Origin of the sequence: Mesobacillus subterraneus, from assembly GCF_020524355.2 — a bacterium.
Lineage (GTDB): Bacteria > Bacillota > Bacilli > Bacillales > Cytobacillaceae > Mesobacillus > Mesobacillus subterraneus_C.
This window is the reverse complement of the sequence record NZ_CP129019.1, coordinates 3401685-3456386: the sequence shown is the minus strand read 5'-3', so window position 1 is coordinate 3456386 and position 54702 is coordinate 3401685. Positions and strand designations below refer to the sequence as shown.

Genomic DNA, 54702 nt, shown 5'->3' with positions numbered 1-54702 from the left:
CAGTTCTGGGGAAGTCAATTCATCATTCACGAGGTCGACGAGCTGCTTACCCTTTTTCGTCGAGTACAGCCGTCCATTCTGTCGTTCCACTACCTCTGATGATATGATCCGCTCAATGATTTCCGCCCGCGTTGCCGGAGTACCGAGGCCAAACTTCTCCATTTTTGCAAGGATATCCGATTCAGACAGGCGTAAAGGCGGCTCGGTCATTTTTTTATTCATAGAAATCTGGTCGACCGAATAGCTTTTACCTTTTTCAAGGTGGCCCAGAGATTGCTTGACTGCATCGTCTTCATCTTTTCCAAGCACCTTTTTAAAACCGAGCTCAAGAATATTCGTTTCCCGTGCTGACAGCGATTCTCCTTCGACATCGAAGTTAGCATGGATCACTTCATATTGATAAGCATGGTAAAATAAAGCCAGGAATCGGCGGACGATCAAATCGTACAGCTTCCGTTCATCCGGTGACAAGTCGGCAAGGTGAAGCCGCTCCTCTGTTGGGATGATCGCATGGTGGTCGGTAACTTTTTCATTATTGAACACACGAGCTCCCTGGACTTTGCCTTTTTGAGCTAGTGCTGGCTTTGCTTCCTCACGGTAACCAGACATGATTCCCTGAAGGCGGTCTGCCATTGTCGCTTCCATATCGGTCGTCAAATAACGGGAATCTGTTCGCGGATAGGTAACGAGCTTATGCTGCTCATACAATCCCTGCAGGACATTAGATGTTTTCTTGGCAGAGAAGCCAAAGCGTTTATTGGCGTCGCGCTGCAGTTCTGTCAGATCATAAGGAAGCGGCTGCGGTTCTGACTTTTGCTTGCGGTCGAGCGACTTGAGCTCAGCTTTTTTGTTGGAAAGCTTTTTTTGAATCTGCTCTGCTTTTTCTTGTGAAAAAATACGTTTTTCTCCTTTATGTTCCCATTCAGCATTCAAAGATCCGACCTTTGCCTGGATTGTCCAGTACTCCTTCGGCACGAATTTATTGATTTCATCTTCACGTTCCAGGACCATCGCGAGTGTCGGTGTTTGGACACGACCGGCAGATAAAGGATCCTTGAATTTCGTTGTCAATGCCCTCGAAACATTCAATCCAATCAGCCAGTCAGCCTCTGCGCGACAGACAGCGGATTCATACAGGTCTTCAAACTGCTTGCCAGGTTTGAGATTTTTAAATCCGTCCTTGATTGCGCGGTCGGTTTGAGAGGAAATCCAAAGTCGCTTGATTGGTTTTTTCCAGTTGATGCGCTCGAGGATCCATCTAGCGACAAACTCACCCTCACGCCCGGCATCTGTCGCAATAATGAATTCTGCGATGTCCTTGCGTTCAGCAAGATGCTCAATTGCCTTGAACTGATGGCTCGTCTGCTTGATGACCTTCAGACCCATTTTATCCGGGATGATTGGCAGCTCCTCAAGCTTCCACACCTTATATTTTGGATCATAATTCTCCGGCATCTTCAATTCAATCAAGTGGTCGAGTGCCCAAGTGACGATATATTGATTTCCTTCAAAATAGCTTTTATGAGTTTTATTGCATCCAAGTACGCGTGCAAGCTCGCGGGCAACACTTGGTTTTTCTGCAAGTATTAATGATTTCATGATTGCTCCTTTCAAAACACCACAATTTTACGTATGCTTTACTTAGTATAATAGAAAAAGGCGCATTTTTGTAATGGGGGAGTACATGAGCGATTATATTAAAGAAATCCGTGAGCTTATTGGCAGCAGGCCATTCATTCTGGTTGGTTCCGCTGTGCTTGTTTTTAACAGGGAATATGATGTACTGCTTCAGTTAAGGTCTGATACCGGCAGATGGGGGATTCCCGGAGGCGCAATGGAACCTGGCGAAAGCTTTGAGGAAAGTGCTCGCAGGGAATTATTGGAGGAAACTGGACTTTGCTTAAAAAGGCTGAAATTTATAGACGTGGTTGCTGGAGAAGAATACTATTTTCAATATCCAAATGGCGATGAAATTTACAATGCGATCGCTTTGTATGCCTGTGAGGATTGGGAAGGAGACTTGAATATGAATGATGGCGAGAGCAAGGAGCTGCGCTTTTTCCCAATACATAGTCTTCCTTCGCTTACAGAAAGACAAGAGCTGATAATCAACAAGCTAAAAACCAGCGGGTTCCTGCCTGAATTCAGGGAAATCAATCTGAAGGAGCTTATGGTGTGTGCTGAAGTGCTTGATCTTCAGAGGAAATCTTACAGGATAGAAGCGGACCTGATCGGCACAGATGTCATTCCCCCGTTAAAAGAAACCTTCGAACAGCTACAAGGATGTGGTGAGACCTTCATTGGCTGCTATATCGACGGCAAGCTGGCAGGAGCTGTCTCATATATCAATGAAGGAAAGTTACTGGATATTTACCGCATGATGGTTCACCCTGAATTTTTCCGCAGAGGAATTGCTCAAAAGCTCATCACTCAATTAGAACAGATGGGGTACTCAGAAATGATTGTCTCCACCGGGGCAGGAAACACTCCAGCTGTGAAACTTTACGAAAAGCTTGGATTCGAGCGGCAGGATGATTCAGTCGTTGGTAACGGACTTGTCATCGCCAATTTTAAAAAACGGCAGGTTTCTTGTTGAATTAGGAATTTTAGGTTCGTAAAAACGATATGTATTCAGATATATTTTAATAAAAGGTCCTGGTGCTAAGCCAGGACCTTTCTGTATTATTCTTTTACATAAACCGCTGTGCCCGTTGCGATGCACATCATCATGCCTTCCCTTAAGGTTTCGAAATCAAGGTCGACACCGATCACGGCATTAGCCCCCATGCGGCGTGCCTTATCTTCCATTTCGCGAATCGCAATTTCACGACCTTCGGCAAGTTTGTTCTCATAGGCAGAACTTCTGCCGCCAATCACATCGGTGACACTTGCGAGAAAGTCACGAACCACATTTGCACCCATAATGGCTTCCCCGGACATAATGAAAAGCAGGCGTCTAATTGACGTCTGCTTATTTAGCACTTTCTATCCAGAATGGCTTGGGGTTACCAGGGCTTACTTTTGCTTTTTCATCTGCATCAATAATTATTTCAGTGAAAATTTCTGAAAGCAAAACTTTACGTTCTTCATCTGTTGACATTGCCCAAATTTGTGGGAATTTTTCGATTAGGGATTCGAGTTCATCTACACTCCAAGATTCCTTGGAAGATGCTGACTCACTATTCATTGATTCTTTTAATGCTTTTTCTCGATCTCTTAGCAAGTGCATTTTCCCATTTAGTTCTTCAATATCAATTAAATCATTGATAAACATCATCTTATACTTTTCCATCTGGCGTTGCACATTTTTAAGTTCCTTAGAAAAATCAGCATTTGCTTCTTCTGAAGAACTTTCCTTTATGGAATTAGTCTTAATCCATCCTGTAACCAGTTTAGGGAAGTTCCTTAGGAACTCATCAGATAAACGATCTTCTTGAATATTAGGCATTGGGCATGTACGCCCTTTTGTTTTATGACTGCATCGATAGTATTTTACTGATCTTACGGGGTTTTTAAACTTATAGACCGTTCCTTGCATAGGAGATCCACATTTTCCACAACGTAAGAGTGAAGTGAAATAATAGCCTCCTGTCATTCCACGACCTTTATTTTCACTTCTTTTTTCTAATATAGCCTGCAAATCCCAGAATTCTTTCTCATTTATAATATTTTCTATATCCGTATCGAATAATTGTTGCTCCGATAAAGGCTTCCTCAGCTGGTGTCTTTCATCATTAAAGCGAAACTTCCCAATATATATAGGATTTTTAGCAATGTATTGTACGGTATATCCAGCCCATTCAGACCCTTTACGGGTCCTATATCCCATTTGGTTCAACTGTCTTGCAATAGAGTCCATACCTTTAGTTCTAGCCATTTGGAAAATCATTTTTACTATTTTAGCTTCATCGTCAATAATCAAGAATTTACCGTTTTCTTGCTCGTATCCAAAAGGAGTTGTTCCACCTAACCATTCACCCAAATTGGCTTTTTTGAGCATCCCCATTTTGACTCGTTCGGCTAGATTTTCCCTCTCCCATTGTGCTAATGCAGCAACCAGGGTGATAAAGAGACGGCCAGTCGCTGTTGTAGTGTCATAAATCTCTGTCGCAGACTTAAACTTAACATCAAATTGGTCGAATTGAGCAAGTAACTTGTACAAATCAAGTACAGATCTTGTAAGGCGATCCAGGCGATAGACCAGTACCACATCAAACATCCCTGTTTCTAAATCTGACATCATCTTTTTAAAGATTCGGTCTCTCTAGGTCTTTAGCTGAGAACCCTTCATCCTTATAGATTTTCACTACTTCCCAGTCCTGAGATTTACAATATGCAATTAAACGTTCTTCTTGAGCAGCAATTGAATAACCATGTTTAGCCTGCTCGTCTGTAGAAACACGAATATAGATTGCCACTTTCATTTATTTCAACTCTTTCTTAGTTCAAAATAAAATTTTCCTTTTTATTAAGTACAACAAAAATCTGCTCAGGGAGCATATCAAACATTGGCATGTTGTATAGAATTCCTGTACTGGATTTGTCGAATAGATAATTTTCATTTAGATACTTTAAACGCTTGTATGCAAATTCAGGAAGAACGTTGAATTGTTGGGCAACATCTTCTGCCAAAATGAATTTTTGATTGAGCGAGGGATACACCTCAATGTTTAATAACCACTTTGTAGGAATAAGAATATTGGATGCCAATTTAAAAGCTTGATTCTCCATTTTGTTCAATTCACTTGTTCCCATGAATAACTGATTTTTCTGGTGAAGATATAAATGTGAAAATTCCTCGGCTAGAAGTTGTCTTTCCTCAATCTCACTTTTGTTTTTTTCTAATAATATTAGACCTCTTCTCTCTTTTTTGCTTGCAATAGAATGGTCCATTTTTATATCACTGTTGGCTAACGTCACTTTCATTCCAAACGAATCGCACAGGCTGTATAAATCTATGCTATTAGGGTGGTTTACTTTTTGCTTGTTAAAGATTTCTTCAGATAATTCCTCATATGTATCTTTAGTCCCTTTAATTAAAAAGTCCTTTAAAATCATTGTGATCAACCTCGATGTTATTTTTCGTCTTTATCAATTTCTTCGAATTGGACCTTCATTGCTTCCCACATTTTGATTAACTGTTTAACTTTTGGTCCAGGGTCACTCTGAAGGTCATGGAAAGCTATCGAGTACTTTTTCATTTCTTCAAACACTTTTAATTCTTCTGGGGTAAGCTCGATGATTTCACCAGCCACAGAAACATTAGTTGTGTCGCTCCTCCCTAATAAGTAATCAGTTGACACATCAAATAAATCAGCAATCTTTTGAAGAGTATCAGTGTCAGGGGTTCGGTTTCCATTTTCATAACCCGAGATAGAAACTTTTGTTACGTTTATTTTAGATCCTAACTCCTCTTGAGTAAGACGGTTATCTTTTCTTAATTTTCTTAATCTTTCCGGAAAACCCATTCTAATCATCCCATCAAAACTTTATTAGATTATTTACACTTAATTATAAGTTAACTAAGTGCTAACGTAAAATTTATAAAAAAAGTTAACTAAATAGTAACTTTTGTATTGACGTTAACTTGTTGTTAACGTATAATTCAGTTAACAACAAGTTAACAAAGAGGGGTGATGAAAATTGCAATTAAATAAATTAAAAGAAATCAGGGAAAAAGAAAACCTTACTTACCAGCAAGTTGCTGAGCTTATCGGAGTAACCAAACCGTATTATTGGCAAATTGAAAACGGCAAGCGTGGACTGTCCTATGAATTAGCTATAAAAATAGCTGCTGTTTATAATACGACTCCAGATAAAATTTTTTTGAGTACCTAGTTAACTTGTAGTTAATTTTAACCCGGTAGGAGGGAAGAATGTGAAACAAGATTTTCAACCAGTGGTTATTACACCTGAAAAAGCTGAAAGACTTGTTCGGATTGTTGAAGGAATACTTTCAAGGCATACCGGAAAGAAAATTGTTATCACAAGTTATTCTCAGGACTTTTCTGATTTAGATCAACATCAAGAGTCAGTTAACAGCTAGTTTATTATCTCTAATTTATCAGGTTGGTATGTCACAAAAATATCCTATTTTAGGTACAAAGGGAGGAATTAAATAATGGTCATCGGAGAGATGCTGGCCGGTGCGAGGAAAAGGCAAGGTTACTCACAAGAAGAACTTTCAATGGACCTTCCAATATCGCGGGAGAGCTTAGCAAAGTATGAAACAGGATCCAGGCGGGTGCCAAATGATATGCGGCGCCCGATTGCAGAAGCATTGGATGATGTAGAGTTTTATTTCAACACCTGGCAGGATGCTGCCGGTGAAGTAGCGATACCTTACTTTAATGGTGACTATGTGGATCAGCATCCAGCAAGCATGGTTTTCTTAGTTAAAAATGAAACAGCTGAAGCACTGCAACAACTAGACATGGTTTCGTGGGCGAAACCAATACATACAAGAAGTGAAGCTGAAAGAGAAGACATAAAGCGGGTTGTCGCTGAGCTGCTGGATGCATCAGCAAGCATCATCAACCTGGTTGGGGTGCTATGTCGGGAATACCGGTTCTCCATGAAAGATGTTTTTAAGGCCTGGAAGCTCAGCTTGAAGGTCAGGAAATTAAATAAATAGGGGTGAACAAAATGGAAAGTGAAGTTGCAAAATCTGAATTGACATTGCTGGGTGAAAAATATGGTGACGCTCTTTTAAAGGAACTTTTACAGAGTATATCTTCTAGTTCAAAACTTGGTGAGGACTATGTAATTGATGTGGAGGATGACCCAGAAGCTAAGATTGCATCCATTTATTTTTCTACAACAGCATATGGTTATATTTTTATGATTTCAAAAAAGCATAAAAGAATAATGTTCACAGATAGGATTAGCAGAGGTCAAGCACACAAATTACTTGAATTAATGAAAAAGTTGGAAGGAGAAAGAGTTATATGAAGCAACGTTTATATCTATTAACTGTACAAAGAGAAATGTTGAAAAATGCTATGAGAAATCACCGAAAAACTTTGACGGGGATGGGGCAACAACTTTTTGACATTGCACTCATTAAGGTTGGAGGGATGAATCGTGTAGTCGAGCTCGACGGCATGGAGATGATCTACATTTCGCAGTCTCTTAATTCCTATGCTAAGAAATTGAGCAATGCAGGAAAAATCGTAGATTCACAACATTATAGAATGCTCGCTATGGAAATTGAGCAGATCCGTATCTGGTTCCAGCAAACCAACGGGACAAAGGTCCACATAAAAAAGCAAGCAGCAAGTGCTCCAACACTCACTGCTTGAATAATGTTCAAGTAATCCACATTCACTATATCACTAGAAACCAATCTAGGGCAAGAAGCTTCAATTCTTGCCGTAATGACCAGGAGGACATCTAACTGACCCCTTTAGATGGCCCCACTTTACAATTTCCTGGTCATTACGGTGCGCGTTGAAATAGAGAGGAGGGATAATATGAATCGCACTGAAAAGCGAAGGATAAGGCAAAAGATACACAATCTTTTAGACACTGAGTGCAAGGGTTGTGAGTTCAATGGCAAAAATCAAAATGGTATATGCAACACCCAATGTCCAGTTGGCGCAAAAATGAGATCCTTGTCTGAAGTTCTTTTCCAAAACACTGAAAAGCAGCCTTCAATGTTTAACGAAGCATTAGTGCTTGAAGGATATACCAGAAAACCATGGACTGTTGAAGAAGACTTTTATCTGCTAAATCACTTTCATCTTGTTACATGTGTCCATCTTGCGAAAAAATTCGACCGTACCCCTGTTGCTGTGAAGCATAGATATAACACGCTGATCAGGAAACAGAAAAAAGAAGCGGCACGTTAAATTTTATTCAGAAGGAGGACAACTTATGCTATATGAGGTTGATTTTGCAATTAAGATTAACCAATGCTTCCAGACTGTCCACAAGGCTTTTATTGATGCGGAAAGTGTTTCGGAATGCCAGGACCATGCGGAAGAAGTTAGAGAGCAGCTGCCGGTCAATCAAAACAAACATGTTCATATTTTCATAGAGGCATAGCCCTTGCTTACTTCCAAGACAACGAATGTATTGCTCCCCGAATGGCTGCTAAATCAGCAATCAGAGTTATCAGAGCAAAATTTTTTAGCCCTTGTGCGGAATTATTTAACTAGATATCCAGATTATCGGTTGGAACAGGTTAGAAATGATTTCGCTGTTTGTACCGTTTTAGTAGAAACCAAAACCATAAAGAGGAGGAGAAAGGCTTGAGCAAACTTTTACTGGATGACAAACCCATCATTGTGCTGCCTTCTCTTGCAGAAAAAGTAGGACTTAACGAAGCGATATTTCTACAGCAATTGAATTATTGGCTACAAGAAAGCAAGCATTGCTATGAGGAGAAGAAGTGGGTCTATAACACCCAAGAGGATTGGCAAGAGCAATTCCCTTTCTGGTCGGTAAGCACGATCAGGAGAACCATTTCAAAATTGGAAAGCCTCGGCTTATTAATCAGTGGAAATTTCAACAAAAAGAACTTCGACAGAACCAAGTGGTACACAATCAACTACGAAGAATTGGAGGGGTTGAACACACCATCTGTTCAAAATGAACAAATGCATAGTGACGCGGTTGTTCAAGATGAAGAATTGCAAGATGACGCTTTTGTTCAAAATGAAGAAAAGCATAACGGCGCATCTGTTCAAAATGAGCAGACCATCTGTTCAAAATGGACAGACCATGTGTTCAATTTGAACAGACCAATACCAGAGATTACTACAGAGAGTACTTCAGAGATTTTAAAAGAAGTTGAAGAAGATGCACCGGCGCAAAAGGAAAATCCATTTCGTTTTTTTGAAGAAAATGGTTTCGGAACCATTGGAGGCTATATGTCTCAAAAGATAGCTGGATGGTGTGATGACCTTTCAGACGAGGTAGTCCTAGAGGCCTTGAAGCTTGCTGTAGAGAACGGATCTAAAAAGTGGAGTTACGTTGAAAGCATTTTAAGGTCATGGGCAGATAAGAAGGTTAAAACTGCCGATGATGCCAGGGCTGTACAACAAGCATTCAGGGAACAAAAGTCAAGGCAACGGGATAGACCTAAGGGTGGAGGAAAGCCACTGAGAAAAGAACAACCACCTGAATGGTTCGAAGCCCATCAACAACAATCAGCTGCCAAACAATCTGAACCAGTTCAACAAGAAGACTTTGACTTTGAAGCAGAGAAAAAGGCTCTGGAACAAGAATTAAAGAAATTTAAAAAGTGAGGGATGGAGATGGGGATCCTGCTTGAAGCAGTGCAAAAGAGAAGAATGTTTCTTGAGTATCAACTTTGGAAATCGGGCTTGAATAAAGAAAATCTAAATCAACTTCCGTTATCCGAACTAGAGCGTCTATACATAATCCATAGATGCCAACAAGCTAGGAGTGTCTAATCATGAATATATTAGTCCATATATACGAATGTGGTGGCTGTGTTGTCACTTTTGCAGTCGAGCAAGCATTTGAAGAACAGCACCTAATTCAATGTCCGTCATGCTGCCAAGATGCTCTAATACGGGATGTTGGTGAAGGAGAGATTGTCAGAAAAGGAGAGTAGGAGCATGCCCAGGTTATACAGCCAGTGTTCAAATTGCGGCGCTACTTTTACTGTCCATTCAAATCAATTCATGTTTTGTTCTGGATCATGTGAAACGGAGCATGATTTATTTAAAAGCCAAAAAGAAAGGAGCGCGAATGAAGACAGAAAACTATCAAACTATGTCGCTGTTCCTATTAAACAAAAAGTGTCTTGTTGGTAATAAGGCAGCATTAGAAGAATGGGAGCGAAGGTGGGAAGAAAAGTTCCCAGAAATAAAAAAACTGCCAGACGGGCGGTCTGGCAATCAAAACTTATAGACACCTTAATTATACCATAGGGCAGGGGTGTCATAATGCAAAAAAGATTAAAAGAAATAGAAATCAATAATCAAGATATGTCCATCAGCCAAAAAATAGAACCAGGCAAGGTGATCGTCCTTGTACTGGATGGCAACAAAGGAAAGGCTTTCAAATGTGAGGCGGTCTCACACGGCCTAACAATTGTTGAAACAACAAGTGGTAAATCCAAAAGAGTCACTTTTGAGGAAAGTGAGCTCTGCTAAAAACACCACCTGATTTATACCCCAATAATAACTTAATAACCGGTACCAAAGGAAATGCTCCTTTGGTACATAAATTTCAAAGAGGAGGGGTTAGTGTGTTAGAAAAGGCCAATGCGAAATTAAAAGGTGAAATGACAACCAATAACAAAAATCCATATATTCAGGTAGTGGGAAACTTCCTTCTGCAACATCTTGAAAGCCATCCAGCTGGTGCTGGAAAAATTCTTGCAGAGGACCGGACAATAGCGAAATCCATCGAGGCGATGAGGAAGGCAGCGGAGAAAAAGAAGATCGGTAACATGGCCGTCTTGACCGATGCTGAGGGCTTTGCTGTGGTGTTGGAATATTTCGGGATAGATGGGCAGCCAGTGAAGGTAGAAGCGCCTGCAGTGTCTTCTGTGAATCCAGAAAAAGCTTCAGATGACTTTAATGTCAGTCTGGATGATTTCTTGTGAGAGGTGAGGGCATGGCACAAGATAAACGGTTTGAAATGTTCACGGCCCATTTCTCCTCAGAGATCAGTCAAGAGTTAAAAAATTTTGTAGTAGATGATGCATTGCTGTATAGCCGTTACTTTTTCGTGAAAAGGGTGACTTCTACCATCCAGAGAGGTTTCTGTACTCACTGTAAAAAAGATTACATGGTATCCGATTCCAAACAACTTACTCATAACGAGGACTGGAAATGCCAGCATTGCCAATCGTTAGTTTTGGTCAAACAAGCTGGAAGAGGCAGAGGGAAGTTGCTCGATGAAGCCTATGTTATCTGGTATGAAAAGTCTCTTGCGAATCCAGAGGCTATTACAGCGACGGGATACAGGGTGTCTATGGATTACAGGGAAAACTACAAAGGGGACACAACTTACTATCCGGTTACCCGTTATGTTTTTGAAAAAGGAAAAGTCCACATGATGTACAGAAACAACTATTCCGGAATAGTCACCAGAAAGGTACAAAGATATGACGGATGGAGTTTTGCCAACAAGGTCTGGACAATGATCGGGAAAGCCGGATACACCAGAAACTCCAAGCAATCGATTGAGAGCATTCTAAAAGCCACCGAAGGGACATTCTTCAAGTACGGGGAATGGACGCATTTTGCAAACAGGAATATCGATTTAATCTACTTCTTCGCTAAGTTTGCGAAATACCCATTCATAGAATACCTGTGGAAGATGGGGATGGGCGAGTTGGTCAAGGCGATGGTGGAAGATCAACATCTCTATCGAAGTGTAAACATGCGGGGAAAAACGATGGAGAAAATTCTAGGGTTATCTAAATCTGAGTTAAAGGCCTGGAAGGCCTCCAACGTTATTATGACACCTCTTCTGTTGCACAACTATAAATGGTTCAGGGATAGACGGGTGCAAATAGATTGGGCAACAGCTCAAGCATGTGATCACTTATTGACAGGCAGTTATTATCAGGACAAGCTAAACTTCATTCTGAAACGCTTACCATCCCTAGACCGAATAATGAAGTACGCACTAAATCAAATGAAAAAGGATCCAAAACGCTATTACTCTGTCACAAGTCTGATTACCAATTGGAAAGATTACTTGGACGAATGCATCGAACTCAAAATGGACATCAAGCAGGAAAGTGTCCTGATGCCAAACAACTTACACAATGCCCATCAGAAGACAACAAGGGCTATCAAAATCAAGAATGATGCTGTCATCAACCGGAAAATCTCTTTACAACAAAAGCACTTGGAAAAATACAGATACGAGAAAGACGGGTTGTTCATTCGTCCAGCTGCATCGAGTATCGAGATGTTCGATGAAGGGGAGAACTTGAATCACTGTGTTGGCCGTTACGCTGATCGCTATGCAAAGGGCGAGATAGTAATCATGTTTATCAGGAGGGCTGATCAACCGAACCAATCCTACTATACAGTTGAGCTTTACCGGAAAACGAATGAAATTGTTCAATGCCGAGGGAAAGGCAATCGCAGCGCAGGAAAAGATGTAGAGAAGTTTCTCGAAACTTATAAATCTGAAATTCTGTCAAAAAAGCGTAACCGGAAGGAATCGAAAAAGATCATAAGACAGGAGGTAGCTGTATGAGTATGAACCTATTAGCCGAAAGAACACCGGTCCTGATTGCCACCGAGATTAATAGCATCAAAGAACAGACTCGAAAGATGTTTTTATTCAATAGCATTGAAATAGGTCGACGCTTGGTCGAAGCGAAGCAAATGGTTCCACATGGAGAATGGGGATCTTGGCTGCAAGACTCCGTGGATTACTCGCAAAGCACAGCAAACAACCTTATGAAGATTTTTGAACAATATGGCGCCGATCAACTCACCCTATTCGGTGATAATGCAAAATCCCAAGCGCTTGGGAATTTAAGCTATACACAAGCTGTTGCTCTTCTTGGAATTCCAGACTATGAGCGTGAAGATTTCATAAAAGAGAATGATATCGAGAACATGTCTACTAGAGAATTGCAGCAAGCCATCAAAGAAAAACAAGAAATGGCCAAAAAACTAAAGGAAGCTGAAAAGAAAGCAGAAGAAGAACAAAAGGCTAAAGAGAAGATTGAGAAAGAGCTTAAGAAATTGGAAGTACAGAGCAAGGATCACTCGTTGATCGTGGACAAGTTGAAGGCTGAATTGGCAGCAGCTTCTGATTCTGGTGATGAAGAAGGAAATTATTCGTTTAAGGAAAGCCTTAACAGATAAAGAAAATGAACTGAATGAATCAACCGGCAAAATTAAATCACTCGAACGACAGCTGAAGGAAAAGCCAATCGATATGCCTCAAATCATTGAGAAGGTACCTGAAGAGGTTGAGAAGGAGCTTGAGAATCTTAGGAACAAAGTGGCCAATCAGAGCAATGATAAAGCGGTATCAAAATTTCAGTTTGTGTTTGAAGGATTGGTATCTGAATTTCAGGAGCTGCTTACAGCACTCGGTCAGATTGAAAATGAAGAAATTAAAATCAAATATAAGGGTGCTGTGCAAGGGCTTATTGGGAAAATGGCTGAACGACTATAAAGTGGTTTGAAATAAAAAGGCCACGGGCTATATGCTCGTGGCAAAAATGAATCTATTAGATGATTACCTTTAGTGTAACTCAATAATAAGCCACAAACTATGATAAATGTCACTGGTACGATTTTGACCAATTTAGTTCACCAAAGGAGGAATGAAAATGCCTGTTATTTATATTGATGAACACCCTAAAAATGGTTTCTTTGAAAGACAGTTACCAAACGGAAAATATCGGTACGAAGGGTACAGAAACGCCGTTAAATATTGCATTGATTCAAAGGTAAAGAAAACAGAACAAGAAATTTATGAATATCTGGATAGTCGTTCTATTGATTATTTAATAGCCAGAGAAGGTTACATCGTTGATTTAGATTAATGTCGCAGTACGAAGATTTACTGATTTAAAAGGTAGTTAAATAATGTGTCTTTCCTAATTAATCATAAACGCTCTATAATGGATTTATAAGGAATTGTAATAAGTCCGAGATCGAGAATAAAACGTGAGGACACTGATTAATTAGCAATGAAGTTGCTATTGATTGGTGTCCTCTTTTTATTTGAAGGAGGGGGAAGAAATGAGTCAATTGCAGAAGGTTTTCAATTACGAACGAAATAAAGTAAGGACAATCACAAAAGGTGAAGAGGTCTGGTTTGTTGCAAAGGATGTCTGTGATGTCTTGGAAATTGGAAATCCAACGGAAGCTTTAAAACGATTGGATGAAGATGAAAAAGACCTCATTTCAACTGAGGGCTTTAGAGGATTAGTAAATATAGTCAACGAACCCGGTCTATACACCTTGATTCTTGGAAGTCGTAAACCTGAAGCCAAACAATTTAAACGTTGGGTGACACATGAAGTTATTCCGACTATTAGAAAAACTGGTGGTTATGTTTCAAATGAAGACATGTTTATCGATACTTACTTGGTACATGCCGACAATCAGACAAAACTCATGTTCAGGGCTACCCTGGAAACGGTGCGGAAACAGAATGAGCAGCTTGCGATCATGCAACCGAAAGCCGAATACTTTGATGCATTGGTGGATAGAAACTTGTTAACGAATTTTAGAGATACTGCAAAGGAATTAGAAATCGGTCAAAGGTCTTTCATCAACTGGTTGCTGGAAAAAGGATTTGTATATCGTGATCAAACTGGAAAACTGAAACCATATGGAAAATATGTGCCTGAATTGTTTAAGCTAAAAGACTTTGAAAGGAACGGCAAAGCAGGGGTCCAGCCATTAATTACACCAAAAGGAAAAGAAACCTTTAGACTTTTGATGGAAAAATCAGCTTAATATATAGTCCGAGATCGAGAATAAAACGTGAGGACACTGATTGCCAGATTTACCTGGTTTAATCGGTGTCCTCTTTTTCTATGGGAAGGAGGGTGAATATGGGAACAATCCAGGGAGAACTTTCGAAATGGGCAGCTAAAAATAAAATGCCTATTAAGAAAAAGAAAGAGACAGAAAAAAAGAGCAAGGATAGAGGCATGTCAACCAGAGAAATTAAGGAGTTAATGGGTTATTATCAGCCTACTTATCGACGTTCAAAAGGTGGAGCCATTAGACAAAAATAAAAAGATTGGGGTAGATAAAATGGGGAATCTTTCGGATTTCAACTTACCGTCCATTGATCGGAATGCTACCAGGAAAGCTGTTGAGTCAGCATTAGAGAAATATAGAATACTATTGTTAAGACAATTTGATAACCAGCCTAAAATCACTCAATCATATTCCATTATTCCACCATCAAACACAAATCAATTTTACTCAACCACCGAAGATGTAGCTATTAAGAACGCTGAGTTAGAGAGGGAAATGCAACTTTATCTAACTCGAATGATTAAGGCAGTGAATGGCCTCACTCAGTGGGAGAGAGCCATCATTATCAAAAGATACATGGATCAAGAAGATGTTTTTGATTACGAAATCTATAATGAAATTGGCATGAGTGAACGAAAATATTACAGAGTGAAGGGAAGAGCATTTTACAAGCTTGCATTTTCACTGAAGATTGAAGTCTATGAAGAGAAGGAAGTGACAGCATGAACTTTGTGCAGCCGATTAGGGACCCTGAAATCATAGCAGAGATTAAGAAGCATTTGAAAGAGGAAAATGAACGCAATTACATGCTTTTTGTTACCGGCATTAATTCTGGGTTGCGTATTTCGGATATTTTGCCGTTGAAGGTCAAGGACGCTAAGAAAAGTCACTTCAGCTTGCGAGAAACCAAGACTGGGAAACAGAAGCGTATTCAAATCACACCAGCCTTGAAGAGAGAGCTGAAATACTATATTGAAGGTAAAGACGATGAGGAATACCTTTTCAGGAGCAGAGAAGGTAAAAATAAGCCAATCGGTAGGGACATGGCGTACAAGATATTAAGAAATGCAGCTGAACAGTTTGGATTAGATGAAATAGGCACGCATACACTCAGGAAAACCTTCGGTTATCATTTCTATAATCAAACCAAGGATGTAGCTATGCTGCAGGAGATCTTTAATCACAGCTCACCACAGATCACTTTACGATATATTGGCGTCAACCAGGACAGTATGGACAAGGCTATGAATAGGTTCAAAATATAAGCTCATTTGCTGAGAGGCAGATGGGTATTTTTTTATGTCTTTATGAAAAGTTACTCAAAAAAAATAAGTGTATAATTCATTTTTTGGAAGTTGTACAATGATATATATACCAAGGCTTCCAGCCTTTAGGCGAATTCAACAAAATATAAGATATGAGTAATTAAAGGAGTGGTATAGAATGGCAGAGTGGAGAGAAAGAATGTACAAAGAAATAAGAGAAGTTGAATTCAGTAAAACTATTAATTCACCTGAAAAAATCATGGCTTTTTTCACAAGTGAGTTTAATAAGCTAATTGAGCCAATAGAAAAAGAGCATCCTGATGTTTGTCATATAAAGAAATCTGATTCGAGAGTAGATTTTTCAATCGGAAAAAGTTCACTAGAGCTAGTAAATGACTTTGAGGATAACGGAATAAAAGTATATATAAGTAGAATTAGTAGCAATCGAGGTGAAAAACAGCAGTGGGGTACTATAAAAATAGAAGAAGTAACTTATTTTGAGCAATACTTACCAGCAATAGATAAAGGTAAGAGGATTTTCCTTGATCAAAACTTGGTTGATGATTTGTTCGAGAAGACATTTGCAACTACTTGGCTTTTTTAATTGCGGAAAAGTGGCAGAGTTTTGGCAGAAAAATGAACGAAGATTTTGTTTTAGACATGCTAAGATGATATTGCGGTAAGAATTTAGCTTCCCTTTTATTTGGGAGGCTTTTTTATTTTCACTGGCACCGAGACTACAATAATCATTTCACCTTAAAAGGAGGAATAAACAATGAACGTTAAGACTAGAACAACGGCACAAGGGACTGAGTATTGGGACGCTAAGGAAAAGAGAATCAGGTTTGTACCAGCTGGACAGGATCCGGACTTTGAAGTAACCGAGAATCCCAAGAGCATGGTGATGGGCGTTGACCAGGCCAAAGGTAAAGATCATACCGTAATCACCATGACAGTCGATGATAAGGAGATAGCTAAAGTTGTAAAGGATTTAGAAAATGACCTGGACAACATGGATGCTGAGCAGCTGCTTGCTTATGCAAAAGAGAAAGACATAGATGTGCCAGGCAACATGAAGAAAGCTGACACCATCAGGGATCACATCAAAGAGGAACTGGCAGCTACTGAAGAATAATGAAATACTGCAGCGAGCAGGGATGCAAGAGCCTAATACAATCAGGCAGATACTGCGAGAACCATAGGCGCAGACGCAAGAAGAAAGCCTGGCACTCGAATAACAAATCCTTCTACAACACCCAGGCTTGGAAAGACTTAAAGTCTTGGTGTTATGAACGGGACGGTGGATGTTGTCAACGATGTGGAAAGTTTGTCTTTGGCAAGAGAGCTCATCATCATCACAAGATACCAATCAGAGTTAATCCATCATTGAAGCTTGATGCCGATAACATCATGACGTTGTGCAGTAAATGCCATCCGATCGTTGAGGATGAAGCCAATGAACAATATGGTTTGAAATCAAAATCAAAGTATGACTGGAAGCTATAGCCCCCCTACCCAAAAAGCATTTAGGCCATTTTTGGGAGGATAGGGAGTGTGGCTGCAAACGCGCACCTCAAAAAAATTTTTGAAGAAATTTTCAATGGAGTACTGGAGGTGATAGGTGTTGGCGAGGGCTAGAGATCCGAAACGAGATGAAGCGTTTGAGATTTTCAAAAAACACGATGGGAACATTACAAATCGTGCAATTGCCGAAATGTTGGATTCTCCGGAAAAGACAATCGGTGGATGGAAATCAAAAGATAAATGGTTGGATAAAGTTAATGGAGTACTCCAATCCAACAAACGGAGTACTCCGAAAAAGAAATCGAAGCGTAGTACTTCGGAAAAAAGTGTCAGGTCGGAAAAACGGGACCGAATCATCGATGCCCTGGTTGAAGCCGGCACCTATTCCCCAGCTCTTGATTTGCTTATAGAAATTTATCTTGATGCTTATGAAGAGTACCTGGAGCAAAAGTCCGATAAGCTGCGTAAAGAGTTAGCGAAATATTTAGGACAACTTGGATTGGATGGTAAAAACAAAGAGTTGATCAAGAAGGGCGGCAAGCTGCTGGCCAAAGGCGATGAGGAAAAGGGAAAGGAAAAAGAACCTGATGCCCCAGTGGAAAGCAGCAAGCTACTCCAGTTTAGGCAGAGGATGTCACGATGATAGACTTTGAAACAAATTACGCAGATATTTTCGCTAAGGAAGTAGAGCGAAAACCGAAGCAATATCCTGACACGGTCATTGCGATGGTAAAGAGATATCGCAAGTGGCAAAAGCGTAAGGACATTTGGTTTGATGTTGAAAAGGCCAATGCGATGCTTTACTTTACAGAAACATTCCTGAAGCATGCAAAAGGAAAGTGGGCCGGCCAGCCATTAATACTAGAGTCCTGGCAGCGTTTCTTCTTTGCCAATATTTATGGCTGGCAGAAATATAATGACGAAGGTAAAGCGGTCCGGGTGATTCGGACGGCTTATATGCAGGTTCCAAAGAAAAACGGCAAGACTATCATGGGAGGCAGTCCTGTTATATACGGTATGTATGGCGAGGGAGTGAAAGGGGCGGATATATACATATCAGCTAATACCTTTGAACAATGCCAGAATGCAGCCATACCCATTGGATTGACCATAGAGAATAGTCCAGACCTTCGACCGGGCACAAGGATTTATAAAGGGAAAGAGGATGCAGTCCGGTCCATCAAATATACTTTCGTTGAGGATGGAATTAAGTTTGCTAACACGTTGAAAATCCTGACGAAAGATAATGCTGGAAACGAAGGTAAAAACCCATACATCAACTATTTTGATGAAGTCCACGCTCAGATGGACCGTGAACAATATGACAACTTACGATCAGCTCAGATTGCCCAGGAAGAGCCACTGAATATCATCACATCCACTGCCGGGAAACAGTCCGGTTCGTTGGGCGCGCAAATTTATACGTATGCCAAAGAGGTCCTGAAAAACGATAATGATGATTCCTGGTTTGCCATGATCTATGAGCCCAATAAGAAATATGATTGGGAAGATCGCAAAGTATGGCAAATGGTTAATCCGAATATCGGGGTTTCCGTCAGCATGGAGTTTTTGGAGAATGCTTTCAAAGAAGCAAAGAACAATAGCTTCAACCGTGCTGAATTCATGTCAAAGCACCTGGACGTATTCGTGAATTATGCTGAAACTTATTTCGAACTTGATCAGTTGGAGAAAGTGCTTGTGGATGACCTAGGGGATCTGGAAGGAATGACGTGCGTAATTGGGGTTGATCTTTCCAGAAGAACTGACTTAACATGCGTAGATATTAATTTCCCGACATTCGATGATGAAGGTGATCCATTACTCAAAGTTAAACAAATGTATTTCATTCCAGAATTCGGCATCGAGGAAAAAGAGCAGCAGCGTAACGTCCCATATAGGGAGCTGGTCAAAAAAGGATATGTTACCCTTTGTCCCGGTAAGACAGTAGATGAAGATATGGTCGATGAATATGTGCAATGGGTTTTTGAAACATATGATTTGCGTCAAATCAATTATGATCCTGCAATGGCAGAAAAGCTTATAGAAAAATGGGAAATGCTTGGGATAGATACGGCTGAAGTTCCACAATATCCTACACATATGAATGAACCTTTCGACAACTTTGAGATATTGCTGCTACAAGAAAGAATTTTAAACGGACAACCTGTGCCAGCGGTTATTACTGATAACCCATTATTCGTTTTCTGTGCATCTAATGCGAAAGTCGTAGCCAATATAAACAACCAAAAAACCCCATCAAAGCGAAAGAGCCCTGAGCACATCGATGGCTTTGTCGCTTTTTTAATTGCGAATAAAGAAACAATGAGAATGATGGGTGAAAGTATGAACGGTCTGGATGATTTAATTAACGATATTTATAGATAGGGGGTGAGAACTTGGGAATAAGAGATCGTTTCTCAAACTTTTTATTCCGGCAGATTGAAAAGCGTGGGTGGCTGGATGATTACAATCGTACCATTCGATATGGTGGCCGTTATGTAAATGATGATACGATTTTGGAATCATCTGATGTGTATGAGCTGTTACAGGACATCAGTAATCAAATGATGCTGGCAGAGATCGTTGTGGAAGATTCACACGGAAATGAATTAAAGGATCATCACGCCCTCAGGGTATTAAAAAACCCTAACCATTATCTGACCGGGTCCGAGTTAATCAAACTCATGACGAATACCTATTTGCTCCAGGGAGAAGTTTTCCCTGTACTCGATGGCAATCAATTGCACTTGGCATCAGGAGTATATACCGAAGTGGACGAGAGGCTAATTGAGCATTTCAAAATCAATGGACATGATATACCGGCCTTTATGATTCGTCATATCAAAAATATCGGCAGCAACCATTTAAAGGGTGTCGGTATCCTGGAGCTTGGCAAGAACACTTTGGAAGGTGTCATGAATGCAGAAAAGGTCCTGACTGACAAATACAAAAAGGGTGGCTTGCTTGCCTTCCTGTTGAAACTGGATGCTCATATTAATCCACAAAACGCAGCTCAATCAAAGTTGATCAAAGCGATACTTGACCAGTTGGAAGCAATTGATGATTCCAGGACAGTGAAACTCATTCCATTAGGGAAAGGTTATTCCATCGATTCACTCAAAAGTCCAATTGAAGATGACAAAATCCTGGCATTCTTGAGCGTTTATAAGAAAGATTTAGGCAAATTTTTAAATATCAATGTGGAAACCTACCAGTCATTAATCAAGTCTGACTTGGAAAAAGCTATGATGTATCTGCATAACAAAGCCATACGGCCGATAATGAAAAACTTCGAAGACCATTTGAGTCTTCTTTTTTTAGGTCCGAAAACGGACAAACGGATAAAGTTCAAGATTAATATTTTGGATTTTGTACCTTATTCCACTAAGACGAATATTGGATATAACATCGTTCGAACAGGGATCACATCGCCAGACAATGTGGCAGACATGCTGGGATTCCCTAAACAAAACACTCCTGAGACACAGGCTGTCTATATCTCAAATGATCTATCAAGAATCGGTGAGAAAAACGCCACTGACGATAGCTTGAAGGGAGGTGATGTGAATGACAAAGAAAAGGGAACTGAGGACAATTGACATCACCAATTTAAAAACTCGTGATGCGATCAATGACCAGCCTGCCATGATTAGCGGGTATGCAGCTGTTTTTAATTCTAAGACCAGTATTGGTGATTACTTTGAAGAAATCATTATGCCAGGTGCGTTCAGCAGGTCTATCGCGACAAACAGCGATATAAGGGCCCTGTTCAATCATGACTGGAACAATGTCCTAGGTAGAACGAAAAGCGGCACACTGAGGCTCTCAGAGGACGACAGAGGGCTAAAATTTGAAGTCGAGTTGCCGAATACCTCGCTTGCTCGGGATCTTGCAGAGAGCATGGCAAGAGGGGACATAAACCAGTGTTCTTTTGGATTTTATATTGAAGATGCTGGGAAAGAGACCTGGGATTATTCCGTTGAACCAGCGTTGCGTACTATTCATGAAGTTGAATTATTTGAAATTAGTATAGTCTCCCTCCCGGCATATGATGACACAGAAGCTGCTCTCGTTCGAAGTAAAGAAATCGATAAATATGTTGAAATGCGTATTAAACTAATAAATCAAATAAAGGGAGTTTTGGAAAAATGAACAAAAAACAATTGCTAGCTATGCAAAAGAGAAACAAAAAGCGTCTAACTGAACTGCGCAAGAAGCTTGAGAAGAATGAGGTGCGTGCTGAAGATTTAGAAACTGTTCAGGCAGAAGTGCAGGAGCTTGCTGACGAGGCTCAAGATATTGCAGATGCGCTTGCTAACATGGGTGACGGTGATGATAATCCAGAAGATGCACCACCAGCTGATGAGGATACAGAGGGTCGTTCTGACACAGATCCAGAGAGTCCGGACAATGATCCTGAAGATACACCATCCACAGATCCGGAAGAGCAACGCTCTCCTGTTAATGTGTTGAGCACGGAAAAGAGAAATGCTCTTATGACGCAAATTGCATCTGGCCTTTCAACCCGTGGAGCAAAATCTACTAAGACAAAAGAAAAAGAGATTCGTTCGGCGTTTGCTAATTTCGTTGTTGGTAAAATCTCTGAATCGGAAGCAAGGGCATTGGGCGTTGAAACGAATAATGGTTCCGTTACTATCCCTGAAGTTATTGCCAGTGAAATCATTACTTATGCTCAGGAAGAGAACTTGCTGCGTAAGTATGGTACTCGTGTTAAAACTAAAGGCAATGTGAAGTATCCTGTACTGGTTAAAAAGGCAGAAGCTAATGTGGTTAAAACTGAGCGCCACATCGGGCCTAATCCAATTCCAGAAACAGACATCGAATTCGATGAAATCTATCTGTCTCCTGTTGAGTTTGATGCTCTTGCGACAGTTTCCAAGAAGCTCATCAATACTTCAGGTGTGAATGTTGAAGACATTGTCATTGAAGAGCTTAAGAAGGCTTATGTTCGCAAGGAAACTAACTATATGTTCAATGGGGATGATGTGGGTAATGAAAACCCTGGTGCGCTCGCTAAAAAGGCAGTTGCATATTACGAGTCAACCCCAGTGGATATTAATGCAGATGGATATTCACAAAAGCTGTACCAACAACTTGTAAAAATGAAAAACCAACCGGTTACCGAAGTCTTGAAGAAATCGATGTGGATTGTAAACCGTGCTGCATTGACGGTGCTTGAAGGAATGACCGACACAACAGGTCGTCCTTTGTTGCATGTAGATGCAACTGATGGTGTGAGTTATAAATTACTTGGTCACAAGTTGGACTTTACAGATTCGGCAGATGGCACGGATTCTAATGCTCCAATCTTCTATTTCGGTGATATCAGCAAATTCCGTATCCAAGATGTCATTGGTGCAATGCAAATGCAGAAACTTGTGGAAGCGTTCCATGCAACAAACCGTATCGGTTTCCAAATCTACAACCTGCTTGATGGTCAGTTGGTTTACAGCCCACACGAGCCGGCTGTTTATCGTTATGAAGTAGGAGCTACTGCCCCTGTAGGAGGTTAATAGCTTATGACAGATACTCAGTATCTTGAAAAATTAAAGTCGCATATCCACTGGGAGGAGGGCATGGATGAAACCATGCTCCCTTTTTATATTGAACGTGGTAAAAAATATGTTAAGAAAGCAACTGGTGGACAAGATGAATGGCTAATTATCATGTTTGCTGGGATATTCTACGAGTACCGTGTATCAGAAAAGGAACTGGAACAAGCTCTTGATGCTATGACACCTTTTATTATTCAGGAGGTGTTTGAAGAAGATGCCGAAACGACAATCTAATAAGCTGCAATGGACGGCTGAACTTTTAAAGTTAGGAGAAACCATTGACCCTGAAACAGATCGTCCAGTCATGGGCTATCCTTTAGAGCGAAAAATTAAATATGCCAATCTTGGTGTTACCTCCACAGACAAGATTTTTGCCGATCGAGATGTTAATGAAATAGTGAAGAAGATTGAAGTGCGGTTGGATCGAGCCATCGAGGACAATCAAAAAGAGTACCGGATTGAGATTCGCGGTAAAAAATATAATATCGAGCGTATCTATACGAAAGAGGATGAGCGCATGATGGAGTTGAGTTTATCCTATGCAAATTAATTTCCAGCAATTAAGGACCATTATGAAAGAATCCGGTATTCCGGTTTATCGTGATGAAGCCCCAACAACTGCTGTTTATCCATATATAATTTATGAATTCGTGAACGAAATCCATAAGCGATCGTCGTCAAAGGTTCTTAAATCAATGCCTCTTTATCAAATTGCGGTTATCACAAAGGGGACTGAAACAGACTTTGAGCCTTTGAAAAAAGTGTTTAATGAACATGGAGTGGAATTCAGCCCCCTCATCGGAATTCCTTATGATGAAAACGATGATACTATCACACAGTTTATTACGATGGTGAGGTGTGTGAATGAATAATAACAATGGTTTTGCAGAAGCACTTGAGGAGATTAACACGCTCTTGAAAGTTGATAAGAAGGTTGAGCTGAATGTCCTGGATGAAGCGGCAAAATATTTTGTACAGAAATTAAAACCTCGAATCAAAAGTTCTGATATGAACAAGAAGCACCTAAGAGACAGTCTTAAGGTCGTTGTGAAAGACGACCTTGTTTCAGTTGAATTCGAAGATGACGCCTGGTACTGGTATTTGGTAGAACATAGCCATAAGAAATCAAATGGCAAGGGGAAGGTAAAAGGACAGCACTTTGTTCAGAATACCTTTGATGCAGAAGGTGACAAAATCGTCGAGATCATGGTCAGTAAGATCATCGACAAAATGGGAGGTTGAGTTTTAAATGACGAAAGCAAAAGAAATGCTATATCCAGTTGGCGTGGAAAATTTATATATCGCTATGATGACTGGTGGAAAAGACACAGCAGATGTGGTACCCACTTACGATCCAGAAATTTATAGTTTGCCGACGATTGAAACTATCGGGATCCAGGGGAATCCAACAACAGCAACTAAGTGGGCTTCTAATAAATTGTTCGTCAACGCGACGAAGAATTCCACATTTGCTTTGACTTTGGACCACACTGCACTGCCTGTGGAAGTAATGGATAAAATTATGGGGTTCCTTGCTACCAAGGGAATTGTATTTGAAAAATCTGATGTGAAGGAATTACCATACTTTGCAGTAGGTTTTATCGCACCATTGAGTAGCGGTGACAAAATCGCAAGATGGTATCCTCGTGTCCAGGTAACTCCACCACAAGAAACATACACAACTAACACTGAAGAATCGACAATTCCAACCCAACAGTTGGTTATGACAGCTTCACCATTGCTCTTCAACAATGTTACCAAGGTAGACTTCAACTCTGCCCGAGACGGTGCCACAGGCATCACTGCGGAAGATTTTATGGCACAGGTAGTTTCAGACGAATCTCAACTAGAGACTCTATTCCCTGCACCTACAGGAGCGTGATCTAAATGGCGAAATTAAGTGATCTAGTAAACATTAATATCAACAGGGATTCTATTAACATTCAAGGAGTAACGATTCCCGTCATCTTTACTTTTAAAAGTTTCCCTTACATCGAGGAAGCGTACGGTAAGCCATACCATGTATTTGAAAAAGATATCAATCAGATGATGAAGAAAAAAACTATTACCATGGGCAAAAATGAAGTTCGGTTAATGAACGCTTTAATCTATGCAATGGTGAAAAGTGCCGGGACGGATTGTACACCTTTCGAAATTGAGAACTCGATCCCACTGCATGATCTTCCAGGTGTCTTTCAAACAGTACTTAATATCTTCAGCAACCAAAACTTCCAGAAAGCTGATATGGAGAAGATTAAAAGCGAAAAAAAGTAAAGAACGTATTGGCGAAAGCCGACGAGTCCCAGTCCGCATTGGATTGGGATTTTTACTTTTTTGTCGCCAATACGTTGCTTAATTGGAGCAGAGACGACTTATTCAATAGCACCCCTAACCATTTGCTAAAGCAATACATCATGCATCTTCGATATACAAACCCAGATGCTTTAGTTTCAGATAAACAAATTTATACACTGGATCAGACTCCATTTATGTAAAGTGAGGTGAGAATATGACGGATAAGGCTAAAAATGTTGTCCTTAACTTTAAGATGGACGGACAGGTCCAGTACGCCAATACATTGAAGCAAATCAATGCGGTGATGAACACTGCTGCTAAAGAATATAGGAATCATGTAGCAGCCATGGGACAGGACGCCTCTGCAACAGATAAGCTTCGAGCCGAAAAGAAAAAGCTTGAAATTCAGATGGAAGGTGCTCAAAAGCGTACCAAAATGTTGCGTAGTGAATATGAAGCTATGACAAAGGATTCCAAGACTACTACCGAACAGCTCACCAGGATGCACGGCCGTGTTTTAGATGCGGAAAACGCTGAAATTAAACTGCAAAAATCTTTGGAAAGAGTAACGAAAGGGTTGTCGGAGCAGACACAGGAAATCATCGAAGCAAAGGACAATTTAAATAGTCTTTCTGATGAAGCGAAGTTGCTAGAAGTAGAACAAAAAAGGTTGATCAGTTCATTTGATTTGCAAAATGCAGAATTAGATGAAACTGCAAGTGCTGCAGAGCGAGCAAAGCTTGCACAAAAGCAATATACACAACAAATGAAGCTAGCAGATAAGGTGCTTGGCAACCTTGAGGGTCAATTAAAAGAGGCGAAAAAAGCATACGGAGATAATTCTATCGAGGTCAAGCAACTGGAAACTAAGTTAAATCGAGCTCGAATTGAGATGGGGAAGCTTGGCCAGGTAACGGAAGATACCGGCAATGAAATGGAATTCTCCAAAGGAAAGGTTGGTAAGTTAGGTCCTGCCTTAGCAGGATTAGCGGCTGCGTTACCAATTGCAGCTATTGGCAGTCTTGCTGAGAGTACCAAGGAATTGAGTACAGAACTGGCTCGCCTTCAGTCAAATGCGGAAACCTGGGGATTCACGGGCAAGATCGTGGAAGATTCTTTTAAAAAGGTAGCTGCGGTTAGTGGGGACACAGGTGCAGCGGTAGAAACAGTCTCTAACCTCATGGCGACAAACTTTGATGATAACCAGCTAGCAGAAGCGATCGAGTATGTTAACGGTGCGTATATCCAATTCTCGGATACCTTATCAACGGAAGGAATCGCCGATGGTATTCAAGAGACCTTTGCGGTTGGGGAAGCGGCTGGATCCTTCGCGGAGTTGTTGGAACGAAGCGGTATGTCTGTAGATAAGTTCAATGAAGGTCTGGCTAAAGCAAAAAAAGAATGGCTCAGAAACCGACTATGTGTTGCAGACATTATCAGATACCGGAGTTAAAAGTTTTTATGAATCCTACCAACAATCTAACAAAGCATTGATCGAAGCAAATGAGGCAGAGGTTGAACATCAGATGGCATTGAAAGAACTTGGCGATACTCTGCGGCCGTTAGTCACTGATGCCACTGAATTCACAACAAAGATGATTGAATGGGCTACAGAATTTATCAACACTGCAAAAGAATCTGAGGGATTTCGCACCAAAGTTTCTGAAGTCTTTAACGGAATAAAAACAATCATTAAAGATGTATTAGATGTTGTCGTGCCATATATACAAGAAAACCTCAACAAAATAAAGCAATTTTGGGACGAAAATGGCTCTCAAATAAAGGCGGCTCTAAAGGTTCTTCTTCCATTTTTAAAATCAATAATTATGGATTTTATTGGCGCAGTAAAAAATGTAATTGATGGCGGACTAAATATCATTTTGGGGATTGTTAAACTTTTCTCATCTCTTTTAACTGGTGACTTTAAAGGAATGTGGGAAGGAGCGAAACAAATTTTCTTTGGAGCAGTAGAAGCTATTTGGGGACTTCTGCAACTTGGATTCATGGGTAAGATCTTAAAAATATTTAAAACATTTGGTGGTAAAACTGCAGATACGGTAATCGACATCTACAAAAAAGTGACTGGCAAATTCGATGACTTGCAGAAAAAAGCTGGGGATATATTCAGAAAGGTAGGGGAAGTGATTATAAGTCCATTTAAAAAAGCGAAAGATGCCATTGCCAAAGCTATTGATCAAATAAAAGGACTGTTCAACTTCCAATTTAAATGGCCAAAATTAAAGATGCCAACATTCCAGATCAAAGGCTCGATGAACCCGGTTAAATGGCTTGAAGAGGGCGTACCAAGATTATCAGTAAAATGGAATGCGCAAGGTGCAATCTTCACAAGACCTACCATTTTCGGAGCATATGGCGGTCAGCTCCAGGGCGGAGGAGAAGCCGGACCTGAAGCGGCACTTCCTTTAAACGAGGAGAACCTTAGTGCCATTGGTCGTGGTATCGCTTCAACAATGAGAGACATCAAGCAGTCCATACAAATTGTAATGATGACGCCAGATGCTCAAGTTTTAGCAGAGTTGGTTGTTGATCCAGTGACAGAAATGCAAGAGTTTCGTAACGGAAGGTTTAAGAGGTGAGTAGCATGACATACTCCTTTACTTTTAATGGAATTAGGAAGAACTTTGTATTTTGCGATGATGAAGGGAAAACGGAACAAATCTTTGCCTCTCTAACAAGAAACTTTTTAAAGGTTCCGGGAATGCCTGGTGCTCACCTTGAGAGTACTGATACAGAGGTCAGAGTTATTAAACAACCTATCTTTTTTCAAGGTATTGATGACGCCGATTTATTGAAAAAAGAGGAAGAATTAGCACAATGGTTAGTGACGGAAAAAGCAGTCCCCTTGATATTTGATAAATACCCTACCAGAACATATTTTGCTGTTGTCTCAGGAACGTTAGATATTCAAGAAATGTTGAGAATAGGAGAAGGCGAAATCACTTTTATTTGCCCGGACCCATACAAATACGGCCCGTTAAAGACGAATCCTCCTATTATAGATTTAGCAGCGCCGGTTGTGTTAAGAAACGATGGCACAGTGGATGCTAAACCAAATATAAAAGTCACGTTGAAACAGCCTACCACTTATCTGGATATCATCGGTGAAAATGATTATATGAGGATTGGCCGTCCAGTAGATATAGATAAGGCTGCAGTCGCTGAAAAAGAGACAATCCTGCATGATACGATGTCAACGCTAACTGGATGGGGAGATGCTGCCAATACAGACATCGATGGCGGTGTCGTAACAGGAACCATGGCAAGTGATGGAGCCAAGTTTTATGCTTCGTCATTTGGCACTGGCACCAGTTGGCACGGTCCGGCTAAGATTAAATCCCTTGGCCAGGAATTGGCTGACTTTGAGGTTGCTTTACAACCAATTCTGGATAATGATGATCTGTCAAAGGTAGGACGCATTGAACTCTACTTGCTTGATGTAAATAAAAAAGCTGTGGCCAAACTGGCCATAAAGGACATATCCAAAGGCCAGGGCGGGAACATCGTTGAAATCAGGGTAGGCGATAATGTCGTTAATACCTTCCTAATCAACGAGTACGGAACCAATTGGAACACATGGCATGACTTTAACGGATTACTGCAGCTGACCAATAAGGGAAACAAATGGACTGCTTATGTGTGCAAATTCATTAACGGACAGGCAGACCAAAGGACAGCCAGAAAGCTTGTAGAATGGACAGATCTTAATAATCAATTTACTAGCAAGGTCGCACATGTAGTCGTCCACATTGGGGCGAATGGTACATCCACACCTTCTCAAATGAGTATCCAGGACTTGAAGGTGTTCAATCTGAATCAGCTATCAGAAAGCCAAATACCTTACATTGGTTTAGAGGGTGACGTCTTTGAATTTGACTACGCACGTAGCGTAATCCTTAAAAACGGAGAATTTTTTTATAAGAAAGATTTCGGCGCACGCTTCTTTGGACTGAGACCAGGAGATAACCCGGTAGTCTTCAGCCCTCCTGAAGTGATTGGAAAAGTCGAAGCAGAATGGAGTCCACCATATCGATGATCCATATACTGCATCATCAAAAAGATGAAATCATTAATTGGATTAATCATGTGAAGTCGGACAATCATGAAAACTCAATAGAAAACGAAGAAACCTATGACTTTATCCTTTCAGTGAATGAACCCGGTGCAGCTGACATCGGAAGTCGTACTCGTTTACTGATACCGGGTGAAGAAGGGGATTACCGAGAGTTTATTGTCGATAAAACCTCAGAACGAACAGCATATATGGAGAAAGGGGTATACTCTAAAGGTTCTTTTATAGACATCAAAAACCTAAAATATATTTCTCCACAAGTGCTCGATGCTCAGACCATCCAGACAGCTGCAGGCATGGTCCTCAGCGGACTTAAATGGGAAGTTGGTATTGTTGAGTATAGCGGTATCCGAAAATGGACCATCGAAACTCACATGGATGCTTATGAAGCACTGAAAGCCATTTCCACCTTGTTCGACTGCGAATTGCGATTCAGGGTAACAGTTGACGGTGACCAGATAACGGGCCGATATGTGGACTTCATTAAAAAACAAGGGTTGAATCGTGGCAAGGAAACGGTATTCGGCAAGGACCTCATAGGAATCACTCGAAAGGTTTACTCGGATCGAATTGTCACAGCACTACATTGTATCGGTCCAGAACGTCAAGATGGCACAAGGTTAGAAGTGACCGTGGAAGACGATGAAGCATTCCAGAACTGGAACTGGCAAGGTCAGCACCTTACTCAATTGTATTTTCCTGAATCATCTGACCAGGACATGACACTCGAAAGACTAACCCAGCTGGGTGAAACGGAACTCAAGAAACGGATCGCCGCTGCTATTGAATACGAGGTGGAGGCAGCTAGTCTAGAGCATATCTTTGGATATGAACATGAGATTACCAGACTTGGAGATTCAGTGAAAATTAAAGATGAGCACTTCAACCCTCCGATGTATTTGGATTCGAGGGTTATTTTTGTTGATCGCTCGGTTTTCAATAAGGCGAAAAAGTCCTATAAGCTTGGGGAAGTCATCGAGTACAAAAAAGAGGATGTCATGAAGACCTGGAGGGAGCTGCAGGCACTATATGCAACAAAGGTGATCAAGTCACCGACTGCTCCTCCAGGAAAGCCGAATGTTATTTGGATTCAGACCGGGGTTGTTCCTGAAATTATGTATACCTGGGACGGAGTAGAATGGGTTAAAGTAACTCCGACAGAAGCAATTGAAGTAGGAGCTGAAACTCCAGATGGGGCACAAGTAAAAGCTAACACTGCCCGGGATGAAGCTAAAGCCTATACGAATCAGCAGCTCACAAATTACGTCAGTAATACAACTTATCAGCAAGATATCACTGAAATTCAAAATCAGATTGATGGGAACATTACAAGCTGGTTTTACAGCTACGATCCAACACTATCCAATGCACCTGCTAATACTTGGACAACCACTGATGATAAGAATACGCATTTAGGCGACCTCTTTTATAACACATCAAGTGGTTATGCATGGAGGTTCGCGCTGGAAAATGGAGTATATAAATGGATTAGTGTGAAGGATACGGATGTCACCAAGGCACTATCCGATGCAGCTAAAATTTAGGCCCAGGATACGGCTGACGAAAAGAGACGGACATTTGTTGTCCAGCCGGTGCCTCCATATGATATTGGTGATCTATGGGCAAATGGTCAAACCGTTTATCGATGCAAAGTAGCCAAAGCTTCTGGAGGAAGTTATGCTGCAGGCGATTGGGAAAAAATCGGTGATGTGACAAATCAAAACACATCAAAGGACACTTCTAATGTGAATGGTGTTCCTGCTAATGAGGTTATTGGAAGGTTATCAACTGCCGAATCATCTATAACTCAGAATGCAAATGAGATTTCCTTAAGGGTTACAAAAACAACTTACGAAACAGGAATATCTGACACTAAGGGATACGCAGATAATGCTGTGAGTAACGTTAAAGTTGGCGTGAGAAACTTACTGAAATCAACAACCATGAAGTACAACTACGGAACTTTAACAAGTTCGAGTACAGAAAAAATTGCTGGTTCAGGTAAATGGTTTATTCAGTTTTCTATTAACATAACTTCTGGAAAGCAGTATACAGTTTCAAATAAAGCTATCACAAACTCAAGCACGGTTAGACCGAATAATGTTAACGTAATCATATACAACTCAACAAACACCACAATCAAACTAACTATTGGTGTTTTGAACAGTGGTGGTTCCATAACGTTTACTGCACCTAGTACAATGGTAGACGGAGACAATATTTTGTTTTATGTATCAGATGGAAATGTTCAAAGCGATTTTGTCATACAAGGATTAAAGTTGGAAGAAGGAAACAAAGCCACTGACTGGACACCAGCACCAGAAGACACACAAGGACAGATTGATTCTTTAGGCTCCAGAATGTCTACTGCAGAATCCAGTATTACTCAACAGGCAAATCAAATAGCCTTAAAGGTTACACAGTCTGACTACAATGGCACTTCTCCAACAAATCTGCTTCGGAAAAGTAGCATGAATACTGATGTTTGGTCAAAAACATCGGCTGGGTCATCTTCGACGACGTATATTCCGAACGCAGGCTTTTTGTCAGGTGGGACATATGAAATAAACGTTACTGGAACTACAGCGAGTGACTATGCTTATATCAGCATGATTAATGGAGATTACTGGATTCCAGTGAAAGACACTGAAAATTATACAGCATCTATTTATTCAAAATTAATCAGTGGATCTGGCGAAATAAGTCTTCGAGCCTACTGCTATAACGATGCAGGAACGTATTTAGGGCAAGCTTATCACACTCCAACAGCATATTCTGATGCAATTACAGGACGGACTTCAGGAGTGTTCAAACCATTAGCAGGAACAACTAAGATTTATTTCATGGCATTGTTGAGAGGAAAGAACGGCTCTACAGTAAAAGCGCAGCTTTCGAATGCTATGGTGCAAAGAGGGATTATTGTTACAGGATGGCAACCACACACGGATGAAATGGCAACAGAATTACAAGGAAGAATGTCATCAGCTGAGTCTAGTATTACCCAGCAAGCGACTCAGATCAGTCAGAAAGTTAGCCAGACGGATTATAACGGAAATACCATTGCTTCTTTGATCAACCAGACAGCAACTACCATTCTACTTCAAGCTGCTAAAATCGCTTTGGATGGTTATGTTGAAGCCAAACATATTAAGTCTCTGAATGGTCTGAACATCAATGATCAATTCATGGTAGACGCAAACGGAAATGTTTCTTTAGCAGGGATACTAAAAGCTATTGGAAGTAGCAGTTTCATGCAACTAGCAGGAAATAGTCTTGTTGCAGGTGGATATGATGGTGCTCCCGTAGGAGGACGAACATTACTTTCTGTTTTAAGTACTATCCCAAACATGTTCGATGGGAATTATGCAGATCCAGAAGTGAAAGGTCATGGAAAGCTATACACGCACACAGCAAGAATTTGGGTGCCGGCACAGACTTTCAATACTTCATCCTGGGTCGAATACACTCTTGACCTTACTGGTTATGACAGTGTTGGTATTCAGGTTGTATCTGCAGTTTCCTTGCAATCAAGAGCTAAAGAAATGTATGCATACGAAAGGGTGGATGGAAGGTATCCGACAGTTGGGGACTTAAGAAGAATCGTCATAAGACTAAGCCCACACTATAACTTCACATCTCCAGGCTTTTTTGTAGAGGTTGGTGTAATGATTTTAGGATGGAGGTGATGCAAGTGACTTATGAAGTAAAGGATTCCCAAGTGGTTACCGTTCACAATAGCGCAGGCGAGGAAACTTCCTTGCTTGTGCTTAATGTGGAATACAAAGAGGGCGAATATAAGCATGTTAAGGTGTTTGAGCTCAACCCTACGCTCACTGATGAGGAAATCACTCAAGTAATCGTGGATGCTGGGACAGTATTGAAACAGGAAACAAAACGCGATCTGAATTTTAGCGGAGTGATCTAAAGCCAACCAGGCTTTTTTTATTTTGGCCAGACATAGAGAAACCAGCAAGGGGGGAAGTGAGCATTGGAGGAGACAACAATGGATTTGTTCAAGCAGACCGTACAGAATGACATTGCGGAACTCAAGAAATCCGATAAGGACCTTAAGGATGAAATCGACAAGCTCAAACAAACCGTCGCTTTCCATGATCGCGATATTACAGATATTAAAGATACACTGAAAGAAATAAAGGAAGATACAAAATGGCTACGCAGATCCATCACCAATGCTTTAATTGTGGCATTGATTACCGGGGCAGTGGCCATTTTTTATGCAGCTTTAAAATCACAAGGAGGCGTTTAAGATGAAAGATGTTGTAATGCAAGTCACAGGCTTTCTGATGGTCATTATGTTGTTTTTGGGTACATTGAATGTAAAGTTTAATTGGCTGACAGAAGAGAGTATCAGTGCCTTTGGTGTGGTTTTGTCTGCAGGCATTGCACTAGTTGTTACCCTGTATACCATCTATAAAAATCATTATGGTTTTACTGATAGGGCAAAAGAACAGAAGAAGTTCTTAGAGCGAAATAAAAAATTGTAAGCTGTCCTCCCGGGCAGCTTTTTACTTGGAAAGGAGAGAAACGGAATGACTATTCCAATAAAGCAAAACCTTGTTCCTACATCAAAGTATCACATCAAGTGTCCTAACAGCATGACTCCTACTAGTATCACAGTCCACAACACTTACAACGATGCTAGTGCGGAAGCAGAAATAAATTATATGATCAACAACAATAAAGAGGTGTCCTTCCACATAGCTGTAGATGGTGAAGAAGCTATTTTGGGTATTCCATTAAATCGTAATGCCTGGGCAGCCGGTGACGGTGGGAGAGGTCCCGGAAACCGATCGTCTATCCATATCGAGATTTGTTATAGCAAGTCGGGCGGCCCTCTCTATCGAGCTGCAGAGTCGAGGTCAATCAAACTTATTGCCCAAATGTTGAAAGAAAGAGGCTGGGGAGTTGAGCGAGTCAAAAAGCATCAAGACTGGAGCGGTAAGTATTGCCCACATAGAATTTTAAGCGAAGGAAGATGGAAAGCATTTATAGCTGCCGTTGATAAGGAACTAAGACGGCTAAAACAACCTGTATCTAAACCTGCAGCAAAGCCAACACCTAAAACGAAGGAGGAAGATGATATGTTAGAAAAAGCAGTCGTCATTAACGGATTTGAGGACTTCCCTGCAGCGGAGAGGCTTTCGATTAAGTTAGGAGCTCCAATTTATCTGCGATCTGTTGCAAAAGGAAAGGAAGTGGCTAAGGAGCTTTATGTTGTCGGTGGATCCAAGGAAGGTATTGTTGCAGATAAAGTCACGCTGCTTTCTGGTCCTGATCGTTTTGCTACTGCCCAGGCTGTTGGGGAGTTTCTTAAGAGGTAAAAAACTAAGCCCTTCTCATTTGAGAGGGGCTTAGATTAACTTAAACAACCTGTAAATTCCTTCTTCTCTGTGTTTCAAATGCAAATCGACTTTTAATCATGTCATTAATTTGCTTTGTAGAATTAACAAAACGGATTGATTTCTTAATGTAACTGAAATCATACTCATTGAGTAATTCAATGAACGCTGTATTTACAAACGAAGAGGTTACGCCCCCAATATCATTAAAAGAGACAATTATCGTTTTACCAGATTGCAAATTCTTTTTTAGAACTGCTTGAATGATTTTACCATCGTGGTTGGAGTAACAGCGTCCTACATGGTCCTTGATCCTAATTGTTACCATTCGAACTCCTCCTCATAATCAGTTATATTTTCGATATGATCTGTCCTTAGTACCACTTCAATAAAAGTACCTGGATAGAACTTATTCATTAAAACAGGTGTTTTATAAACTTCATTGTTGCCTAAAGCACAACTTAATATACCATAGTTTGAATGGATATGAACAGCTCCTCCAATATCCTTTACCACATTTTCTATTAATGTATGCAACCCGGCGCCAAGGTTTCTTGGTGAAGTACGGGAAGTGATTCCTTCTTCCGTTGCCCGAGCTATCGCAAAATGATCCTGTAGACTTTGTTCTATTTGTCGAATGTTATTCGGAATTCCAACCCCGAAATCAGAGATTGCAATTTTGATTTCCTTAAGGTTAGGGAAATGTTGAGCGAAAATACACCCCGTATTTTCCTGCGCATGATCATTTATGTTATTAAAAATTTCCCCAAAACACATAATTATATTATCTAGTGACTGAACGGTTACACCTAGTTGGTTCGAAAGCCAAAATGCAAAATCAGTTCGTAGCCACTGATAACTGTTTGAATATGGTATCAGTTGCAAGGGTATTGTTGTTTGTCTCACAGAAGGAGATGAGGTAATAGTATGACCAATATAACGGAGAAAGAACCTAGAATCATCCAAAAATTGAATAACATGTCCGTTTCCAGTTTCATTTCCATCAGGGCATTCTATTGTAACATGTACTCCTCTCCTAACTAACCACTCAAAGAGGTTGCTAAGAATCGTTATCCCCGCAGGTTCAATGAATTGCAATTTACAAAAATCGAAATTTATTCTTGAATCCTTTGGTCCTAAATCATTATCAATAACTGCACCTAGCAATGAGTACATAGTATGCCTTGTAAATTGTTTCGGTAAAGCTACATCCACGGGCTCGACTCTCCCTTTTTGTTTATTTCTGTAAATAAATTATAACATTTACAAATAATAGGTGGATGGCTATTGCTCTATTTATCAGAAAAACATTTCCGCAAATAGTTACAATTTTCGACAAACCCAGGCATTTCATTAGCTTTCACAAATGGCTATTTACCAATAAAAATGGCACATTTAACATTTATTAAAAACCGCTTTTAGAATATGGGACTATTGTAAACATTGCAATAACCCCTATAAAAGCTCCAATTGTGTAGGCGCTTTTTTTCTGGAGTAAAACCTGGGTAACTATGCCCGGAATCACAATCCATAATAATATTGGAATTAAAATTGACTTCAACACAGGTGTAAAAGCTTCAAAAAACGCTTCTAAAATAACTTCGTTTGATCCTAACATGACTATACCTCCAACGATAACTTTAGCAGTAATAAGTGAAAAGTGTGTGCTAATATTTACTCAATTGAAAGGAGCTTTTCCATTTTCTAATTCATAAAAATCAATCAACCTTTTAATTGTCTTTCCATTAACGCTTTTATTGTTTTCAATCTTACTAAGTGTTTCTGATTTCATTTGAAGGGCCTTACAAACTTGTTCTTGTGTCAGGTTTCTTTTGAATCTTTCCATCCTCAGAATGGCTCCTAAACTTTCAGGATGCAAAACAAAAACAACTCCTTTCAAAGTGCAAAAAGTTATTTATCGTTTATATCGGATTAATCATATTCAATTTAAATGCAAAAAAAGAAGCCTCACTCATCAAGAGAGACTTTTATCAGAATATTGACTTCTTCAGTTATATCCTCTTTCCCATCTACAATGACAGAAATCAATCCATCAACATCCATTTCTTTTTTTATCTCATTGATCCAGTCAGATGCTACAGTTTCTGGTGTCCTGCCTCGGAGTGGAAAGGAGCCTGCACGCTGCGATCGCATACCTCTTGTTAAGTATGTGATTCTAATGGTGATAGCCATTTATCACTCATTTTCCCATTTCTTCAAGTGCTTTATCCATTTGTCTTTCATTAGCCAAGGTTGATCCACTAGTCATATTCTCAACCTTACGATAGTTATACTTTGAATTTTGGAAGAAATCGAACGCGAAATTCTTCATTGGTTCTCCCTCTGGGTAATACCCCTCAACCACTTGAGATTTAAAAATGTTTCCTAACATATATTCATGATTAGAAATATCCATTATGTATTTACCTGCTTTGTATTCTTGAATGATAAACTGTTCAAAATCTTTTATCTCATCTTCTGTCGCTTCATAGTCATTAGCAAATAAGCTTATTTCATCGAACTTTTCCGTTTCAGTTGCGTTTTTGGCAGCTACCTCATTCACCTTTTCTTCCCAAGTTTGTTTATTTTCCGAATTCATTTCATTTTTTTCTACGGGTTGGGTTGATTCTTTGACTACCTCTTTAGGTTCATCGTTTGAAATGTCTACAACCAAGGCAATCACAACGAGTAAAAATAAACCGCCAAATAGCCCAACTATAATCTTAAATGCCTTTTTCATTAAACAACACCCCTCCTAATAATATTCCAATTTCAGCCTATCAAGACAGGTAAAGTTTGTAAATATATTTATCATAAAGTGGTATCACCAGTAATACCATTTATTAAACGAGTAGAAGGGGGGTAGGAGGATGAGTAAGAACAAAAAAGTAAAGCCGGTATCTTTTAATAAAACCAAAGAAAAGGACGTCAAGATGCTCAGACACTTGGAGGGAATGAACTTCGGAGGCTACGTGAAGGACCTCATTTGGGCAGATATCCAGAAGAAAGAATCCGCACTAAAGATTGCCCAGAAAAGCGAAAAGGGAGGCATTAAGATTGTGGTGGGAAGGTAATACCGCCTCCTCCCTCCTGATCTCTTTCGTAACACTGTTACAGGGTTGACACTGTCAATTGTCATGACAAATGGAAGGGAGTGATTAAAATATGATTGAAGGGAAGGGCTTAGGCGGAAAGAAAGTAAACAGAGTGAACGTGTCCATGACGAACAGGATGAACCAGAAGCTGAACAAGCTAGCCACAGCATGCAACATGCGGTCAACAACCCTGGCAGGGCTATTAATCGAAAAGAGCCTGGACAACGTGCAGCTGGTATCTGAGCTACAACGTGAGTTTGCCGTCCACACTGCTTATAAGGTATTACCGGTTCGGAACCAAGGGTCAATTGAATATGTGCTAAGCGAAAGGAGGTAACGATGTGGACCTGGTGAGCTTCAGTACAGGATTGCTGTCAGCGGTGTTCGCATACGCATTGTTTTCACAGAAAGAAGAGGTTATTGAGGATTTAGAAGTAGAACTTGAAGAAGAGGATCTGGTCATCAATGATGAATCCACAGGAAGGCATGTTACAATGTCATGCCAGACCTGCAGGAAGTTGAAAAAACATAAAGAAGTAACGCCTAATTTATATCAGTGCTGTAAGTGTAAACGGCATGTAGATTTAAGGGCAAAGTAGTTAGTGAATTATCTGATTCATCCACATGTTATCCCCATTACAAACATTTGCTTTTTAATATAATCGCTTCCCCGGAGACTATTCCTAGATATTTCTCAACTTCCTTTCCCTGCAATGTCGAAGTTGTAGTTACGATCATATTTTATTCCTCCTCAATTTTTATGTCCGGCTGTTAAAAAGCTGTGAATAACTACATATACGATTCCCTCAGGAAAAAGTTTCAATCAAAAAAGAACTCGGCTTTTATTAGCCGAGTCCTAGAATCATTACACTTCGTCTTCCTCTACACGGTTTTTGAACGCTTCCTGGACGACGAGGAATTCCTCATCTTCCTGCGCTTCTGTCCCAGGTCGCTTTGCTTTCAGTGCACCTGCAGGCAAGTCTCCGGGATGGCCCTTTTTCTTGTGGTTGAACTCTTTGCCTCTGCTCATTCATGAACCCTCCTTTACTTTAAAAAGTATAAGCTTTTGACACTTGGATTAGTGTCCAGCTCCAGCGCCTAGCCCCTCGAGACGCTTGTCCAGCTGCGGCTCCTAACTCCTCGAGACGTTTCGGTCCTGCCAATGATGTCAAACAACGACTTCACTGTCAGGCCCTCCAGCGCTTGTCGGAGCTAACCAAGGCGCTTGCGCTTTTCTTATCCAAAGTAGTTTTTCCTGATGTAACCTGAAATATAAAAAATCAACTGCATATGATTGTATAGAAGAAATTTTACGAATGAAAGGGATGCTGAAATGGACGATAAATTGTACGCTCAGGATTTGGTAGAGTGCCCGACTGTTTTTTGCGCAAGCCGTGATGACCAGGCTCCGCTATTTACTGCAGATGCGTTGATTAATGGTGACATAAAGAAGATTAACCTCGAGGATTATCGGGGCAAGTGGGTCATTTTATTTTTCTACCCAAGTGATTTCACCTTTGTCTGACCTACAGAACTGGCGGCGGTCGCCGCTGTTTACCCTTTTATAAAGGCACTGGGTGCTGAATTGCTGGCAGTCAGCACAGACAGCGTCTATTCTCACAAGGTTTTTAAGGAGACTTCACCATCGTTGAAGAACGTTACGTATCCAATGGTAAGTGACAGGGCACAGGTAATTAGCCGGGCTTATAGGATTCTAGATGAGACTACAGGAGCTAGCTTCAGGGCATCAATATTCGTAGATCCTGATGGAATCATCAGAGCGAAGCTGATTTATCCAGGGAATGTCGGCCGCCGCAACCTTCCTGAGCACGTAAGGATTCTCCAAGCTTTTGAATATGCCAAGCAAACGGGCAAAGGTGTTCCGGCGAACTGGGTGCCCGGCCAGCAAGGAGTCAGTACAGACCCTTCAAATATAGGTAATATTTAACACTTCAGGATCTGTTAACAGGTCCTGTTTTTTTAGTTTCAGCGCTGGTCCATACTGAACCAGGGGCATATTCTGATCATTTTTGTCTGTGACCAGCATCACACCGAAAGGATAAAATTGTCACAAATTCTCTACATAAATCTTCGATATTACTCACAAAGTTTTTTTAAAATAGAATTATCATTATGTTAATTTTTTCACAAACTAAAGATTTGGGAGGAACCATTGATGGAAGAGGTCCTGATATTAAGTCGGATCCAGTTTGCAGTTACTGTGTTTTATCACTTCTTATTTGTTCCATTAACGATTGGTTTAGTCATTCTCGTCGCCATCATGGAAACAAAGTATGCGCGCACTCTTGATCCAACGTATAAGCGGATGGCGGATTATTGGGGAAAATTGTTTGCCATCAACTTTGTGCTTGGCGTGATTACCGGCATTACGATGGAATTCCAATTCGGCACGAACTGGTCCGAGTACTCAAAGTATATGGGAGATATTTTCGGATCGCCGCTTGCGATTGAAGCTCTGGTCGCTTTTTTCCTTGAGTCGACCTTTATGGGCATCTGGCTTTTTGGCAAGGATAAATTCTCACCGAAGCTGCGGGCGATTTCGATTTGGATGGTGGCTCTAGGCACGAATATTTCGGCACTCTGGATTATCACAGCAAATGGTTTCATGCAAAATCCAGTCGGTTATGTCCTGAACAATGGCCGTGTCGAGTTGGAAAGCTTTTCAGAGCTTGTCACCAATCCGTATGCCTGGTATATGTTCGTACATACAGTTATTAGTGCCTATATTGTCGGTGCATTCTTTATGATGGCGATCAGTGCCTATCATCTGCTTAGGAAAAATGAAACAGCATTTTATAAAAAGTCATTTAAGTACGGTCTGGCGATGGCTCTGTTTTCAGCAACTTTGACGCCATTCATCGGCCACCAGTCCGGTGTGTTCGCAGCGAAAATGCAGCCGGCAAAAGGCGCAGCGATGGAGGCAGTCTGGGAAACACAAAAGGACATGCCATTCCACCTGATCCAGATTCCCGACCAGGAAAACGAGCGTAATGCTTTTGAGGCCATCAGCATACCGAAACTGGGCAGTTTCTTCTATACTAACTCTTTTGATGGGGAAGTCACTGGTTTGAATGATATCCCTAAAGATGAACGCCCGAACGTGGAACTGGTCTTTTACGCATTCAGGGTCATGGTAGCACTCGGAGTCTTTTTTCTGGCGGTTTCCTGGTACGGCTTGTATCTTTACCGGAAAAATAAACTGGAGTACTCACCTCGGTACTTGAAGTTGGTCCTTTATTCTGTGCTGCTTCCATACCTCGCGATCAATGCTGGATGGATGGTAGCAGAAGCAGGAAGGCAGCCGTGGGTTGTGTACGGATTGATGAAAACATCGGAGGGGGTATCGCCAATTGCTATGTCCCAAGTGGTTTTCTCTTTGGCGGCGCTCGTCATCTTCTATACGGTTCTCTTGATAGCAGATGTTTACTTGATCATCAAATACGCGAAAAAAGGTCCTGAATCTGAGGTTAAATATGGTCTTGAAGGAGGCGTGAAGCATGTCTCATGATACACTTGCAATCATCTGGTTCGGTTTGTGGGGATTGATTTGGACGGTTTATTTTATCCTCGATGGTTATACTCTTGGGACCGGAATGCTGTTCCCGTTCATTGCGAAAAACCGACAGGAGCGCAACCAGCTGCAGGAGGCAGTCGGTCCGTTCTGGGGCGGGAATGAAGTCTGGTTGATTACCGCTGGGGGAGCGACTTTCGCAGCTTTTCCAGCTGTCTATGCCGATATGTTCAGCTTTTTGTATACGCCGTTATTCCTGGTGCTCATTGCCTTGTTCATCCGAGCCATAGGACTCGAATTCATGCATAAGGATGACAACCCGCTGTGGCAGGCAACGTGTAAATGGGGATTTTTCACAGGGAGCTTCTTGATCGCATTTTTATTCGGGGTGACATTCGCCAACCTGTACCGCGGATTGTTGATCGGCCCCAATGGCTATGAAGGCAATTTGTTCAGCCTGTTGAATGGCTACGGCATTTTGGGAGGATGGTTGTTTGTCTCCTTGTTCCTGCTTTCAGGCTCTCTTTGGATTCAGCTGAAGACAGCTGGGCAAACGGCGGTACGAGCATACAGATTTTCCAAAATTTTAGCTGGAGTGGCTCCCGCAATGTTGTCACTATTTTTCCTGGCAACTGTGAACAGGACGCCATTGCTCAACAACTACTCAGAAAACCCAGTCCTCTGGATTGTACCCGTTATTGCATTGACTGCGATGCTCGCATCAGCCTACTTTATTTTTAAAAAGAAAATCGGTTATGCCTTTACGGCAGTCTGCGTGACCATTTTTACAAAAATGGCCTTCGGCTTTGTCGGAATGTTTCCGAACATGCTGCCATCCAGCATCGACAATGCCTATAGCCTCACCCTTTTTAATGCAGCGGGAAGCAAGCTCAACCTGACCATCATGTTCATCGTAGCGGCCATCTTCGTGCCAATCATCATAGTATACCAGTCCTGGAGTTACACACTATTTAAGGATAAGATTCTTAAAGATAGCGCAAAGGGATATCAATAATTAAAGGCGTCTGGTTAGCCAGACGCTTTATTTCTGTTAAAGTGCAACAGCCGGGAGAGGTTAAAGGCATTACATTAATAAACATTTCAAGAAAAGATCAAAAGCGAAATGTCTAATAAAAAGGGTTGGATAGCCATTTCAGAAAAAGATTAGGAGCAAAATATCTAGTATCTGCGGTTTAATGGACATTTCAAAACAAGATCAGGAGCGAAATATCTAGTATCTGCGGTTTAATGGACATTTCAAGTCAAGACAGAAGCGAAATATCTCATAATAGTTTCTTACCGATGAAAAGAGTGAAAAAAAAGACCTATTAGATCAGAAATCTAATAGGTCTTTGTTAATGATTAAAATTTGTACATAGTCGGCTGGAGCTCTGTTGTTGGGCTACTTTTTGTTTCTTTTATTGCATTCTCACTTTTCAAATACCGAGCATAGGTTTTGTTCCACTTTTTAACCGCTACGAATGACAAGGTGATTGTAACTGCTAGTATTCCAAGAGTGATTGGCCAAAAAGCTGGTGAAACATAACCCCCCGCGTACGCCAAACCGATTGGAGAGAACACCACGTACAGGAAGGCAACAAGCGCAAGAAGGATCACAGATACAGGCAATGTGTATTTCCATGGCACCATGTCGACAGCTGCTTCGGAGCGGAAGGTATATGGCGTCGTTCTTGGCTTCCAAAATCCGATCCCAACCATGATGGCGACTTCAACCACGAACAGGATTGCATAAATGTGGATGAAATGGATTGGAACAACGAAATTGAACAGATGCTGTGTACCCCAGACGAGCATATAGTAAGTGATGACGTGGAAAATGATCACAACTTTGGCTGCAATGGACGGGACTCGTTTTGAAAATATCCCCACCAGCAAAATTGCAATGATTGGGATGTTGAAGAAGCCTGTGAATCTTCTGATTAAATCCCATAGTCCTTCAGGTGCGTTCATCAATAGTGGTGCGATACACAATGAGACGATCGCAAGAAGTGTACCAGCGATTTTGCTGACGGATATTAGTTTCCGATCATCTGCTTCACGGTTGAAGCGTGCTTTGTATATGTCGAGAGCAAACATCGTTGAGGCGCTGTTTAATAATGAATTGAATGAACTTAAAACGGCACCTAGCAGGACGGCAAGGAAGAATCCTGACATCCAGTTCGGCAATACATCAGATATTAATGCCGGGTAGGCGAGGTCGACTGACTTCAAGCCATCTCCATACATATGAAAGGCGATAACACCCGGAATCATCATTGTCAGCGGCACCAGCAGCTTGTAGAAACCAGAAATCAAAACGCCTTTCTGCCCCTCGGCAAGATTTTTTGCTCCAAGAGTTCGCTGGATGACATATTGGTTGGAAGCCCAGTAGAAAAGATTTGCGAAAATCATTCCGGTGAAAATCGTTCCAAACGGTACAGAATCTTTCTCTGTTCCGATCGAATTCATTTTTTCAGTATTGGTAGTGGCTATTTGCTTCATCCCATCCCCAATATTGCCGTCCCCCAAGGCTATTAAGCCAAGGATCGGCACGAGCAGACCGATGATGATCAAACCAAAACCATTTAACGTATCAGAAATTGCAACTGCTTTAAGGCCGCCGAAAATCGCATAAATGGCCCCTATGATTCCGATGGTCCAGATGACGATCCAGACGGAAGCTTCATAGGAAATTCCAAACAGTTCAGGAACGTTGAATAGCTGCAATACGGCAAGGGCGCCTGAATACAGCATGGATGGTGCGGTAACGAGTATGTATCCTAGCATAAATAGGAGAACGGTATATTGTCTGACACCTTCATCAAAACGCTTGCTTAGAAACTCAGGAAGTGTGGTGAAATTCCCATCTAAATATTTTGGAAGCAGGTAGGTGGTCATGATGATAATTGCGAAAGCAGCGGTGACCTCCCATGCCATGTTGGACAGATTGGTTCTGTAAGCTTGTCCATTCAGCCCAACCAGCTGTTCAGCAGAAAGGTTTGTGAGCAGCAAAGAACCGGCAATAAATGTGCCCGTCAGTCCTCGACCTGCTAAAAAATAGCCTGCGGAATCACTGACTTCGCCTTTCGTTTTTGTATAAGAATACCAGGCGACCAGCCCCATGAAAAAAGCGGCTGAAATCAGAGTGAAACCAATACCCCCAATAATCATTCGTTGACACCCCTTGATGTGAAATTATTTTTACATAATAAATAACCTGCTTGCTAACTCTTTAAACCTTTAGCGCGATAAAATATTTTTTGCCAAGGCTGTTTAAAGCCGATTATTAACGTGGAAAATATCATTTTTGCAGGTCGGTATTCAGTTTGCATTCTTTTTCTCATAAGAAGCGTCGACTTTTAGGACATAGGGTAATTAAATCTAATTTTGTTTCAATAGCAACAAAGTTTGAGAAAAGAGCTTTTACCCCTGCTAAAATTAGAAAATACTGGATTTAAGTAATATAATGATAGTAGAAATGTTGAAAATAATGGACTGGAGTGGTTCAGATGGATTTTTCAATGGTGGTGTCAGAGGATCGAATCAAGCGTGCTTATAAGGACGGAGAGTTTGAAAATTTGCCTGGCTACGGGAAACCGTTAAACCTGGAAGATATGTCAGCCGTGCCAGAGGAACTGAGGATGGCTTACAAGATGATGAAAAATGCCGGCTTCTCCCCAGAGGAACAGCGGCTACGGCAGGAAGTGATGTCAATCGAGGACTTGATCCGCACATGTGAGAATCCAGAGGAAAAAGACAAGCTGAACCAGGAACTAAGCCAGAAGCTTCTTCGGTACAATAAAATCATGTCGAGCCGGGGTGCTAAAACCAATTCCTCCTTGTTTAAAAATTACGAACGAAAAATTGAAAAGAAGCTTCTATAAGAATAGCGCAAATGCCTCGGTCAGCTACGACCGGTGCTGGAGCTAGACAGATAATAAAGTAAAGTGAAAGGGCCAGGCGGGGAAATCCAGCCTGGCCCTTGAGTTATTAGTAAGTATAAAATCGTCACTTCGAGAATTGTCCAGCTCCAGCGCCTAGCCCCTCGAGACGCTTCGGTCCGCTCAGGTGAAGTCAAAGAACGACTTCACTGGTCGGCCCTCCAGCGCTTGTCGGGGCTGAACAAGGCGCTTGCGCTTTTCATTGTCCAGCTCCAGCGCCTAGCCCCTCGAGACGCTTCGGTCCGCTCAGGTGAAGTCAAAGAACGACTTCACTGGTCGGCCCTCCAGCGCTTGTCGGGGCTGAACAAGGCGCTTGCGCTTTTCATTGTCCAGCTCCAGCGCCTAGCCCCTCGAGACGCTTCGGTCCGTTCAGGTGAAGTCAAAGAACGACTTCACTGGTCGGCCCTCCAGCGCTTGTCGGGGCTGAACAAGGCGCTTGCGCTTTTCATTGTCCAGCTCCAGCGCCTAGCCCCTCGAGACGCTTCGGTCCGTTCAGGTGAAGTCAAAGAACGACTTCACTGGTCGGCCCTCCAGCGCTTGTCGGGGCTGAACAAGGCGCTTGCGCTTTTCTTATTAGGCACCGAGCGTTTTGATTTTTTCTGCAGCTGCAGCTGTTTGGCTTACGTATGCTGCGATTGTCTCGTTATCGTCGTTCAATGTTTCGATCGTTGCATTCATTTCCTCAAGGCCTGCGGTTGCCTGTTCGATAATGGCAGCCAGCTCGCGTGTTGAGGCTTCGACATCGCCTGTCTGGTTTTTGACATCGCTGACAGTTAATTCGAATTGGCCGAATTGGTTCGTCAACTCACGGAGTGTTCCGCTGACTTCTGCGAAGAAGCCGGAAACCTCTTCAACAGCGGAACGGCTTTCTGTAAGCTTTTCGCTGCTGTCGTTCATTTTCTCAAGCGCTGCAGAGTTTGTTTCATTTACTGCAGTAAGGTTTTCGGTAATCTGGATGGCAGTTTCTTTTGTCATTTCCGCAAGCTTACGGATTTCATTGGCAACGACTGAGAATCCTTTGCCAGCCTCTCCGGCACGGGCGGCTTCAATCGAGGCATTGAGGGCAAGCAGATTCGTTTGCTCTGTGATGTTGCGGATGTTGACGATGAAGCCGTTCGTTTCCTCGATTTTCTTTGTGAGCATGGAGAATGTCTGGCTTAGCTCGGAAATCGAAGCGGCAAGCTCTTGCATGTCGCCCTGAAGCTCGTTGATTTTAACTGAGCCGCTTTCGGATGCTTTGGCAGCCTGTAAAGTATTGTCAGAGAGCAGAGCAGACATATCGGACATATCATCCATCCTTTGTTTTGTCATGTCTGCATTTTCCGAGATTTGATTAATTTGCTCCGTCTGTACCTGGCTGCCAGCAGAAATTTCGTTTACAGCGATTTTCATTTCTGTCTGTGAAGTAAGGTGTGTCTGGATTTGCTCGTTGATTTTGCCAAGACTCTCCGTTACGACGAGGAGCTCACCATGAAGCAAAGCGCTATGCTGCTCTTTACGGTCCTTTTCTTTCTCAGAATCTGCAAGGAAGGTCTCCAGTGACTTAAAGGCATTCCTGTTCAAACGAATCAAGACGAACAGCACGGCGCCGATCAAAATATAACAAAGGAGGATCGCTGTGAAATTGCTGCTTAAAAAGTCCTGGTTTTCTGTCGCCAGCATGGTGTTCAAGACAACGGCCACAAGGCCCAGACTAAATCCTGTGACAAAGATTTTTATATCAAAATGAATGGCTGAAAAGACCGCCAGGAACAGCAGGACGAGCAAGAAGCCACCGCTTCCTCCGAACATTCCGATATAAAAGAAGTGATGGATGAAGATCGCAGCAAAAGCGGCATAAGGGAATAAGGACTCTTTCTTAAGCCAGAGCTGGAACATAAGGAAAAATAGTATAAAAAATGATAATTCACTTACATAAACCATCGTTTTAATGATTGGTTCTTTTTCGATGAGAGTATATGCAGTTGTCGCAATCAAGGATACCGAATAAGTGCTGAGCATCAAGATGTTTTTCTTTTTCGTATCCTGTCTGCGGAGATTTTGTATAGCCTCCACGTTAAAAGCCTCCTTAGTAATACCTAGTATTTATATTTATTATATCGGCATAAAAAATCTGAATCTTAATTATTTGTGAAAAATTATTTTTATGTCGCTATCACTTAAGATTTTTATAAAAATGTCGAAATAAAAAGAGATAGTATGACAATTGAGAGGTAAATAAAGAAATAGAAGTAAAGCAGACAGGGGAGTCGTACATGGATAAGTCGTCGATCATTGGTGTCATATTAGCGATTATTGCGGTAGGAGTAGGGATGGTGTTCAAAGGTGTCAGTCCGAGTGCCCTTGCCAATCCGGCAGCAATCTTAATCATAATCGTAGGTACTATAGCAGCGGTGACAATCGCCTTTCCTGCAAAAGAACTGAAAAAAGTGCCGAAATTATTCAAAATTTTATTCAAGGAACAAGAAAGTGCTGATTTACCGTCATTGATCCGTTTATTTTCTGAATGGGCACAGCTCGCCCGTAAAGAAGGTTTGCTAGCACTTGAAGCGAAGACAAGTGAAATTGATGATGAGTTCTTAAAAAACGGGTTATCACTTGCGGTTGATGGTCAAAGTGCTGACTACATCAGAGACGTTCTAACTGAAGAGGTCGAAGCCATGGAGGAACGCCACCTGTCAGGGGCGTCCATTTTCACCCAGGCGGGTACATATGCACCGACACTTGGGGTTCTTGGTGCCGTTGTCGGTTTAATTGCGGCGCTTAGCCATATGGACAATACCGATGAGCTTGGCCGGGCAATCAGTGCTGCTTTCGTGGCGACATTACTGGGGATATTTACTGGTTATGTTTTATGGCATCCATTCGCCAATAAATTAAAGCGAAAATCAAAGCAGGAAGCACAAGTAAAATACATGATGATTGAGGGTATTCTTTCAATCCTTGAAGGTGAAGCGCCGCGAGTGATCGAGCAGAAGCTTGCATCCTATCTTCCAGCAGGAGAACGGAAGATGATTCTTGAAGAAAGCGGCGTGGCTAAGGATGAGTAGGAGAAAGAAGAAAACGCATCATGAGGAGCATATGGATGAGTCCTGGCTGATACCGTATGCGGATCTTCTTACTCTCCTGCTGGCATTATTCATCGTTCTGTTTGCGATGAGTTCGGTTGATGCCGTCAAATTCCAGCAGCTCTCAAAGGCATTCAATGACGTTTTTTCCGGTGGCACAGGGGTGTTCGAGTTCCAGAGCCCGATGCCTGAGGTCCAGATGGAATCACCGGATGAGCGCAAGGAAGATGTCGAAAAGAATGATGAGGAGAAGGCCGATATTGCTAAGGATCAAATGGAGCTTTTGGCAATTCAGCAGAAGGTCAATTCTTATATAGAAGAGAAGAAGCTAACAGAAAAACTGGAAACAAAGCTGACAGATGAAGGACTGCTGCTGACAATCCGTGATAATGTCCTGTTTGAATCGGGCAGGGCAGAGGTCCGTTCTTCCGACTTGAATATCGCGAATGAGATAGCTGATTTACTGGTCATGGAGCCGCCGAGGAATGTCATTATCAGCAGCCACACGGATAATGTGCCAATCAGGACCGCGAGATATGATTCGAACTGGGAACTAAGTGTGATGCGTGCAGTCGAATTCATGAAGATTATTTTAAAAAATAAACAGCTTGACCCGCGCTGGTTCAGCGCCAAGGGATTTGGGGAATTCCAGCCAGTGGCTACAAATGATACTGCCCAGGGAAAAGCAAGGAACCGCCGGGTAGAGATCCTAATCCTACCGCGGACAAGTAATAATCCTGGACAATAAGACGAAGAACCGCTGCCAATCTGTATGGCGGCGTTTTTTATTTGGGTATTTTCATATTTTGGGATATTTGCTATGATTTAGTAATCTGAATTTACGAGGTTAAAAGCAATGAATAAACTAAAAAGCTATTACCGGCAATTCCATCCGATCGTATGGGTACTGCTGAGCGGAACAGTTCTCGCAAGGGGTTCAGCATTCGCGACGCTGCCATTCCTGGCAATCTACCTTTCTAGGAATCTTGATTTACACCCAGTACTAATCGGGATTACGATTGGAATCAGTCCATTATCCGGAGTGATTGGCGGCTTCCTTGGCGGCCATTTATCTGACGTGTTCGGCCGCAAACCGGTTATGATCGGTTCTTTGTTTTCGATGTCGCTCGTTTATTTCGGTTTTATGATCGCGGAAACCCCGGCATGGTTCATTGTACTGAATGCATTAAATGGGTTGAGCGGGTCGTTTTTTGAACCGACTGGCCAGGCGCTTATTGCCGACTTGACGGAAAAGAGCAAGCGGATGAGAGCATTCTCTCTAAGATATACAGCGATAAATATCGGAGCTTCGGTGGGCCCGTTGCTCGGAGCCTATCTTGCAGTCGTTTCGGCTAAATCTGCTTTCATGGTAACAGGAATCATGTATTTCATGTACGTACTGATACTGGCGCTAATGATGAAAAAATACAATCTGGGGAATCCGGCGAGTAAAGGGACTTCTAAAGTAACGATTGCCAGTTCCTTGAAGATCATTGGCAAAGATAAAGCGTTGAGGTATCTGATCCTAGGAACAATCCTCATTAATTTCGGGTATTCCCAAATGGAATCGAATGTCCCGCAGTATCTGGAATCATCGATTGCGAACGGAGTATTCGTTTATTCAGTCATGTTGTCCATCAATGCGGTCATGGTTGTCCTGCTGCAGATGCCTATGAGCCACTATGCAGAAAGATTCAAGACGATGCAGGTGATGATGGCAGGAGCAGCCTTTCTGTCGGTGGGCATGCTGACATTCGGGTTTGTAACAGGATGGTACACTGGTATACTTGCCATTGTCTTCATCACAATAGGGGAAATCCTGATTTTTCCCTCAAGCAGTTATCTCGTCGACCAGCTCGCAACAGATGAACTGCGGGGAACTTATTTCGGAGCCGCCCAGTTCCGAAAAATCGGCCATTTTCTCGGTCCGATTGCAGGCGGTTATTTATTGAATGAAGCAGGAGGGACCATGTTATTCTCATTCATAGCCTTGGTCGTGCTCGGGAGTATCCTATTTTTCATTCAGGGAAACAAGATCTTTGTGAAAACAGCAGCGAAAGTGGTAAAAAACTAATGAAAAGAGCGAGATTCTGGAGAGAATCTCGCTCTTTTGTGCAAGTTGGCATGCATGTCTAGGTTTAATACCATTAAACACGAAGCTAAAAAGCAAATAGTTAATTTAATGATAGGAAAAATGAAATTTAATAACGAATAGTTAAGTTAAAAGGAAAAAATAAAAATTAAATAGCGAAAAAATTAATTTAATAGCGAAAAATATTTTTTTATAGCGAAAACGAAATTATTATAGCGAGAAATTCGTTTTTATAGCGAAAACGTAATTATTATAGCGAAAAATTCGTTTTTATAGCGAAAACATAATTATTATAGCGAAAAATTCGTTTTAATAGCGAAATGGTAATTAATCAGCTATTTTTCCATTTTTACAAGAAATAGGAAACCGCAGCAATTACTCGGCTTTCGGTTCTGGTGTGTCTGGCTGGCACATTTTATCGACAGCAAATCCAATCACAAGCATCATCGCTATCGGAATGGAGAAGTTTAAAATATGAACGATTGTCATGTCCAAGTCCTCCCTCAACCCTTAATAAGGTTTACATATTATTAATATCATATTGCATTTGTCACAAAATAGACACATTTATTTTGATTATTCTGAAAAATAAACAGAATTAACTAGTTTACCCCTATTTCCACTATAAACCTCTCATTAACTTCAACGATTCCCAACAAAAATTTCAAGGTTTCATCACAATTTTTTGCTAGTTTAAAAAAAGAGAATAATATAAGGAGGAGGCAGCTGTATGCGCAGGCTGATAAGGCTGTTTGCTTTTAATTTCTTTTTGCTTCTCATGCTCATCCCGACTCATTCCGATGCCGATGAGTTCAAAGTGGAAGTCGGCCAATCGATCCAGAAAGCTGTCGAAAATGCCAATAATGGGGATACCATTCTAATTTTCCCTGGATTATACAAAGAAAGTGTCGTGATTAATAAGGAAGTCTCTATAAAAGGAGAAGATGGAGCAATTATTGATGGCGGTGGAGAAGGGAATGTCATCACCGTCACAGCGTCAAATGTGGTTCTAGATGGGCTCACAATTCAAAATAGCGGGTCGGGACAGGAGGACAGCGGAATTCACATTAAAAAAGCCGACAAGAATGTAATCCAAAACAATACATTGAAAAATGTTCAGTATGGAATTTATATAGCCAACAGCTTTGAAAACCAACTGATTGAAAATAGCATCACGAGCAGCAAAGCACATTTCTCCAAGCGTGGGAACGGTATTCATCTTTTTAAGGGTGGAGGTCATTTGCTGCAAGAGAACGAAATCGCCAATGTACAGGATGGGGTCTATTTCGATTTTACAAAAGACATCGAGGTGTCGGAGAATCATGTAACTGAATCTCGCTATGGAATGCATTTTATGTTCAGTGAGGGAATTTTAGCTGAGAGAAATCATGTTGAAAAAAATGTGACAGGATTCATGGTGATGGATTCAGCTCATATTGACTTCATAGAAAACAAGGTAACGGATCACTTTCATTTCCGCGGCTATGGAATCTTGATTTATGAAACAAAAGACATCCTCGTTGAGGGGAATGAAATTCTTAGAAACAGCACAGGACTGTCCCTGGAATATGGGGGCGATACCTTGATCAACAGAAATCAAATTGCCGCCAATCAAGTTGGACTAGAGTTCATGGGCAAGAATGAAAATAATACGTTTTCCGAAAACAACTTCATCGGGAATGTCGTTCAGTCGAAGATTTCCGGGGAAGATATGAGGCTGGATGATGGAGTGAAGGGGAATTACTGGGATGATTACAGCAGTTTTGATCTTTCAGGTGATGGAGTGGGAGAAGAAGCGTACAAGGCTGGTTCACTGTATGATCGCCTTTTGAGGAAACAGCCATACTGGCAATTCTTTTTTGAAAGTCCTTCGATCAAGCTGTGGACCAAGGCGGAAGCTTTATTTCCTTCTTTTGGGACAGCAGATGTGTATGATGCGCGACCGCTGGTAGAGCCGGTAACCATGCTACAGGATACAGAACAGCGGAGCAAGGACAGAATGATGCCAGGAATAATAGGGATACTGTTTATTTTGTTCTCGATATTCGTGATTGTGAAAGGAAGGAAACTGCGATGATTAAAAAGCTTGGAATATTGTTGATGATGTCTGTTGGGGTACTAGCGGGCTGCAGCAACAGTGCTATGGAACCGGAGGAAATCAACCCGGAAATTGATGTATGCGAGGTTTGCAATATGGGTCTTGCCCACGAGCATTATGCTACAGAAGTGGTCACCACCGATGGCGAAATATATAAATTTGATGATATTGGCTGTATGGAAGAATTCATGGAAATGGAGACAGATCTGAAGGAAGAAAGTGCTTCAAAAAAGTATGTGCGTGACGTGGATTCGGGAGAATGGATTGAACTGGACAAAGCTTACTATGCGTACCATAAGGAATTCTGGACTCCGATGGCGAATGGTGTGATCAGTTTCAAGGACAGAGAGAGCGCTGAAAAATATGTAAAGGAACAGGGAATGGGTGAAGTGTTGTTGGATTATGAATCATTGAAGGAACATGTGTGGAGCTGGGAGCAATGAGATACATCGCGAGGCAGCAAATGACCTTGATGATGAGAAGCCATTGGCTTGCGGGCTTTGGCTTACTGTTCTCGTCATTGGCCGTGATGGTCGCTTTTCTTGGAAACACAGGAGGAACTGGGTTTGACGGATTTAACCGGATGACGGCCAGCTTGCTGAATATCAATTTACTGCTGATTCCTTTGCTGTCTTTGCTGATCGGCAGCTTGTTTTTATCTGGTGAAAAGGAAGATCGCGGGCTAACTTTGCTGCTGACCTATCCGATTTCACCATGGGCAGTAATTCTTGGAAAGTATGCAGGTTTGTTTGTTGCAATCTGGTCTGTATTGACGTTTGGGTATGGTGCAGCATTGCTCGTCATCTTTTTCGTTGGCGGGGGGGAGTCTCAGTTTCTTTGCTGCTATTATTTTATGTGTATTCGAACCTGCTGGCGGCCATTTTCCTGTCGCTGGCATTGATGATTGGCATAATGGCCAAAACGCGGTTCCAGGCGCTGGGGATAAGCTTGATTGTCTGGGCCTTTCTTGTACTTTTCTATGAATTTATCATTATGGGGTTGAGCATGTTCATGATGAAGCAATGGCTGCTGCCAATGCTGACAGTGTCCATCTTTCTCAATCCGGTAGAGTTAATTCGCGTCCAGTCGATCCTGTCGCTGGATGGAGCATCGGTATTCGGGCCGCGATTATATGATTTAACCATCTGGGCAGATGGATGGACTGGTCAAACGTTGTTTGTACTTGCCATTTTGCTCTGGACGCTACTGCCTGTCCTATATACTGTATACAGGACGAAACGGGGTGTTGAGAATGAATAGCAAGGAATGGATCAGGATAGAGGGATTGGCAAAGCATTATAGTCCGACAAAGAAAATTTCTGACATCAGCTTTTCCATCGACAAGCCTGAAATCTTTGCACTCTGCGGTGGAAACGGAGCAGGCAAGAGTACATTGATCAAAATGCTTACAGGGATCATGAAGCCGTCTGCGGGCATGGTGTATATGGACGGGAAGAAAGTTGAACCGCATAGTAAAAGTTTTAAAAAACTATTTTCATATATGCCGGATGAGATGCTCTTTCCGCGCCAGCTGACGGGCTTGGAAGTCTTGACTTTTTTTTGCGAGATTAAGAGGAATTACTGATAAAAAAATTATGGAAGCCCTGAATCAGGTTGGCTTATTTGATGTAAGGAATATTCAGATTAAACAATATTCCAAAGGAATGCAGCAGCGGCTTTCGCTTGCGCAGGCTCTGATGCCGGATGTTCCGCTGCGAATTCTCGATGAACCAACCAATGGACTAGATCCACTCTGGGTATACCGCTTCAAGGAAATTATCCTGGAAGAGAAAAGACAGGGCAGGACAATTTTCTTTACTACCCATATCCTCAGCCTGGTCGAAGAATTGGCAGACAGAGCTGCGTTCATGCAGGAGGGGCATCTGCAGTATTGTGACTCAGTTGAATCACTTGTACAAAAAGACGGTGTCTATACTCCACTTGAGAAGGTCTTTTTTTAATTAGGTATTAAATACCAGACGAAAAATCCCGGTGTTGATTCAACACCGGGATTCTATGATTATTTTGTTCATATCACATTAATGGCCGCTTTCTTCTTCGCTTTCCCCATCCATTTCGCTGTCCTTATTCTTATCCTTATCCATATCCATACTGTCGCTGTTCATCTTCATTTTCATATAGCGTTCGTTTGCAATTTGATCGATTTGCTCCCATGTTGCATTGGCAGGGTTCTTATCGCTGTTTTCAGAAATGAATTTCTCGGCGCTTTCGCTGTCTTTGAAGAATGCGTAGCCGTATTTCATCGGAGTCTTAAGGTCTGCCTTTACAGGTATCGCAGAATCAGCCTCG

At 41.5% G+C, this 54702-nt stretch carries 77 protein-coding genes and 2 pseudogenes (2 of these 79 running past the window's edge); 61 read left to right on the top strand and 18 right to left on the bottom strand.

Translation table 11 applies throughout. The annotated features are described in order from the left end of the window. On the bottom strand, window positions 1-1599 hold the 5' portion of the coding sequence (locus LC048_RS18025) for a DNA topoisomerase III (protein WP_306048328.1). It extends 495 nt beyond the left edge of the window; only the first 1599 of its 2094 coding nucleotides appear in the window; its start codon is at window positions 1597-1599; its stop codon lies off the left edge, out of view. An 85-nt stretch (window positions 1600-1684) separates the two neighbouring features. Here LC048_RS18025 and LC048_RS18020 point away from each other — a divergent pair. Both LC048_RS18020 and LC048_RS18015 read left to right on the top strand, forming a co-directional pair. Then, window positions 1685-2116, top strand: a pseudogene (locus tag LC048_RS18020) (NUDIX hydrolase); the annotation flags it as partial. A gap of 54 nt (window positions 2117-2170) precedes the next feature. Further along, on the top strand, window positions 2171-2596 hold the full coding sequence (locus tag LC048_RS18015) for a GNAT family N-acetyltransferase (protein ID WP_226602862.1): 426 nt from the start codon (window positions 2171-2173) through the stop codon (window positions 2594-2596). Between the two features lie 86 nt (window positions 2597-2682). Here LC048_RS18015 and LC048_RS18010 read toward each other — a convergent pair whose 3' ends face one another. From LC048_RS18010 to LC048_RS17990, 5 genes are read right to left on the bottom strand one after another with little or no spacing between them, the layout of a single operon-like run. Then, window positions 2683-2982, bottom strand: a complete 300-nt coding sequence (locus tag LC048_RS18010; protein ID WP_226602549.1) for a YbjQ family protein — start codon at window positions 2980-2982, stop codon at window positions 2683-2685. After that, the gene (locus LC048_RS18005) at window positions 2972-4243 is read right to left on the bottom strand and encodes a recombinase family protein (protein ID WP_306048325.1); all 1272 of its coding nucleotides are present in this window, start codon (window positions 4241-4243) and stop codon (window positions 2972-2974) included. The genes LC048_RS18010 and LC048_RS18005 overlap by 11 nt, the downstream gene beginning before the upstream one ends. A gap of 4 nt (window positions 4244-4247) precedes the next feature. Further along, a complete protein-coding gene (locus tag LC048_RS18000) occupies window positions 4248-4424 on the bottom strand; it encodes a recombinase family protein (protein ID WP_306048324.1) in 177 nt (58 codons plus the stop codon). Window positions 4425-4440: 16 nt separating this feature from the next. After that, window positions 4441-5058: an ImmA/IrrE family metallo-endopeptidase gene (locus LC048_RS17995; RefSeq protein WP_306048322.1), complete on the bottom strand. Its 618-nt coding sequence runs from the start codon at window positions 5056-5058 to the stop codon at window positions 4441-4443. 17 nt (window positions 5059-5075) lie between these two features. Beyond that, entirely contained in the window at window positions 5076-5468 is a 393-nt protein-coding gene (locus LC048_RS17990) for a helix-turn-helix domain-containing protein (RefSeq protein WP_226602557.1), read from the bottom strand. A gap of 175 nt (window positions 5469-5643) precedes the next feature. Here LC048_RS17990 and LC048_RS17985 point away from each other — a divergent pair, with 175 nt between their 5' ends. The 43 genes and pseudogenes from LC048_RS17985 (at window position 5644) to LC048_RS17775 (ending at window position 34548) form a co-directional block, all read left to right on the top strand. Continuing rightward, the gene (locus LC048_RS17985) at window positions 5644-5838 is read left to right on the top strand and encodes a helix-turn-helix transcriptional regulator (protein WP_226602558.1); all 195 of its coding nucleotides are present in this window, start codon (window positions 5644-5646) and stop codon (window positions 5836-5838) included. Window positions 5839-5878: 40 nt separating this feature from the next. Next, window positions 5879-6046, top strand: a complete 168-nt coding sequence (locus LC048_RS17980) for a hypothetical protein (protein ID WP_226602560.1) — start codon at window positions 5879-5881, stop codon at window positions 6044-6046. Window positions 6047-6121: 75 nt separating this feature from the next. Continuing rightward, entirely contained in the window at window positions 6122-6634 is a 513-nt protein-coding gene (locus LC048_RS17975; protein ID WP_306048319.1) for a helix-turn-helix domain-containing protein, read from the top strand. An 11-nt stretch (window positions 6635-6645) separates the two neighbouring features. Next, window positions 6646-6951, top strand: a complete 306-nt coding sequence (locus LC048_RS17970; RefSeq protein WP_226602563.1) for a hypothetical protein — start codon at window positions 6646-6648, stop codon at window positions 6949-6951. Next, complete coding sequence (locus tag LC048_RS17965; RefSeq protein WP_306048317.1) at window positions 6948-7301, top strand: hypothetical protein; 354 nt, start codon at window positions 6948-6950, stop codon at window positions 7299-7301. The genes LC048_RS17970 and LC048_RS17965 overlap by 4 nt, the downstream gene beginning before the upstream one ends. 171 nt (window positions 7302-7472) lie before the next feature. Then, complete coding sequence (locus LC048_RS17960; RefSeq protein ID WP_226602566.1) at window positions 7473-7850, top strand: zinc-finger domain-containing protein; 378 nt, start codon at window positions 7473-7475, stop codon at window positions 7848-7850. Window positions 7851-7875: 25 nt separating this feature from the next. Then, window positions 7876-8046 carry a hypothetical protein gene (locus LC048_RS17955; protein WP_226602568.1) on the top strand — a complete coding sequence of 57 codons (171 nt, stop codon included), beginning with the start codon at window positions 7876-7878 and terminating at the stop codon, window positions 8044-8046. Between the two features lie 206 nt (window positions 8047-8252). Beyond that, window positions 8253-9251, top strand: a complete 999-nt coding sequence (locus LC048_RS17950) for a DnaD domain-containing protein (protein ID WP_226602569.1) — start codon at window positions 8253-8255, stop codon at window positions 9249-9251. Window positions 9252-9421: 170 nt separating this feature from the next. After that, window positions 9422-9583: a hypothetical protein gene (locus LC048_RS17945; RefSeq protein WP_226602571.1), complete on the top strand. Its 162-nt coding sequence runs from the start codon at window positions 9422-9424 to the stop codon at window positions 9581-9583. A gap of 137 nt (window positions 9584-9720) precedes the next feature. Continuing rightward, window positions 9721-9882, top strand: a complete 162-nt coding sequence (locus LC048_RS17940; RefSeq protein WP_226602573.1) for a hypothetical protein — start codon at window positions 9721-9723, stop codon at window positions 9880-9882. A 35-nt stretch (window positions 9883-9917) separates the two neighbouring features. After that, window positions 9918-10127, top strand: a complete 210-nt coding sequence (locus LC048_RS17935) for an XtrA/YqaO family protein (RefSeq protein WP_226602575.1) — start codon at window positions 9918-9920, stop codon at window positions 10125-10127. Between the two features lie 95 nt (window positions 10128-10222). Beyond that, entirely contained in the window at window positions 10223-10582 is a 360-nt protein-coding gene (locus LC048_RS17930; protein WP_226602577.1) for a hypothetical protein, read from the top strand. 11 nt (window positions 10583-10593) lie between these two features. Next, window positions 10594-12195, top strand: coding sequence for a PcfJ domain-containing protein (locus LC048_RS17925; protein ID WP_226602579.1), 1602 nt, complete (start codon window positions 10594-10596; stop codon window positions 12193-12195). Continuing rightward, window positions 12192-12815, top strand: a complete 624-nt coding sequence (locus LC048_RS17920) for a DUF3102 domain-containing protein (protein WP_306048315.1) — start codon at window positions 12192-12194, stop codon at window positions 12813-12815. Before LC048_RS17925 ends, LC048_RS17920 begins: the two co-directional genes overlap by 4 nt. Beyond that, on the top strand, window positions 12769-13131 hold the full coding sequence (locus LC048_RS17915) for a hypothetical protein (protein ID WP_306048313.1): 363 nt from the start codon (window positions 12769-12771) through the stop codon (window positions 13129-13131). The genes LC048_RS17920 and LC048_RS17915 overlap by 47 nt, the downstream gene beginning before the upstream one ends. A 157-nt stretch (window positions 13132-13288) precedes the next feature. Then, window positions 13289-13504 (top strand): hypothetical protein, encoded by a 216-nt coding sequence (locus tag LC048_RS17910; protein WP_226602582.1) that lies wholly within the window; start codon window positions 13289-13291, stop codon window positions 13502-13504. 199 nt (window positions 13505-13703) lie between these two features. Beyond that, a complete protein-coding gene (locus tag LC048_RS17905; protein WP_226602864.1) occupies window positions 13704-14426 on the top strand; it encodes a BRO family protein in 723 nt (240 codons plus the stop codon). A gap of 98 nt (window positions 14427-14524) precedes the next feature. Beyond that, window positions 14525-14710, top strand: coding sequence for a hypothetical protein (locus tag LC048_RS17900; RefSeq protein ID WP_226602584.1), 186 nt, complete (start codon window positions 14525-14527; stop codon window positions 14708-14710). Window positions 14711-14729: 19 nt separating this feature from the next. Then, the gene (locus LC048_RS17895; RefSeq protein WP_226602586.1) at window positions 14730-15182 is read left to right on the top strand and encodes an ArpU family phage packaging/lysis transcriptional regulator; all 453 of its coding nucleotides are present in this window, start codon (window positions 14730-14732) and stop codon (window positions 15180-15182) included. After that, a complete protein-coding gene (locus LC048_RS17890) occupies window positions 15179-15721 on the top strand; it encodes a site-specific integrase (RefSeq protein WP_226602587.1) in 543 nt (180 codons plus the stop codon). Before LC048_RS17895 ends, LC048_RS17890 begins: the two co-directional genes overlap by 4 nt. A 178-nt stretch (window positions 15722-15899) precedes the next feature. Continuing rightward, window positions 15900-16325, top strand: a complete 426-nt coding sequence (locus tag LC048_RS17885; protein WP_226602588.1) for a hypothetical protein — start codon at window positions 15900-15902, stop codon at window positions 16323-16325. 171 nt (window positions 16326-16496) lie between these two features. Continuing rightward, window positions 16497-16856, top strand: a complete 360-nt coding sequence (locus LC048_RS17880; RefSeq protein WP_226602589.1) for a hypothetical protein — start codon at window positions 16497-16499, stop codon at window positions 16854-16856. Then, the gene (locus LC048_RS17875; protein WP_226602591.1) at window positions 16856-17227 is read left to right on the top strand and encodes an HNH endonuclease; all 372 of its coding nucleotides are present in this window, start codon (window positions 16856-16858) and stop codon (window positions 17225-17227) included. Before LC048_RS17880 ends, LC048_RS17875 begins: the two co-directional genes overlap by 1 nt. Window positions 17228-17345: 118 nt before the next feature. After that, window positions 17346-17558, top strand: a pseudogene (locus LC048_RS25155) (phage terminase small subunit-related protein); the annotation flags it as partial. A gap of 326 nt (window positions 17559-17884) precedes the next feature. Next, complete coding sequence (locus LC048_RS17865; protein WP_306048308.1) at window positions 17885-19630, top strand: terminase large subunit; 1746 nt, start codon at window positions 17885-17887, stop codon at window positions 19628-19630. Between the two features lie 11 nt (window positions 19631-19641). Next, complete coding sequence (locus LC048_RS17860) at window positions 19642-20844, top strand: phage portal protein (protein WP_226602597.1); 1203 nt, start codon at window positions 19642-19644, stop codon at window positions 20842-20844. Further along, the gene (locus LC048_RS17855; protein WP_226602599.1) at window positions 20813-21397 is read left to right on the top strand and encodes an HK97 family phage prohead protease; all 585 of its coding nucleotides are present in this window, start codon (window positions 20813-20815) and stop codon (window positions 21395-21397) included. Before LC048_RS17860 ends, LC048_RS17855 begins: the two co-directional genes overlap by 32 nt. After that, the gene (locus tag LC048_RS17850) at window positions 21394-22779 is read left to right on the top strand and encodes a phage major capsid protein (protein ID WP_226602601.1); all 1386 of its coding nucleotides are present in this window, start codon (window positions 21394-21396) and stop codon (window positions 22777-22779) included. Before LC048_RS17855 ends, LC048_RS17850 begins: the two co-directional genes overlap by 4 nt. Window positions 22780-22785: 6 nt before the next feature. Continuing rightward, a complete protein-coding gene (locus LC048_RS17845) occupies window positions 22786-23055 on the top strand; it encodes a head-tail connector protein (RefSeq protein ID WP_226602603.1) in 270 nt (89 codons plus the stop codon). Beyond that, the gene (locus LC048_RS17840; RefSeq protein ID WP_226602605.1) at window positions 23036-23371 is read left to right on the top strand and encodes a head-tail adaptor protein; all 336 of its coding nucleotides are present in this window, start codon (window positions 23036-23038) and stop codon (window positions 23369-23371) included. Before LC048_RS17845 ends, LC048_RS17840 begins: the two co-directional genes overlap by 20 nt. Further along, the gene (locus LC048_RS17835; RefSeq protein ID WP_226602612.1) at window positions 23361-23693 is read left to right on the top strand and encodes a hypothetical protein; all 333 of its coding nucleotides are present in this window, start codon (window positions 23361-23363) and stop codon (window positions 23691-23693) included. The genes LC048_RS17840 and LC048_RS17835 overlap by 11 nt, the downstream gene beginning before the upstream one ends. Then, the gene (locus LC048_RS17830) at window positions 23686-24063 is read left to right on the top strand and encodes an HK97-gp10 family putative phage morphogenesis protein (RefSeq protein ID WP_306048304.1); all 378 of its coding nucleotides are present in this window, start codon (window positions 23686-23688) and stop codon (window positions 24061-24063) included. The genes LC048_RS17835 and LC048_RS17830 overlap by 8 nt, the downstream gene beginning before the upstream one ends. Before the next feature lie 7 nt (window positions 24064-24070). Then, window positions 24071-24703: a major tail protein gene (locus LC048_RS17825; protein WP_226602623.1), complete on the top strand. Its 633-nt coding sequence runs from the start codon at window positions 24071-24073 to the stop codon at window positions 24701-24703. A 5-nt stretch (window positions 24704-24708) separates the two neighbouring features. Next, window positions 24709-25095 (top strand): hypothetical protein, encoded by a 387-nt coding sequence (locus LC048_RS17820; protein WP_226602624.1) that lies wholly within the window; start codon window positions 24709-24711, stop codon window positions 25093-25095. A gap of 235 nt (window positions 25096-25330) precedes the next feature. Continuing rightward, the gene (locus tag LC048_RS25150) at window positions 25331-26569 is read left to right on the top strand and encodes a coiled-coil domain-containing protein (RefSeq protein WP_371931930.1); all 1239 of its coding nucleotides are present in this window, start codon (window positions 25331-25333) and stop codon (window positions 26567-26569) included. After that, window positions 26490-27713, top strand: a complete 1224-nt coding sequence (locus LC048_RS17810) for a phage tail protein (RefSeq protein ID WP_306048301.1) — start codon at window positions 26490-26492, stop codon at window positions 27711-27713. The genes LC048_RS25150 and LC048_RS17810 overlap by 80 nt, the downstream gene beginning before the upstream one ends. Before the next feature lie 5 nt (window positions 27714-27718). Further along, a complete protein-coding gene (locus LC048_RS17805) occupies window positions 27719-29170 on the top strand; it encodes a distal tail protein Dit (RefSeq protein WP_306048299.1) in 1452 nt (483 codons plus the stop codon). Then, a complete protein-coding gene (locus tag LC048_RS17800; protein ID WP_306048297.1) occupies window positions 29167-30750 on the top strand; it encodes a phage tail spike protein in 1584 nt (527 codons plus the stop codon). The genes LC048_RS17805 and LC048_RS17800 overlap by 4 nt, the downstream gene beginning before the upstream one ends. 48 nt (window positions 30751-30798) lie before the next feature. Next, complete coding sequence (locus tag LC048_RS17795; RefSeq protein WP_306048295.1) at window positions 30799-32892, top strand: hypothetical protein; 2094 nt, start codon at window positions 30799-30801, stop codon at window positions 32890-32892. A 5-nt stretch (window positions 32893-32897) separates the two neighbouring features. Continuing rightward, window positions 32898-33131 (top strand): hypothetical protein, encoded by a 234-nt coding sequence (locus LC048_RS17790; protein ID WP_226602631.1) that lies wholly within the window; start codon window positions 32898-32900, stop codon window positions 33129-33131. 63 nt (window positions 33132-33194) lie between these two features. Continuing rightward, window positions 33195-33473, top strand: coding sequence for a hemolysin XhlA family protein (locus LC048_RS17785; RefSeq protein WP_226602633.1), 279 nt, complete (start codon window positions 33195-33197; stop codon window positions 33471-33473). A gap of 1 nt (window position 33474) precedes the next feature. Then, complete coding sequence (locus LC048_RS17780; RefSeq protein WP_306048293.1) at window positions 33475-33711, top strand: phage holin; 237 nt, start codon at window positions 33475-33477, stop codon at window positions 33709-33711. A 45-nt stretch (window positions 33712-33756) separates the two neighbouring features. Further along, window positions 33757-34548: a peptidoglycan recognition protein family protein gene (locus LC048_RS17775; protein ID WP_306048292.1), complete on the top strand. Its 792-nt coding sequence runs from the start codon at window positions 33757-33759 to the stop codon at window positions 34546-34548. A gap of 40 nt (window positions 34549-34588) precedes the next feature. Here the strand turns inward: LC048_RS17775 and LC048_RS17770 are convergent, their stop codons facing one another. The 6 genes from LC048_RS17770 to LC048_RS17745 form a co-directional block, all read right to left on the bottom strand. Then, window positions 34589-34894, bottom strand: a complete 306-nt coding sequence (locus LC048_RS17770; RefSeq protein WP_226602638.1) for an STAS-like domain-containing protein — start codon at window positions 34892-34894, stop codon at window positions 34589-34591. Beyond that, on the bottom strand, window positions 34888-35781 hold the full coding sequence (locus tag LC048_RS17765) for an ATP-binding protein (RefSeq protein ID WP_226602643.1): 894 nt from the start codon (window positions 35779-35781) through the stop codon (window positions 34888-34890). The genes LC048_RS17770 and LC048_RS17765 overlap by 7 nt, the downstream gene beginning before the upstream one ends. A 190-nt stretch (window positions 35782-35971) precedes the next feature. Then, window positions 35972-36184, bottom strand: a complete 213-nt coding sequence (locus tag LC048_RS17760; protein ID WP_306048289.1) for a hypothetical protein — start codon at window positions 36182-36184, stop codon at window positions 35972-35974. Window positions 36185-36244: 60 nt separating this feature from the next. Next, window positions 36245-36445 (bottom strand): helix-turn-helix domain-containing protein, encoded by a 201-nt coding sequence (locus tag LC048_RS17755; protein WP_226602647.1) that lies wholly within the window; start codon window positions 36443-36445, stop codon window positions 36245-36247. 89 nt (window positions 36446-36534) lie between these two features. Beyond that, window positions 36535-36759, bottom strand: a complete 225-nt coding sequence (locus tag LC048_RS17750) for a hypothetical protein (RefSeq protein WP_226602648.1) — start codon at window positions 36757-36759, stop codon at window positions 36535-36537. Between the two features lie 7 nt (window positions 36760-36766). Next, complete coding sequence (locus LC048_RS17745; protein ID WP_226602649.1) at window positions 36767-37306, bottom strand: hypothetical protein; 540 nt, start codon at window positions 37304-37306, stop codon at window positions 36767-36769. 130 nt (window positions 37307-37436) lie between these two features. Here LC048_RS17745 and LC048_RS17740 point away from each other — a divergent pair, with 130 nt between their 5' ends. The 3 genes from LC048_RS17740 (at window position 37437) to LC048_RS17730 (ending at window position 38260) form a co-directional block, all read left to right on the top strand. Then, on the top strand, window positions 37437-37640 hold the full coding sequence (locus LC048_RS17740; protein WP_226602650.1) for a hypothetical protein: 204 nt from the start codon (window positions 37437-37439) through the stop codon (window positions 37638-37640). Window positions 37641-37731: 91 nt separating this feature from the next. After that, window positions 37732-37998 (top strand): hypothetical protein, encoded by a 267-nt coding sequence (locus LC048_RS17735; protein WP_306048287.1) that lies wholly within the window; start codon window positions 37732-37734, stop codon window positions 37996-37998. A gap of 4 nt (window positions 37999-38002) precedes the next feature. Then, window positions 38003-38260: a hypothetical protein gene (locus tag LC048_RS17730; RefSeq protein WP_226602654.1), complete on the top strand. Its 258-nt coding sequence runs from the start codon at window positions 38003-38005 to the stop codon at window positions 38258-38260. Window positions 38261-38297: 37 nt separating this feature from the next. Here the strand turns inward: LC048_RS17730 and LC048_RS17725 are convergent, their stop codons facing one another. The 3 genes from LC048_RS17725 to LC048_RS17715 form a co-directional block, all read right to left on the bottom strand. Further along, window positions 38298-38399: a heavy metal-binding domain-containing protein gene (locus tag LC048_RS17725; RefSeq protein ID WP_226602656.1), complete on the bottom strand. Its 102-nt coding sequence runs from the start codon at window positions 38397-38399 to the stop codon at window positions 38298-38300. A 127-nt stretch (window positions 38400-38526) separates the two neighbouring features. After that, the gene (locus LC048_RS17720; RefSeq protein ID WP_226602657.1) at window positions 38527-38691 is read right to left on the bottom strand and encodes a hypothetical protein; all 165 of its coding nucleotides are present in this window, start codon (window positions 38689-38691) and stop codon (window positions 38527-38529) included. Window positions 38692-38710: 19 nt separating this feature from the next. Next, window positions 38711-38833, bottom strand: coding sequence for a hypothetical protein (locus tag LC048_RS17715; protein WP_306048284.1), 123 nt, complete (start codon window positions 38831-38833; stop codon window positions 38711-38713). A gap of 161 nt (window positions 38834-38994) precedes the next feature. Between LC048_RS17715 and LC048_RS17710 the strand changes: the two genes are divergently transcribed. The 3 genes from LC048_RS17710 (at window position 38995) to cydB (ending at window position 42208) form a co-directional block, all read left to right on the top strand. Next, on the top strand, window positions 38995-39609 hold the full coding sequence (locus LC048_RS17710; RefSeq protein WP_306048282.1) for a peroxiredoxin: 615 nt from the start codon (window positions 38995-38997) through the stop codon (window positions 39607-39609). Window positions 39610-39837: 228 nt separating this feature from the next. After that, window positions 39838-41190: a cytochrome ubiquinol oxidase subunit I gene (locus tag LC048_RS17705; protein ID WP_226602659.1), complete on the top strand. Its 1353-nt coding sequence runs from the start codon at window positions 39838-39840 to the stop codon at window positions 41188-41190. Further along, a complete protein-coding gene (gene cydB, locus LC048_RS17700; RefSeq protein WP_226602662.1) occupies window positions 41180-42208 on the top strand; it encodes a cytochrome d ubiquinol oxidase subunit II in 1029 nt (342 codons plus the stop codon). Before LC048_RS17705 ends, cydB begins: the two co-directional genes overlap by 11 nt. A gap of 347 nt (window positions 42209-42555) precedes the next feature. Here the strand turns inward: cydB and LC048_RS17695 are convergent, their stop codons facing one another. Next, complete coding sequence (locus LC048_RS17695) at window positions 42556-44364, bottom strand: solute:sodium symporter family transporter (protein ID WP_306048280.1); 1809 nt, start codon at window positions 44362-44364, stop codon at window positions 42556-42558. Between the two features lie 338 nt (window positions 44365-44702). On the opposite strand from LC048_RS17695, the gene LC048_RS17690 reads away from it, so the two are divergent. Further along, complete coding sequence (locus LC048_RS17690; RefSeq protein ID WP_226602665.1) at window positions 44703-45077, top strand: DnaJ family domain-containing protein; 375 nt, start codon at window positions 44703-44705, stop codon at window positions 45075-45077. A gap of 630 nt (window positions 45078-45707) precedes the next feature. Here the strand turns inward: LC048_RS17690 and LC048_RS17685 are convergent. Then, window positions 45708-47189, bottom strand: a complete 1482-nt coding sequence (locus LC048_RS17685) for a methyl-accepting chemotaxis protein (protein ID WP_226602667.1) — start codon at window positions 47187-47189, stop codon at window positions 45708-45710. A 200-nt stretch (window positions 47190-47389) separates the two neighbouring features. On the opposite strand from LC048_RS17685, the gene motA reads away from it, so the two are divergent. The 9 genes from motA (at window position 47390) to LC048_RS17640 (ending at window position 54353) form a co-directional block, all read left to right on the top strand. Further along, window positions 47390-48184 carry a flagellar motor stator protein MotA gene (motA, locus tag LC048_RS17680; RefSeq protein ID WP_306048278.1) on the top strand — a complete coding sequence of 265 codons (795 nt, stop codon included), beginning with the start codon at window positions 47390-47392 and terminating at the stop codon, window positions 48182-48184. Beyond that, the gene (gene motB, locus LC048_RS17675) at window positions 48177-48950 is read left to right on the top strand and encodes a flagellar motor protein MotB (protein WP_306048276.1); all 774 of its coding nucleotides are present in this window, start codon (window positions 48177-48179) and stop codon (window positions 48948-48950) included. Before motA ends, motB begins: the two co-directional genes overlap by 8 nt. A 108-nt stretch (window positions 48951-49058) precedes the next feature. Then, on the top strand, window positions 49059-50276 hold the full coding sequence (locus LC048_RS17670) for an MDR family MFS transporter (RefSeq protein WP_226602672.1): 1218 nt from the start codon (window positions 49059-49061) through the stop codon (window positions 50274-50276). A gap of 748 nt (window positions 50277-51024) precedes the next feature. After that, window positions 51025-52371, top strand: coding sequence for a nitrous oxide reductase family maturation protein NosD (gene nosD / locus LC048_RS17665; protein ID WP_226602674.1), 1347 nt, complete (start codon window positions 51025-51027; stop codon window positions 52369-52371). Continuing rightward, window positions 52368-52835, top strand: a complete 468-nt coding sequence (locus LC048_RS17660) for a nitrous oxide reductase accessory protein NosL (protein WP_306048273.1) — start codon at window positions 52368-52370, stop codon at window positions 52833-52835. Before nosD ends, LC048_RS17660 begins: the two co-directional genes overlap by 4 nt. Continuing rightward, window positions 52832-53293, top strand: coding sequence for an ABC transporter permease (locus tag LC048_RS17655; protein WP_306048272.1), 462 nt, complete (start codon window positions 52832-52834; stop codon window positions 53291-53293). Before LC048_RS17660 ends, LC048_RS17655 begins: the two co-directional genes overlap by 4 nt. Beyond that, window positions 53230-53652, top strand: a complete 423-nt coding sequence (locus tag LC048_RS17650; RefSeq protein WP_306048270.1) for a hypothetical protein — start codon at window positions 53230-53232, stop codon at window positions 53650-53652. Before LC048_RS17655 ends, LC048_RS17650 begins: the two co-directional genes overlap by 64 nt. Beyond that, window positions 53645-53977 carry an ATP-binding cassette domain-containing protein gene (locus LC048_RS17645; RefSeq protein WP_306048268.1) on the top strand — a complete coding sequence of 111 codons (333 nt, stop codon included), beginning with the start codon at window positions 53645-53647 and terminating at the stop codon, window positions 53975-53977. Before LC048_RS17650 ends, LC048_RS17645 begins: the two co-directional genes overlap by 8 nt. Window positions 53978-53987: 10 nt before the next feature. Beyond that, complete coding sequence (locus LC048_RS17640; RefSeq protein WP_306048266.1) at window positions 53988-54353, top strand: AAA family ATPase; 366 nt, start codon at window positions 53988-53990, stop codon at window positions 54351-54353. Between the two features lie 78 nt (window positions 54354-54431). On the opposite strand, the gene LC048_RS17635 is transcribed toward LC048_RS17640, so the two are convergent. Then, window positions 54432-54702, bottom strand: the final stretch of a protein-coding gene (locus LC048_RS17635; RefSeq protein WP_306048264.1) for a nitrous oxide reductase accessory protein NosL. Its footprint extends 365 nt past the window's final position; 271 of the gene's 636 nt are visible here — the last part of the coding sequence; the start codon falls outside the window, past its right edge; the stop codon is at window positions 54432-54434.

Bases quoted from the DNA above. Each gene is read 5' to 3' on its own strand.
- LC048_RS18015 (WP_226602862.1), top strand. From the start codon at position 2,171: ATGGTGTGTGCTGAAGTGCTTGATCTTCAGAGGAAATCTTACAGGATA.
- LC048_RS18005 (WP_306048325.1), bottom strand. From the start codon at position 4,243: ATGATGTCAGATTTAGAAACAGGGATGTTTGATGTGGTACTGGTCTAT.
- LC048_RS18000 (WP_306048324.1), bottom strand. From the start codon at position 4,424: ATGAAAGTGGCAATCTATATTCGTGTTTCTACAGACGAGCAGGCTAAA.
- LC048_RS17995 (WP_306048322.1), bottom strand. From the start codon at position 5,058: ATGATTTTAAAGGACTTTTTAATTAAAGGGACTAAAGATACATATGAG.
- LC048_RS17990 (WP_226602557.1), bottom strand. From the start codon at position 5,468: ATGGGTTTTCCGGAAAGATTAAGAAAATTAAGAAAAGATAACCGTCTT.
- LC048_RS17975 (WP_306048319.1), top strand. From the start codon at position 6,122: ATGGTCATCGGAGAGATGCTGGCCGGTGCGAGGAAAAGGCAAGGTTAC.
- LC048_RS17970 (WP_226602563.1), top strand. From the start codon at position 6,646: ATGGAAAGTGAAGTTGCAAAATCTGAATTGACATTGCTGGGTGAAAAA.
- LC048_RS17965 (WP_306048317.1), top strand. From the start codon at position 6,948: ATGAAGCAACGTTTATATCTATTAACTGTACAAAGAGAAATGTTGAAA.
- LC048_RS17960 (WP_226602566.1), top strand. From the start codon at position 7,473: ATGAATCGCACTGAAAAGCGAAGGATAAGGCAAAAGATACACAATCTT.
- LC048_RS17955 (WP_226602568.1), top strand. From the start codon at position 7,876: ATGCTATATGAGGTTGATTTTGCAATTAAGATTAACCAATGCTTCCAG.
- LC048_RS17945 (WP_226602571.1), top strand. From the start codon at position 9,422: ATGAATATATTAGTCCATATATACGAATGTGGTGGCTGTGTTGTCACT.
- LC048_RS17940 (WP_226602573.1), top strand. From the start codon at position 9,721: ATGAAGACAGAAAACTATCAAACTATGTCGCTGTTCCTATTAAACAAA.
- LC048_RS17935 (WP_226602575.1), top strand. From the start codon at position 9,918: ATGCAAAAAAGATTAAAAGAAATAGAAATCAATAATCAAGATATGTCC.
- LC048_RS17925 (WP_226602579.1), top strand. From the start codon at position 10,594: ATGGCACAAGATAAACGGTTTGAAATGTTCACGGCCCATTTCTCCTCA.
- LC048_RS17920 (WP_306048315.1), top strand. From the start codon at position 12,192: ATGAGTATGAACCTATTAGCCGAAAGAACACCGGTCCTGATTGCCACC.
- LC048_RS17910 (WP_226602582.1), top strand. From the start codon at position 13,289: ATGCCTGTTATTTATATTGATGAACACCCTAAAAATGGTTTCTTTGAA.
- LC048_RS17905 (WP_226602864.1), top strand. From the start codon at position 13,704: ATGAGTCAATTGCAGAAGGTTTTCAATTACGAACGAAATAAAGTAAGG.
- LC048_RS17900 (WP_226602584.1), top strand. From the start codon at position 14,525: ATGGGAACAATCCAGGGAGAACTTTCGAAATGGGCAGCTAAAAATAAA.
- LC048_RS17895 (WP_226602586.1), top strand. From the start codon at position 14,730: ATGGGGAATCTTTCGGATTTCAACTTACCGTCCATTGATCGGAATGCT.
- LC048_RS17890 (WP_226602587.1), top strand. From the start codon at position 15,179: ATGAACTTTGTGCAGCCGATTAGGGACCCTGAAATCATAGCAGAGATT.
- LC048_RS17885 (WP_226602588.1), top strand. From the start codon at position 15,900: ATGGCAGAGTGGAGAGAAAGAATGTACAAAGAAATAAGAGAAGTTGAA.
- LC048_RS17880 (WP_226602589.1), top strand. From the start codon at position 16,497: ATGAACGTTAAGACTAGAACAACGGCACAAGGGACTGAGTATTGGGAC.
- LC048_RS17875 (WP_226602591.1), top strand. From the start codon at position 16,856: ATGAAATACTGCAGCGAGCAGGGATGCAAGAGCCTAATACAATCAGGC.
- LC048_RS17865 (WP_306048308.1), top strand. From the start codon at position 17,885: ATGATAGACTTTGAAACAAATTACGCAGATATTTTCGCTAAGGAAGTA.
- LC048_RS17855 (WP_226602599.1), top strand. From the start codon at position 20,813: ATGACAAAGAAAAGGGAACTGAGGACAATTGACATCACCAATTTAAAA.
- LC048_RS17850 (WP_226602601.1), top strand. From the start codon at position 21,394: ATGAACAAAAAACAATTGCTAGCTATGCAAAAGAGAAACAAAAAGCGT.
- LC048_RS17845 (WP_226602603.1), top strand. From the start codon at position 22,786: ATGACAGATACTCAGTATCTTGAAAAATTAAAGTCGCATATCCACTGG.
- LC048_RS17840 (WP_226602605.1), top strand. From the start codon at position 23,036: ATGCCGAAACGACAATCTAATAAGCTGCAATGGACGGCTGAACTTTTA.
- LC048_RS17835 (WP_226602612.1), top strand. From the start codon at position 23,361: ATGCAAATTAATTTCCAGCAATTAAGGACCATTATGAAAGAATCCGGT.
- LC048_RS17830 (WP_306048304.1), top strand. From the start codon at position 23,686: ATGAATAATAACAATGGTTTTGCAGAAGCACTTGAGGAGATTAACACG.
- LC048_RS17825 (WP_226602623.1), top strand. From the start codon at position 24,071: ATGACGAAAGCAAAAGAAATGCTATATCCAGTTGGCGTGGAAAATTTA.
- LC048_RS17820 (WP_226602624.1), top strand. From the start codon at position 24,709: ATGGCGAAATTAAGTGATCTAGTAAACATTAATATCAACAGGGATTCT.
- LC048_RS25150 (WP_371931930.1), top strand. From the start codon at position 25,331: ATGACGGATAAGGCTAAAAATGTTGTCCTTAACTTTAAGATGGACGGA.
- LC048_RS17810 (WP_306048301.1), top strand. From the start codon at position 26,490: ATGAAGGTCTGGCTAAAGCAAAAAAAGAATGGCTCAGAAACCGACTAT.
- LC048_RS17805 (WP_306048299.1), top strand. From the start codon at position 27,719: ATGACATACTCCTTTACTTTTAATGGAATTAGGAAGAACTTTGTATTT.
- LC048_RS17800 (WP_306048297.1), top strand. From the start codon at position 29,167: ATGATCCATATACTGCATCATCAAAAAGATGAAATCATTAATTGGATT.
- LC048_RS17780 (WP_306048293.1), top strand. From the start codon at position 33,475: ATGAAAGATGTTGTAATGCAAGTCACAGGCTTTCTGATGGTCATTATG.
- LC048_RS17775 (WP_306048292.1), top strand. From the start codon at position 33,757: ATGACTATTCCAATAAAGCAAAACCTTGTTCCTACATCAAAGTATCAC.
- LC048_RS17770 (WP_226602638.1), bottom strand. From the start codon at position 34,894: ATGGTAACAATTAGGATCAAGGACCATGTAGGACGCTGTTACTCCAAC.
- LC048_RS17760 (WP_306048289.1), bottom strand. From the start codon at position 36,184: ATGTTAGGATCAAACGAAGTTATTTTAGAAGCGTTTTTTGAAGCTTTT.
- LC048_RS17750 (WP_226602648.1), bottom strand. From the start codon at position 36,759: ATGGCTATCACCATTAGAATCACATACTTAACAAGAGGTATGCGATCG.
- LC048_RS17745 (WP_226602649.1), bottom strand. From the start codon at position 37,306: ATGAAAAAGGCATTTAAGATTATAGTTGGGCTATTTGGCGGTTTATTT.
- LC048_RS17740 (WP_226602650.1), top strand. From the start codon at position 37,437: ATGAGTAAGAACAAAAAAGTAAAGCCGGTATCTTTTAATAAAACCAAA.
- LC048_RS17735 (WP_306048287.1), top strand. From the start codon at position 37,732: ATGATTGAAGGGAAGGGCTTAGGCGGAAAGAAAGTAAACAGAGTGAAC.
- LC048_RS17725 (WP_226602656.1), bottom strand. From the start codon at position 38,399: ATGATCGTAACTACAACTTCGACATTGCAGGGAAAGGAAGTTGAGAAA.
- LC048_RS17720 (WP_226602657.1), bottom strand. From the start codon at position 38,691: ATGAGCAGAGGCAAAGAGTTCAACCACAAGAAAAAGGGCCATCCCGGA.
- LC048_RS17705 (WP_226602659.1), top strand. From the start codon at position 39,838: ATGGAAGAGGTCCTGATATTAAGTCGGATCCAGTTTGCAGTTACTGTG.
- cydB (WP_226602662.1), top strand. From the start codon at position 41,180: ATGTCTCATGATACACTTGCAATCATCTGGTTCGGTTTGTGGGGATTG.
- LC048_RS17695 (WP_306048280.1), bottom strand. From the start codon at position 44,364: ATGATTATTGGGGGTATTGGTTTCACTCTGATTTCAGCCGCTTTTTTC.
- LC048_RS17690 (WP_226602665.1), top strand. From the start codon at position 44,703: ATGGATTTTTCAATGGTGGTGTCAGAGGATCGAATCAAGCGTGCTTAT.
- motA (WP_306048278.1), top strand. From the start codon at position 47,390: ATGGATAAGTCGTCGATCATTGGTGTCATATTAGCGATTATTGCGGTA.
- motB (WP_306048276.1), top strand. From the start codon at position 48,177: ATGAGTAGGAGAAAGAAGAAAACGCATCATGAGGAGCATATGGATGAG.
- LC048_RS17670 (WP_226602672.1), top strand. From the start codon at position 49,059: ATGAATAAACTAAAAAGCTATTACCGGCAATTCCATCCGATCGTATGG.
- nosD (WP_226602674.1), top strand. From the start codon at position 51,025: ATGCGCAGGCTGATAAGGCTGTTTGCTTTTAATTTCTTTTTGCTTCTC.
- LC048_RS17660 (WP_306048273.1), top strand. From the start codon at position 52,368: ATGATTAAAAAGCTTGGAATATTGTTGATGATGTCTGTTGGGGTACTA.
- LC048_RS17655 (WP_306048272.1), top strand. From the start codon at position 52,832: ATGAGATACATCGCGAGGCAGCAAATGACCTTGATGATGAGAAGCCAT.
- LC048_RS17645 (WP_306048268.1), top strand. From the start codon at position 53,645: ATGAATAGCAAGGAATGGATCAGGATAGAGGGATTGGCAAAGCATTAT.
- LC048_RS17640 (WP_306048266.1), top strand. From the start codon at position 53,988: ATGGAAGCCCTGAATCAGGTTGGCTTATTTGATGTAAGGAATATTCAG.